General features: G+C 54.5%; 50 protein-coding genes and 1 other RNA gene (1 of these 51 running past the window's edge). 39 read left to right on the forward strand and 12 right to left on the reverse strand.

The features are described 5' to 3' along the window. From BS640_RS22195 to fbaA, 4 genes are all read left to right on the forward strand, one after another. On the forward strand, positions 1 to 186 hold a 186-nt coding region (locus tag BS640_RS22195; protein ID WP_206600936.1), incomplete at its 5' end, for a hypothetical protein. Between the two features lie 435 nt (positions 187 to 621). Continuing rightward, on the forward strand, positions 622 to 1,638 hold the full coding sequence (gene epd / locus BS640_RS14715) for an erythrose-4-phosphate dehydrogenase (RefSeq protein ID WP_017494317.1): 1,017 nt from the start codon (positions 622 to 624) through the stop codon (positions 1,636 to 1,638). 71 nt (positions 1,639 to 1,709) lie between these two features. Then, complete coding sequence (gene pgk, locus BS640_RS14720) at positions 1,710 to 2,873, forward strand: phosphoglycerate kinase (RefSeq protein ID WP_017494316.1); 1,164 nt, start codon at positions 1,710 to 1,712, stop codon at positions 2,871 to 2,873. Between the two features lie 93 nt (positions 2,874 to 2,966). Next, a complete protein-coding gene (gene fbaA / locus BS640_RS14725) occupies positions 2,967 to 4,046 on the forward strand; it encodes a class II fructose-bisphosphate aldolase (protein ID WP_017494315.1) in 1,080 nt (359 codons plus the stop codon). 88 nt (positions 4,047 to 4,134) lie between these two features. Here the strand turns inward: fbaA and BS640_RS14730 are convergent, their stop codons facing one another. Continuing rightward, a complete protein-coding gene (locus BS640_RS14730) occupies positions 4,135 to 4,890 on the reverse strand; it encodes a transporter substrate-binding domain-containing protein (protein WP_084912829.1) in 756 nt (251 codons plus the stop codon). Positions 4,891 to 4,902: 12 nt separating this feature from the next. Then, positions 4,903 to 6,297 carry an amino acid permease gene (locus tag BS640_RS14735; RefSeq protein ID WP_084912830.1) on the reverse strand — a complete coding sequence of 465 codons (1,395 nt, stop codon included), beginning with the start codon at positions 6,295 to 6,297 and terminating at the stop codon, positions 4,903 to 4,905. 367 nt (positions 6,298 to 6,664) lie between these two features. Here BS640_RS14735 and BS640_RS14740 point away from each other — a divergent pair, with 367 nt between their 5' ends. The 6 genes from BS640_RS14740 to BS640_RS14765 all read left to right on the forward strand — a co-directional run bounded on the left by BS640_RS14740 (position 6,665) and on the right by BS640_RS14765 (position 14,944). Next, positions 6,665 to 7,750, forward strand: a complete 1,086-nt coding sequence (locus BS640_RS14740) for a LacI family DNA-binding transcriptional regulator (protein WP_084912831.1) — start codon at positions 6,665 to 6,667, stop codon at positions 7,748 to 7,750. Positions 7,751 to 7,883: 133 nt separating this feature from the next. Then, a complete protein-coding gene (locus BS640_RS14745) occupies positions 7,884 to 10,988 on the forward strand; it encodes a beta-galactosidase (RefSeq protein WP_084912832.1) in 3,105 nt (1,034 codons plus the stop codon). Between the two features lie 65 nt (positions 10,989 to 11,053). Further along, positions 11,054 to 12,325: an MFS transporter gene (locus tag BS640_RS14750; protein ID WP_084912833.1), complete on the forward strand. Its 1,272-nt coding sequence runs from the start codon at positions 11,054 to 11,056 to the stop codon at positions 12,323 to 12,325. A 131-nt stretch (positions 12,326 to 12,456) separates the two neighbouring features. Continuing rightward, positions 12,457 to 13,344, forward strand: coding sequence for a small-conductance mechanosensitive channel MscS (gene mscS, locus BS640_RS14755; RefSeq protein ID WP_084912834.1), 888 nt, complete (start codon positions 12,457 to 12,459; stop codon positions 13,342 to 13,344). 168 nt (positions 13,345 to 13,512) lie between these two features. Next, positions 13,513 to 14,130, forward strand: a complete 618-nt coding sequence (gene argO / locus BS640_RS14760; RefSeq protein ID WP_084912835.1) for an arginine exporter ArgO — start codon at positions 13,513 to 13,515, stop codon at positions 14,128 to 14,130. 79 nt (positions 14,131 to 14,209) lie between these two features. After that, on the forward strand, positions 14,210 to 14,944 hold the full coding sequence (locus BS640_RS14765) for an oxidative stress defense protein (protein WP_026110455.1): 735 nt from the start codon (positions 14,210 to 14,212) through the stop codon (positions 14,942 to 14,944). 61 nt (positions 14,945 to 15,005) lie between these two features. Here BS640_RS14765 and BS640_RS14770 read toward each other — a convergent pair whose 3' ends face one another. Continuing rightward, positions 15,006 to 15,908 (reverse strand): LysR family transcriptional regulator ArgP, encoded by a 903-nt coding sequence (locus BS640_RS14770; protein ID WP_017491318.1) that lies wholly within the window; start codon positions 15,906 to 15,908, stop codon positions 15,006 to 15,008. A 187-nt stretch (positions 15,909 to 16,095) separates the two neighbouring features. Here BS640_RS14770 and rpiA point away from each other — a divergent pair, with 187 nt between their 5' ends. Together rpiA and serA are read left to right on the forward strand one after the other, a co-directional pair. Then, positions 16,096 to 16,752 (forward strand): ribose-5-phosphate isomerase RpiA, encoded by a 657-nt coding sequence (gene rpiA, locus BS640_RS14775; RefSeq protein ID WP_026110456.1) that lies wholly within the window; start codon positions 16,096 to 16,098, stop codon positions 16,750 to 16,752. Positions 16,753 to 17,118: 366 nt separating this feature from the next. Beyond that, entirely contained in the window at positions 17,119 to 18,357 is a 1,239-nt protein-coding gene (serA, locus tag BS640_RS14780) for a phosphoglycerate dehydrogenase (RefSeq protein ID WP_084912836.1), read from the forward strand. Between the two features lie 92 nt (positions 18,358 to 18,449). Here the strand turns inward: serA and BS640_RS14785 are convergent, their stop codons facing one another. From BS640_RS14785 to zapA, 5 genes are all read right to left on the reverse strand, one after another. Further along, positions 18,450 to 19,796 (reverse strand): PKD domain-containing protein, encoded by a 1,347-nt coding sequence (locus BS640_RS14785; RefSeq protein WP_084912837.1) that lies wholly within the window; start codon positions 19,794 to 19,796, stop codon positions 18,450 to 18,452. A 75-nt stretch (positions 19,797 to 19,871) separates the two neighbouring features. Further along, the gene (locus BS640_RS14790) at positions 19,872 to 20,951 is read right to left on the reverse strand and encodes a hypothetical protein (RefSeq protein ID WP_084912838.1); all 1,080 of its coding nucleotides are present in this window, start codon (positions 20,949 to 20,951) and stop codon (positions 19,872 to 19,874) included. Between the two features lie 160 nt (positions 20,952 to 21,111). Beyond that, on the reverse strand, positions 21,112 to 21,714 hold the full coding sequence (locus tag BS640_RS14795; RefSeq protein WP_084912839.1) for a 5-formyltetrahydrofolate cyclo-ligase: 603 nt from the start codon (positions 21,712 to 21,714) through the stop codon (positions 21,112 to 21,114). 36 nt (positions 21,715 to 21,750) lie between these two features. Continuing rightward, positions 21,751 to 21,933: non-coding RNA, 6S RNA (gene ssrS, locus BS640_RS14800), on the reverse strand. Positions 21,934 to 21,993: 60 nt separating this feature from the next. Beyond that, positions 21,994 to 22,323, reverse strand: a complete 330-nt coding sequence (gene zapA / locus BS640_RS14805; RefSeq protein ID WP_009637913.1) for a cell division protein ZapA — start codon at positions 22,321 to 22,323, stop codon at positions 21,994 to 21,996. Positions 22,324 to 22,528: 205 nt separating this feature from the next. Between zapA and BS640_RS14810 the strand changes: the two genes are divergently transcribed. The 7 genes from BS640_RS14810 to gcvP all read left to right on the forward strand — a co-directional run bounded on the left by BS640_RS14810 (position 22,529) and on the right by gcvP (position 31,973). Beyond that, positions 22,529 to 23,101: a YecA/YgfB family protein gene (locus tag BS640_RS14810; protein ID WP_017491323.1), complete on the forward strand. Its 573-nt coding sequence runs from the start codon at positions 22,529 to 22,531 to the stop codon at positions 23,099 to 23,101. 105 nt (positions 23,102 to 23,206) lie between these two features. Next, complete coding sequence (gene pepP, locus BS640_RS14815) at positions 23,207 to 24,520, forward strand: Xaa-Pro aminopeptidase (RefSeq protein WP_084912857.1); 1,314 nt, start codon at positions 23,207 to 23,209, stop codon at positions 24,518 to 24,520. A 3-nt stretch (positions 24,521 to 24,523) separates the two neighbouring features. Then, complete coding sequence (gene ubiH, locus BS640_RS14820; RefSeq protein WP_017491325.1) at positions 24,524 to 25,702, forward strand: 2-octaprenyl-6-methoxyphenyl hydroxylase; 1,179 nt, start codon at positions 24,524 to 24,526, stop codon at positions 25,700 to 25,702. A 56-nt stretch (positions 25,703 to 25,758) separates the two neighbouring features. Continuing rightward, entirely contained in the window at positions 25,759 to 26,967 is a 1,209-nt protein-coding gene (ubiI, locus tag BS640_RS14825; RefSeq protein WP_017491326.1) for an FAD-dependent 2-octaprenylphenol hydroxylase, read from the forward strand. Between the two features lie 380 nt (positions 26,968 to 27,347). Continuing rightward, positions 27,348 to 28,442 carry a glycine cleavage system aminomethyltransferase GcvT gene (gene gcvT, locus BS640_RS14830; protein WP_084912840.1) on the forward strand — a complete coding sequence of 365 codons (1,095 nt, stop codon included), beginning with the start codon at positions 27,348 to 27,350 and terminating at the stop codon, positions 28,440 to 28,442. A 56-nt stretch (positions 28,443 to 28,498) separates the two neighbouring features. After that, positions 28,499 to 28,885 (forward strand): glycine cleavage system protein GcvH, encoded by a 387-nt coding sequence (gcvH, locus tag BS640_RS14835; RefSeq protein WP_017491328.1) that lies wholly within the window; start codon positions 28,499 to 28,501, stop codon positions 28,883 to 28,885. A gap of 214 nt (positions 28,886 to 29,099) precedes the next feature. Then, positions 29,100 to 31,973 carry an aminomethyl-transferring glycine dehydrogenase gene (gene gcvP / locus BS640_RS14840; RefSeq protein WP_084912841.1) on the forward strand — a complete coding sequence of 958 codons (2,874 nt, stop codon included), beginning with the start codon at positions 29,100 to 29,102 and terminating at the stop codon, positions 31,971 to 31,973. A gap of 82 nt (positions 31,974 to 32,055) precedes the next feature. Here the strand turns inward: gcvP and BS640_RS14845 are convergent, their stop codons facing one another. Together BS640_RS14845 and BS640_RS14850 are read right to left on the reverse strand one after the other, a co-directional pair. Beyond that, complete coding sequence (locus tag BS640_RS14845) at positions 32,056 to 33,351, reverse strand: carbohydrate porin (RefSeq protein WP_017491330.1); 1,296 nt, start codon at positions 33,349 to 33,351, stop codon at positions 32,056 to 32,058. A 122-nt stretch (positions 33,352 to 33,473) separates the two neighbouring features. Then, positions 33,474 to 33,992: a chorismate mutase gene (locus tag BS640_RS14850; RefSeq protein ID WP_206023996.1), complete on the reverse strand. Its 519-nt coding sequence runs from the start codon at positions 33,990 to 33,992 to the stop codon at positions 33,474 to 33,476. 232 nt (positions 33,993 to 34,224) lie between these two features. Between BS640_RS14850 and BS640_RS14855 the strand changes: the two genes are divergently transcribed. Continuing rightward, positions 34,225 to 34,974 (forward strand): SDR family oxidoreductase, encoded by a 750-nt coding sequence (locus BS640_RS14855; RefSeq protein WP_084912843.1) that lies wholly within the window; start codon positions 34,225 to 34,227, stop codon positions 34,972 to 34,974. Positions 34,975 to 34,992: 18 nt separating this feature from the next. On the opposite strand, the gene BS640_RS14860 is transcribed toward BS640_RS14855, so the two are convergent. Beyond that, the gene (locus tag BS640_RS14860) at positions 34,993 to 35,670 is read right to left on the reverse strand and encodes a GntR family transcriptional regulator (RefSeq protein ID WP_017491333.1); all 678 of its coding nucleotides are present in this window, start codon (positions 35,668 to 35,670) and stop codon (positions 34,993 to 34,995) included. A 135-nt stretch (positions 35,671 to 35,805) separates the two neighbouring features. On the opposite strand from BS640_RS14860, the gene BS640_RS14865 reads away from it, so the two are divergent. From BS640_RS14865 to BS640_RS14945, 17 genes are all read left to right on the forward strand, one after another. Then, positions 35,806 to 36,516, forward strand: a complete 711-nt coding sequence (locus BS640_RS14865) for a DUF2848 domain-containing protein (protein ID WP_084912844.1) — start codon at positions 35,806 to 35,808, stop codon at positions 36,514 to 36,516. Positions 36,517 to 36,557: 41 nt separating this feature from the next. After that, the gene (locus tag BS640_RS14870) at positions 36,558 to 37,913 is read left to right on the forward strand and encodes an amidase (protein WP_084912845.1); all 1,356 of its coding nucleotides are present in this window, start codon (positions 36,558 to 36,560) and stop codon (positions 37,911 to 37,913) included. 79 nt (positions 37,914 to 37,992) lie between these two features. Continuing rightward, positions 37,993 to 38,637, forward strand: coding sequence for a DUF4286 family protein (locus tag BS640_RS14875; protein WP_017491336.1), 645 nt, complete (start codon positions 37,993 to 37,995; stop codon positions 38,635 to 38,637). Further along, positions 38,634 to 39,962 carry an MFS transporter gene (locus BS640_RS14880; protein ID WP_017491337.1) on the forward strand — a complete coding sequence of 443 codons (1,329 nt, stop codon included), beginning with the start codon at positions 38,634 to 38,636 and terminating at the stop codon, positions 39,960 to 39,962. Before BS640_RS14875 ends, BS640_RS14880 begins: the two co-directional genes overlap by 4 nt. A 455-nt stretch (positions 39,963 to 40,417) precedes the next feature. Then, positions 40,418 to 41,260, forward strand: a complete 843-nt coding sequence (locus tag BS640_RS14885) for a DeoR/GlpR family DNA-binding transcription regulator (RefSeq protein WP_017491338.1) — start codon at positions 40,418 to 40,420, stop codon at positions 41,258 to 41,260. A 91-nt stretch (positions 41,261 to 41,351) separates the two neighbouring features. Then, positions 41,352 to 42,335, forward strand: coding sequence for a substrate-binding domain-containing protein (locus tag BS640_RS14890; protein WP_017491339.1), 984 nt, complete (start codon positions 41,352 to 41,354; stop codon positions 42,333 to 42,335). 2 nt (positions 42,336 to 42,337) lie between these two features. Further along, positions 42,338 to 43,873 carry a sugar ABC transporter ATP-binding protein gene (locus BS640_RS14895; protein WP_084912846.1) on the forward strand — a complete coding sequence of 512 codons (1,536 nt, stop codon included), beginning with the start codon at positions 42,338 to 42,340 and terminating at the stop codon, positions 43,871 to 43,873. Further along, complete coding sequence (locus BS640_RS14900) at positions 43,866 to 44,855, forward strand: ABC transporter permease (RefSeq protein WP_084912847.1); 990 nt, start codon at positions 43,866 to 43,868, stop codon at positions 44,853 to 44,855. Before BS640_RS14895 ends, BS640_RS14900 begins: the two co-directional genes overlap by 8 nt. 34 nt (positions 44,856 to 44,889) lie before the next feature. Then, positions 44,890 to 45,972, forward strand: a complete 1,083-nt coding sequence (locus BS640_RS14905) for an ABC transporter permease (protein WP_017491342.1) — start codon at positions 44,890 to 44,892, stop codon at positions 45,970 to 45,972. 68 nt (positions 45,973 to 46,040) lie between these two features. Next, complete coding sequence (alsE, locus tag BS640_RS14910; protein WP_026110459.1) at positions 46,041 to 46,721, forward strand: D-allulose 6-phosphate 3-epimerase; 681 nt, start codon at positions 46,041 to 46,043, stop codon at positions 46,719 to 46,721. Between the two features lie 15 nt (positions 46,722 to 46,736). Continuing rightward, positions 46,737 to 47,684, forward strand: coding sequence for an allose kinase (alsK, locus tag BS640_RS14915; RefSeq protein ID WP_084912848.1), 948 nt, complete (start codon positions 46,737 to 46,739; stop codon positions 47,682 to 47,684). Then, positions 47,681 to 48,625 (forward strand): ribokinase, encoded by a 945-nt coding sequence (gene rbsK, locus BS640_RS14920; RefSeq protein WP_017491345.1) that lies wholly within the window; start codon positions 47,681 to 47,683, stop codon positions 48,623 to 48,625. The genes alsK and rbsK overlap by 4 nt, the downstream gene beginning before the upstream one ends. A 93-nt stretch (positions 48,626 to 48,718) precedes the next feature. Next, entirely contained in the window at positions 48,719 to 49,591 is an 873-nt protein-coding gene (locus BS640_RS14925) for a carbohydrate ABC transporter permease (protein WP_017491346.1), read from the forward strand. Next, positions 49,581 to 50,471: a carbohydrate ABC transporter permease gene (locus tag BS640_RS14930; protein ID WP_084912849.1), complete on the forward strand. Its 891-nt coding sequence runs from the start codon at positions 49,581 to 49,583 to the stop codon at positions 50,469 to 50,471. Before BS640_RS14925 ends, BS640_RS14930 begins: the two co-directional genes overlap by 11 nt. A 9-nt stretch (positions 50,472 to 50,480) precedes the next feature. Then, a complete protein-coding gene (locus tag BS640_RS14935; protein ID WP_084912850.1) occupies positions 50,481 to 51,308 on the forward strand; it encodes a phosphodiesterase in 828 nt (275 codons plus the stop codon). After that, on the forward strand, positions 51,308 to 52,414 hold the full coding sequence (locus tag BS640_RS14940; RefSeq protein WP_017491349.1) for an ABC transporter ATP-binding protein: 1,107 nt from the start codon (positions 51,308 to 51,310) through the stop codon (positions 52,412 to 52,414). The genes BS640_RS14935 and BS640_RS14940 overlap by 1 nt, the downstream gene beginning before the upstream one ends. Then, positions 52,407 to 53,714 (forward strand): ABC transporter substrate-binding protein, encoded by a 1,308-nt coding sequence (locus BS640_RS14945; protein WP_084912851.1) that lies wholly within the window; start codon positions 52,407 to 52,409, stop codon positions 53,712 to 53,714. The genes BS640_RS14940 and BS640_RS14945 overlap by 8 nt, the downstream gene beginning before the upstream one ends. 83 nt (positions 53,715 to 53,797) lie before the next feature. Here the strand turns inward: BS640_RS14945 and BS640_RS14950 are convergent, their stop codons facing one another. Beyond that, on the reverse strand, positions 53,798 to 54,406 hold the full coding sequence (locus BS640_RS14950) for an HD domain-containing protein (RefSeq protein ID WP_017491351.1): 609 nt from the start codon (positions 54,404 to 54,406) through the stop codon (positions 53,798 to 53,800). A 314-nt stretch (positions 54,407 to 54,720) separates the two neighbouring features. Between BS640_RS14950 and trhA the strand changes: the two genes are divergently transcribed. Beyond that, positions 54,721 to 55,368: a PAQR family membrane homeostasis protein TrhA gene (trhA, locus tag BS640_RS14955; protein ID WP_084912852.1), complete on the forward strand. Its 648-nt coding sequence runs from the start codon at positions 54,721 to 54,723 to the stop codon at positions 55,366 to 55,368. 215 nt (positions 55,369 to 55,583) lie between these two features. Continuing rightward, a protein-coding gene (locus BS640_RS14960; protein ID WP_084912853.1) for a M60 family metallopeptidase crosses the window boundary here: on the forward strand, positions 55,584 to 57,671 show its 5' portion. 342 nt of this gene lie beyond the right edge of the window; 2,088 of the gene's 2,430 nt are visible here — the first part of the coding sequence; its start codon is at positions 55,584 to 55,586; its stop codon lies beyond the right edge, outside the window.

Raw genomic sequence — 57,671 nt, forward strand, 5'->3', positions numbered from 1 at the left:
TTGGCCTGGGAAGGCCCCTTGGCTGGTCTGGGCCAGCGCCCAGCGTGCAAGGCACGTGCTTTTGACCTTAAAGACTTTAACCGCAAAAGCGGATCAGGGCCGCTGCCCCATAAACCCCAAAAGCAGCCCCAGTGCAGCATCCAGCCTCCATGGCATGTGCCTCTAACAAAAAAAATTGCCATTTAAGACACTATCCTTTACTTCCTAAAAATTGATTTTTAAGAAAAGCCCAGGGCGACTCTCGCTCCAAAATTTTTGCAATAAAAAACTCTCCCTCTGATTTGCATCAAACCCTCCACAAAAGCTTTTTAATAAAATAACGCCCACGTTAGGAAAAAAAAGGAATAATCAGGCGTTTTTTTCATCAATCGCATGCGGGAGTGCGTCAAATTGCACCGAAATATTTCCTTTGCACAAAGTTTGGTTTATGCTCGGCTGAACCGTTTCAGTTAGGGTTATTTTGGCGAACGTCGCAGGATAGTCGTAAACGTGTTTGAATGTTGTTGGGGTATAGCGTTCTGAATTGCAGCCAATCAGGTGCAATGATGATTCACCGCAAAGGCGCACTGCATTACTATAGGGTTATCGTAATTAGGTAACAACCGTGTAACAGGGAGAAGTATGCCAATACGTATCGCAATTAATGGCTTTGGTCGCATTGGCCGTAGCGTATTGCGCGCTTTATACGAATCTGGTCGCCGTGCAGAAATTAGCGTCGTGGCAATCAACGAACTCGCCAGCCCTGAAGGAATGGCACATCTGTTGAAATACGACTCCAGCCATGGCCGTTTCGCCTGGGATGTGCGCCAGGAAGGTGATGTGCTCTCCGTAGGTGACGACACCATCCGACTGCTGCATCAGCCCGACGCCAGCCAACTCCCCTGGGGCGAACTGAGCATTGACGTGGTGCTCGACTGCACTGGCGTGTTCGGCAGTCGACAAGACGGGGAGGCCCAGCTTGCCGCGGGTGCGAAAAAAATCCTGTTTGCCCATCCTGGCGGACATGACCTCGATGCCACCGTCGTCTACGGCGTAAATCATCACCTGCTCGAACGTGAGCACCGCATCGTTTCAAATGCCTCCTGTACCACCAACTGTATTATTCCCATTATCAAACTTCTGGACGACGCGTTCGATATCGAATTCGGCACAGTCACGACCATTCACTCTGCGATGCATGACCAGCCGGTAATCGACGCCTACCATCCGGACTTACGCCGTACCCGCGCAGCCAGTCAGTCAATTATTCCTGTTGATACTAAACTGTCAGCCGGAATTACCCGCATCATGCCCAAGTTTTGTGACCGCTTTGAGGCGATTTCGGTGCGTGTTCCCACTATCAACGTTACCGCTATCGACCTGAGCGTTTTTGTTTCCGAAAAGGTTGACGTTGAGCAGGTCAACCAACTGCTGCAAAAGGCATCGAATGGTGCATTTCGTGGTATTGTTGACTATACCGAACTACCATTAGTTTCTACCGATTTTAACCATGACCCGCATAGCGCCATCGTCGATGGTACGCAAACTCGGGTCAGTGGTCAGCGCCTGATTAAGACTCTGGTCTGGTGCGACAATGAGTGGGGTTTCGCCAACAGGATGTTGGACACGACGTTGGCGATGTCCGCAAGCGGTTTCTAGTAAGGCAAATCAGCCACGGCTGGTCGGCCCTCAAGCAACTTTAAAAAGAATCAACGAGAAGAGGATTCACCATGTCTGTAATTAAGATGAGCGATCTGGATTTAGCAGGAAAGCGTGTACTGATCCGTGCGGACCTTAACGTACCGATTAAAGACGGTAAAGTGACGTCCGATGCACGTATCCGTGCCTCTTTACCTACCATCGAAACGGCCCTGAAGCAGGGTGCACGCGTGATGGTGACCTCGCATCTTGGTCGTCCTACCGAAGGCGAATATAACGAAGAATTTTCTCTGCTGCCGGTTGTTAACTATCTGAAAGACAAGCTGGGTTCAAAAGTTCGCCTGGCGAAAGATTATCTCGACGGTGTTGATATTGCTGAGGGTGAGCTGGTCGTTCTGGAAAACGTTCGCTTCAACAAAGGCGAAAAGAAAGACGACGAAACGCTTTCTAAAAAATATGCTGCGCTGTGTGACGTGTATGTCATGGACGCTTTTGGTACTGCGCACCGCGCTCAGGCATCGACTCACGGCGTGGGCAAGTTCGCGCCAATCGCCTGTGCAGGTCCACTGCTGTCCGCCGAACTCGAAGCTCTGGGCAAAGCGCTGGGCAACCCTGCGCGCCCAATGGTTGCTATCGTGGGCGGGTCTAAGGTTTCTACCAAGCTGACCGTTCTTGAGTCTCTGTCCAAAATCGCTGACCAGCTGATCGTGGGCGGCGGTATCGCCAACACCTTCGTGGCGGCGCAAGGCCATAATGTCGGCAAATCACTGTACGAAGCAGACCTGGTGGACACCGCCAAAAAACTGCTGAAGACCTGTGATATTCCGGTTCCAACCGACGTTCGCGTAGCAACCGAGTTTTCTGAAACCGCGACCGCTACCCTGAAATCTACCAGCGATATCAAAGACGAAGAGCAGATTCTGGATATGGGCGACGTGTCTGCACAGCGTCTGGCCGAGATCCTGAAAAACGCCAAAACCATTCTGTGGAATGGTCCAGTTGGCGTATTCGAGTTCCCTAACTTCCGTAAAGGGACCGAAATTGTGGCGCACGCCATTGCCGATAGCGATGCTTTCTCAATCGCAGGCGGCGGCGACACGCTGGCAGCTATCGACCTGTTCGGTATTGCCGACAAAATCTCCTACATCTCTACCGGTGGTGGCGCCTTCCTTGAGTTCGTTGAAGGGAAAGAGCTGCCAGCCGTTGTGATGCTGGAAGAGCGTGCTAAAAAGTAATAATCCAGGGCAGATGAGGTTGCTCGTCTGCCCACGCTATATTTTTTAATCCGATTCAATCCATCTACGACCGACGATACAGGACAACGTAATATGTCTAAAATTTTTGATTTCGTAAAACCTGGTGTTATCACTGGTGATGACGTTCAGAAAGTATTCGCAGTAGCTAAAGAAAATGCGTTTGCTCTCCCGGCAGTAAACTGTGTAGGTACCGACTCCATCAACGCCGCTCTCGAAGCCGCTGCGAAAGTGAAAGGTCCAATCATTATTCAGTTCTCTAACGGCGGTGCTGCGTTTATCGCGGGTAAAGGTCTGAAAACTGATGTGCCACAGGGCGCGGCAATTCTGGGCGCTATTTCAGGCGCACGTCACGTACACCTGATGGCTGAACACTACGGCGTGCCGGTTATTCTGCACACCGACCACGCAGCGAAGAAACTGCTGCCTTGGATCGACGGCCTGCTGGACGAAGGCGAAAAACACTTCAAAGCGACCGGTAAACCACTGTTCTCTTCTCACATGATCGACCTGTCAGAAGAATCACTGGAAGAAAATATCGAGATTTCAAGCAAGTATCTGGCACGTATGGCCAAGATCGACATGACGCTGGAAATCGAACTGGGTTGCACCGGCGGTGAAGAAGACGGCGTTGACAACAGCCACATGGACGCTTCTGCGCTGTACACCCAGCCAGAAGACGTTGATTACGCTTATGAAAAACTGAACGCTATCAGCCCACGCTTCACCATTGCGGCGTCCTTCGGTAACGTTCACGGCGTGTACAAGCCAGGCAACGTTAAACTGACTCCAACCATCCTGCGTGACTCTCAGAATTACGTCAGCAAGAAACACAACCTGCCGCACAACTCCCTGGACTTCGTGTTCCACGGTGGTTCAGGTTCTTCTGCTGCCGAAATCAAAGAGTCCATCAGCTACGGTGTTATCAAAATGAACATCGATACTGATACTCAGTGGGCTAACTGGGACGGTATTCTTCAGTACTACAAAAAGAACGAAGCTTACCTGCAGGCGCAGTTGGGTAACCCTGAAGGCGCTGACAAGCCGAACAAGAAGTACTACGATCCACGCGTATGGCTGCGCGCTGCTCAGTCCTCTATGGTGACCCGTCTGGAACAGGCTTTCGAAGAGCTGAACGACGTTAACCGTCTGTAATTCAGACTGACTTTTCATGCCGCTCAGGCAAGAAAAAACAAAAGGGCCCTTGAGGGGCCCTTTTTTATGACTCTGATAAGCGGTCCGTTTACATCCAGTTGGCGACTATCTTCTGATATTCGCCGGTGGCGCCTGCCAGATGAAGCCACTGATCGACATACAGTTTCCAGCTAATGTCATCGGTTGGCAGCATGTAAGACTTCTCACCGTATTGCATCGGTTTGTCGGGATTAACCGCGCACAGGGAAGGGTGCGACTTCTTCTGGTACAGCGCCTCTGAGGCTTCAGTCACCATCACATCGGCCTGGTTATCGACCAACTGCTGGAAGATCCCGGCGTTATCGTGAGAGAGCGTCAGCGTACTTTTCGGCAGGAAAGCATGGGCGAACGCCTCATTGGTGCCACCCGCCGGTTCGATCACGCGTACCGAGGGGTTATTGATCTGTTCGAGAGTCTGATACTTTTTCACGTCGGTGCAGCGTACTAGCGGGATTTTCCCATCGACGTCCATTCTCTCGGCAAAAAATGCCTGCTGCTGACGTGCCAGCGTGACCGAAATACCGCCCATCGCGATATCGCATTTGCCCGCGACCAGATCGGGTGTCAGCGTTTTCCAGGTCGATTTTACAAAGTTCACCTTCACACCCAGGCTCTTCGCCAGCGATTCCGCCATTGAGATATCTATCCCCTCATAGCTGCCGTCGGGTTTAAGAAAGGTATAAGGCTTGTAGTCGCCGGTAGTGCAGACGTTTAACGCGCCCTGTTTTACCACCGTTTGTAGATGCGATTCTGCGCTGGCGCTCCCGGCGGCAACCAGCAATACCCAAGGTAATAATTTTTTCATTTTGTCCCTGTCTCAGAGGTTATTGGTTTCTACAATCTTGCCCGTCGTGACGCTGTTTTTCTTTTTCTTCAAATGATAGCTAATCGCCAGCACCAGCAGCCAGACGGGGATCAGCCACACCGAAATCTGGATGCCCGGCGTCATAAACATAATCACCAAAATGCCGGCCAGGAACAGCAGGCAAAGGATATTGGTTAACGGATAGCCCAGGCTTGCAAAGCGCGTTTTTTGCCCGGCAGCGTGCATGGCGCGGCTGAATTTCAGGTGGGTAACGCTTATCATCGCCCAGTTGATCACCAGCGCCGAGACCACCAGTGACATTAGCAGTTCGAAGGCTTTGCCCGGCATCAGATAGTTGAGCAATACGCAGAGCGCCGTCACCAGCGCCGAGACGCTGAGCGCGTTCAGAGGAATACCGCGACGGTTAATCTTTAACAGCGAGGCCGGGGCGTTACCCTGTTTCGCCAGGCCAAACAGCATGCGGCTGTTGCTGAATACGCAGCTGTTATAAACAGAAAGTGCGGCGGAAAGCACGACGGCGTTGAGCAGCGTTGCGACCAGATTGCTGTTGAGCGCGTGGAAAATCAGAACGAACGGACTGCCGCCTTCGACGACTTTCTGCCATGGATAGAGTGACAACAGGACTGCCAGCGCGCCCACGTAGAACAGCAGGATGCGGTAGATCACCTGATTGGTGGCTTTCGGAATGCTTTTCTGTGGGTTATCGGCCTCGGCGGCGGTAATGCCGATAAGTTCGAGACCGCCAAATGAGAACATGATTACGGCCATCGCCATCACCAGTCCCTTGATTCCATTAGGGAAGAAGCCGCCGTGCTGCCACAGGTTTGCTACGCTTGCCTCAGGTCCGCCGTGTCCGCTGGCGAGCAACCATGCGCCAAAACCTATCATGCCGATAATCGCCGCAACTTTGATTATTGAAAACCAGAATTCGACTTCACCGTAGATTTTCACGCTGGTCATATTAATCACGTTAATGGCGACGAAGAAGACCCCGGCTGAGACCCAGGTCGGGATTTCAGGCCACCAGTATTGAACGTAGATGCCGACGGCGGTGAGCTCTGCCATGCTGACCAGCACATAAAGCACCCAGTAGTTCCAGCCTGAAACAAAACCGGCAAAGTGCCCCCAGTATTTGTTGGAAAAGTGGCTAAACGAGCCTGCGACCGGTTCGTGAACCACCATTTCGCCGAGCTGGCGCATGATAAAGAAGGCGATAATCCCAGCGATGGCGTAGCCCAGCAGCACGGAAGGGCCCGCCATTTTTATGGTTTGTGCTATCCCGAGAAACAGGCCGGTGCCGATAGCGCCGCCCAGAGCAATCAGCTGAATGTGGCGGTTTTTCAAGCCTCTTTGCAGCTGACCTTCTGACTGATTATGGTTGTCCATGCATTTTCCCCAAAGGTGTAAAAAGTTGTCTGCATGAGGAATAGCAATTCCTGGGCCAGTGACGGATTATTTAACGTCGAATTTTATTCAACTGCATGATAAATAGAGTTAATTATTTTTGTGGTTAATTCACAGGCTATGCATACAATACGGTTAGCATCCTAATGTTGCGCTTTTTACAGCGCTTTCGTGCACGGATTGAGCGGTTAATGCCTCTCTGGTGACTGATATGAACCATAAGGGTGCACCGCAATGTGCAAATCCGCGCGTGCGCGTCAGCCGCCTCAGAAATCTGTTATCATCAGTCCGATGACTTAGCTCGTGTCTCGACCCTTGTTTGTAACTCAACCCGTCAGGATAACCGCCGTTGAACAAGCCAAAATCCGTTACGCTCGATGATGTTGCCCGCCACGCAGGCGTCTCTTACCAGACGGTGTCTCGCGTGCTGAATCAGGCTGCACAGGTCTCGGAAAAAACGCGCGTCCGCGTTGAGGCGGCGATGAACGCGTTGAATTATGTGCCCAATCGGATGGCGCAACAGCTGGCGGGGAAACAGAGCTTTACCTTAGGTCTGGCGAGCACAAATCTGGCCTTGAACGCGCCTTCACAGGGGGCGTCGGCCATCAAGACGCGCGCCAGCCAACTGGGATATCACGTGGTAATCTCGATGGTGGAAGACTTGGATCTCCAGTCTTGCCGTGCCGCGGTGAATGAACTTATCGCCCAGCGGGTCGATGGGATCCTTGTCAACGTACCGCTGGAAACCGACAGCGCGTTGGCGGTCAAGCAATCCTGCGGCAATCTGCCGGTGCTATTTCTGGACGTCGACCCGAATGCTTCTCTGTTGAGTATCCTGTTTGATCCCAACGAAGGGGCGAGACAGGGTGTCGAACACCTTATTGGGCTCGGGCATCGTCAAATCGCTTTGCTGACCGGGCCGCTGGAGTCGGTTTCGGCGCGCCTGCGTTACGAGGGGTGGCTGTGTGGGTTAGCGAGTCACGGGCTTGAGCCTTTCGCCGTGCTGCACGGCGACTGGAGCTCGGCGTCGGGCTATCAGCTGGCGATGAGCCTGCTCAATCAGCCGCAGCGGCCCACGGCAATTCTGGTGGCCAACGACCAAATGGCGCTGGGGGTGCTGCGTGCGGCGCATCAGTCTGCGATATCGGTGCCAGAGCAGCTTTCCGTGGTGGGTTACGATGACACTGAAGACAGCGCCTATTTTCAGCCGCCGTTAACCACTATCGCGCAAGATTTCCGCCTCAGCGGGCGTGAGAGCGTCAATCGTATGGTGCAGATGCTGCGAAATCCGCAGCAGGCGACGCCTGACTCACTGCTGCTCAACACCACGCTCATGCTGCGCGATACCACCTCTGCCCCCGGCGAGACGGCGGACTCTGCTCAGTCACTGGCGCTAGAATTAAAACGCATCGCCCGCCAGTTGGAGCAACTTTGAGCCAACGCGTGCGGATCTGCGCTTGAAATTGTGATCCTCGTCGCCTTCTGAATCTCGGCTCCTTTACTTAATCTGGCTCTCCCCCCATTTTAAAAACATTAATGTGAGCGCATAACATTTTCGGGGAGTGACAATGAAGGTTGATACAGAACAGGCGACAAATCGGTTAAGCGCGGTATTGGCGCGACGTGACTGGGAAAACCCGGTCTGCACTCAGGTCAATCGCCTGCCTGCGCATCCACCGTTTCAAAGCTGGCGCGATACGGCCGAGGCCAGGTTGGACAAGCCTTCAACAAGCGCGCGGAGTCTTAACGGCCAGTGGGCGTTCAGCTATTTCAGCGCTCCCGAATCGGTGCCAGTGGCCTGGCTCGACGCCGACCTGCCAAACGCTGACGCCATTACGGTGCCGTCAAACTGGCAAATGGCTGGCTATGACGCGCCAATTTACACCAACGTTCAGTATCCAATTCCGGTGAATCCGCCGTTTGTGCCGCAGGAAAACCCGACCGGGTGTTATTCGCTCACATTTGAGGTTGAGGAAGCCTGGCGTGAACAGGGGCAGACGCGTGTCATCTTCGACGGTGTTAACTCGGCTTTTTATCTTTGGTGCAACGGGCAGTGGGTCGGTTATTCACAGGACAGTCGCTTACCGGCCGAATTTGACCTCAGCAACTTTTTGCACGCGGGCAGCAACCGTCTGGCGGTGATGGTTTTACGCTGGAGCGACGGCAGCTATCTCGAAGATCAGGATATGTGGCGCATGAGCGGTATTTTCCGTGACGTCAGCCTGCTGCATAAACCGGCAGTTCAACTGACCGACGTGCAGCTGCGCACCGTTCTTCACGCTGATTACCTGCTGGGTGAACTCGAGGCGAAGATGTCGGTGCGGACATCGGCCAGCCTCGCCGCCGCTCTGAAGGTGCAGGTTGAACTGTGGCACGGCGATCGGCGTGTCGGCGAAGAGGTTCAGCCGCTGGGCAGCGAAACTATCGACGAACGCGGGGCTTACTTTGATAAGGTCACGCTGCGCCTTGCCTTGAGCAAGCCCCTGCTGTGGAGCGCCGAGCAACCGAACCTTTATCGCGCCGTGATTTCCCTGCTTGATGCGGATAACACACTGATTGAGGCCGAGGCCTTTGACGTCGGTTTCCGTCAGGTTGAAATCAGTCAGGGGCTGCTCAAACTCAACGGCCAGCCGCTGCTGATTCGCGGGACCAACCGCCATGAGCATCATCCTGAGAAAGGGCAGGCTATCGACGAAGCGACCATGCTGAAAGATATCCTGTTGATGAAGCAGCATAACTTCAACGCGGTGCGCTGCTCCCATTACCCGAACCATCCGCTGTGGTACAAGCTGTGCGACCGCTACGGCCTGTACGTGGTCGATGAGGCGAACATTGAAACGCACGGCATGCAGCCGATGAATCGTCTGTCGGATGATCCGCTGTGGTTTAACGCCTTTAGCGAACGCGTCACCCGCATGGTGCAGCGCGACCGCAACCATCCTTGCATCATCATCTGGTCGCTGGGCAACGAGTCGGGCCACGGTTCCACACATGACGCGCTGTATCGCTGGATAAAATCCACCGATCCGAGCCGCCCTGTGCAGTATGAGGGCGGGGGAGCCAATACCGCGGCGACCGACATTATCTGCCCGATGTATGCCCGCGTAGATCAGGACCAGCCTTTTGACGCGGTGCCGAAGTGGTCTATCAAAAAGTGGATCGGCATGCCGGACGAGACGCGTCCGCTCATCCTCTGCGAATACGCTCATGCGATGGGCAACAGCCTCGGCGGTTTCGACAAATACTGGCAGGCGTTTCGCGACCATCCCCGTCTTCAGGGCGGATTCGTTTGGGACTGGGTTGACCAGAGCCTGACCCGCACCGGCGACGATGGCGTCAGCTATTGGGCCTACGGTGGTGATTTTGGCGACAAGCCAAACGATCGCCAGTTCTGCATGAACGGTCTGGTATTCCAGGACCGAACCCCCCATCCGGCGCTTTTCGAGGCGCAGCGTGCCCAGCAGTTCTTCCATTTTGAGCTGGTGAGTCATCATCCGCTGGTGGTGGAAATCCATAACGACAATCTGTTCCGCCGAACCGACAACGAGAGTCTGAACTGGCGCATTGAGCTGAACGGTGAAGCGCTGAGTTACGGCGAGGTGGCGCTGGATATCGCGCCGCAGGGCCGCCAGCGCATTACGCTGGGTGATATCCCTGCGGTCAGCAAGGCCGGTGAACTGTGGCTGAATATTGACATTGTGCAGCCAGAGGCAACCGCGTGGTCAGACGCCGGACATCGCAGCGCCTGGCATCAGTGGACGCTGCCGCGCGCGCTGAGCTTGCCAAAGATTTCACCAGAGCAGGGCAGTGCACCGGGGTTAACGCACAGCGACGATGGCATCATTATCACTCACGGCGGTCAGCGCTGGCAGTTCAACGCAAAAACCGGCCTGCTCGAACAGTGGTGGCAGGGAGAAGAGCCGCAGCTGCTGACACCGCTCTGTGACCAGTTTGTCCGCGCACCGCTGGATAACGATATTGGCGTGAGCGAAGCCACCCGCATCGACCCTAACGCCTGGGTTGAGCGTTGGAAGAAGGCCGGAATGTACGCGCTGGAAAGCCAGCTGCTGCATCTTGAGGTCAATCGTCTGGCCGAAGCGGTCATCGTTGAAACCGAACACGCCTTCCTTAACGACAACAAGGTCGCCCTGATTAGCCGCAAAACTTATCGCATTGGGACGCAGGGCGAACTGCATATCGACGCACGGGTTCAGGTGGCAAGCGATTTGCCGTCACCGGCGCGTATCGGCCTGACCTGTCAGCTGCGAGAGGTTGCCGCATCAGCCGAATGGCTGGGTCTCGGACCGCACGAGAACTATCCCGACAGGCAGCTGGCGGCGCAGTTCTCTCGCTGGCAGCTGCCGCTGGAGGCACTCTACACCCCTTACGTATTTCCTTCCGAAAACGGTTCGCGCGGCGGGACTCGTGAGCTGAATTACGGCCACTGGACGTTGCGCGGTGACTTCGCCTTTGGGGTGAGCCGCTTTGGTCTGAATCAGCTGATGGAAACCAGCCATCGCCATCTGTTGCAGGAAGAGGAGGGCACCTGGCTGAACGTCGATGCCTTCCGCATGGGGATTGGTGGCGATGATTCCTGGAGTCCCAGCGTCAGTCCGGAATATCTGCTGACGGCCGGTGAGTATCGCTATTCATTGAGCTGGTTGCGCAAGTAATGTTCGTTGCCCTGTCTGCACGCAAACAGCAAGGCAGGGCAGCTGTTTAGGCCGAGGAGTTTCAGATGTACTACATAAAAAATACCAATTTCTGGACGTTTGGGTTGTTCTTCTTTTTCTACTTTTTCATCATGGGTGCCTATTTTCCGTTCTTCCCTATCTGGCTGCATGATATTAACCATATCAATCAGAGTGATACCGGGATTATTTTTGCCAGCATCTCTTTCTTCTCTCTGGTGTTCCAACCGCTGTTTGGACTGCTATCAGACAAGCTGGGCCTGAAGAAACACCTGCTGTGGATCATCACCGGTATGCTGGTGATGTTTGCCCCGTTCTTTATTTACGTGTTCGGACCGCTGTTGAAAACCAACATCCTGTTGGGCTCGATTGTTGGCGGGGTCTATTTAGGCTTTATCTACAACGGTGGTGCACCGGCTATTGAAGCCTATATCGAAAAGGTCAGTCGTCGCAGCAGCTTCGAGTTTGGTCGTGCACGCATGTTTGGCTGCGTCGGTTGGGCGATTTGTGCCTCGGTGGTGGGCATTATGTTTACCATCAACAGTCAGTTTGTTTTCTGGCTCGGCTCAGGCTGCGCGGTTATCCTCGCTGTACTGCTGCTGGTGGCCAAACCTGCGGTGGGAGCGACGGCTAAGGTGGCTAACGAACTGGGAGCCAACTCCAAGCCTTTTAGCCTGCGTCTGGCGGCGGAACTTCTCAAAGACAAGAAACTGTGGTTCCTCGGTCTCTACGTAGTCGGCGTGTCCTGTACCTATGAGGTGTTCGACCAGCAGTTTGCTAACTTCTTTACCTCCTTCTTCAGCAGCGCCGATGAGGGCACGCGGGTATTCGGCTACATCACCACCATGGGTGAATTGCTGAACGCGCTGGTGATGTTCTTCGCGCCGCTGATTGTCAATCGCATCGGCGGCAAGAACGCCCTGTTGCTGGCGGGTATCATCATGTCTGTCCGCATCATTGGCTCCTCGTTTGCCAGTACACCGGTCGAGGTGGTGGTGCTGAAAACGCTGCATATGTTCGAGGTGCCGTTCCTGATTGTCGGCTGCTTCAAATACATCACCTCGGTCTTCGAGGTACGTTTCTCGGCAACCATCTATCTGGTCTGTTTCTGCTTTTTCAAACAGATTGCGATGATTTTTATGTCCGTCTTCGCCGGCGATATGTACGGCAAGATTGGTTTCCACGGCACTTATCTGATCCTCGGATTGATAGCGCTGGCCTTTACGCTGCTGTCGGTATTCACCCTTAGCGGCAGGGGACCGCTGCAGGCTTTTAAACCTGTTGCAAGGACGGTTGAAAAGCCGGTAAGCAACGTTTAAAAATCGCGCAAAGCGATGGTGCAGATTAGCAGTTCGGCGAAATCTTGGTTACCCTTGAGGGCTTAGGCATCATTCGTTGTGCGCTTTAGCGCGAATGTTTGGTTTCATTATTGCTTGCTAGGGTGTGTTAAATGGAAGATATAAATGTGGTTGATGGCATTCATAATGCCGGTACGTGGTTAGCCAAAAATCAGGAATTGCTGATCCATTATGCGGTCAATATCGTGGCCGCTGTGGTGATTCTGGTCATCGGGTTGGTGGCGGCGAAATTAATCTCTGGCACGGTAAGTCGCGTAATGCGTCTGCGTAATATCGACCTGACCGTTTCCGATTTCCTGGCAGCACTGGTGCGCTACGCGATTATTGCCTTTACGCTGATTGCCGTGTTGGGCCGCATTGGCGTGCAGACCACCTCCGTGATAGCCGTTATCGGTGCCGCCGGTTTGGCCGTAGGTCTGGCCCTGCAAGGTTCGCTGTCAAACTTTGCGGCGGGCGTGTTGCTGGTGATGTTCCGTCAGTTCCGCGTGGGTGAATACGTCGACCTCGGCGGCGTTGCCGGTACCGTAACGCATGTACAGATTTTCTCAACGACACTGCTGACGGCGGATAACAAGGTTATCGTGGTGCCTAACGGTAAAGTGATCGCCGGGAACATCATCAATACCTCGCGCGAACCGACCAGCCGGACTGACATCATCGTCAGCGTCTCATACGACGCCGAAATTGCGCTGGTGAAGAAGGTGCTGGGCGATATCGCCACTTCCGATGAGCGCATCATGCAAGAGAAGGGCGTGGTCGTCCGTCTTAACGAAATGGGCGCCTCGACGCTGGACTTCGTGGTGCGTTACTGGACCGCCAACGGTGATTCCCAGAACGTTAAATGGGACCTGCTGGAGAAATTCAAGGAAGCGCTGGATGCCAATAATATCGGTATTCCCTACCCGCAGATGGACGTGCATCTGTTCCGCGCCGCCGAAGCGAAAGCGGCCGAGCAGCAAGAGGCTGCAAAGGCCGAATAATCTGTCTGCTATCTAAAAAAACGCCCTGCTCGCAGGGCGTTTTGCTTGATGAATCTGCGCTATTAGCCTGCCTAATAGTCTATTAGAAAATACAATTTCATCTAATGATGACTCTCCCTTACACTGCGGCGCATAGACCTCTTGGACTCATAACAGGAAATTTTCACCATGTTCTCAATCTTCTTGCAGGGGATGATGCTCAGCGCCGCGATGATCCTGCCCATTGGCCCGCAAAACGCCTTTGTCATGAATCAGGGCATCCGCCGTCAGTACCATCTGATGATTGCCGGGCTCTGTGCTTTTAGCGACATTGTCCTGATCTGCGGCGGTATTTTTGGCGGCAGTGCGTTGCTCGACAACTATCCAACCCTGTTGTTTATCGTCAGTTGGGGCGGTGTGGCCTTTCTGCTGTGGTTTGGCTGGGGCGCATTCCGTACCGCGATGGCGGCGAATCCTTTGCAGGTTGAAGCGAAAGTGATGGAGAAAAGCCGCTGGCGCATCGTGGCCAGCATGATGGCGGTCACCTGGCTCAATCCGCACGTCTATCTCGACACCTTTGTGGTGCTGGGGAGTCTGGGGGGACGCCTCGCCAGCGATGAGCGCTCCTGGTTTGCGCTGGGCGCGGTGCTTTCCTCCACGCTGTGGTTCTTCGGGCTGGCGGTGCTTGCGGCGTTGCTGTCACCGTGGCTGAACAAAGGCAAAACGCAGCGCGCGATCAATCTGGTGGTCGGGGTCGTAATGTGGGCGATTGCCCTACAGCTTGCATTGCAGAACCTGCATTTCTAAAAATTTGTCACTAATCTTAATTTCGCTACGTAACGACTGTGCTAGGGTTGTCGCTCACCAGATGAATGAGGGAAACACTGTGAAATTGAAAGCATTGGCTATGGCCGCTATGTTGGGATTAGGGACTTTACCCGCTGCGCTTCAGGCTGCTGAAGTGCCAGAGGGACCGCATGTGGTAACTTCAGGTACTGCCAGCGTCGATGCCGTTCCGGACATCGCGACGCTGGCCATTGAAGTCAATGTTTCTGCCAAAGACGCCGCATCAGCGAAAAAACAGGCCGACCAGCGCGTGGCCGAGTATTTTGCGTTTTTGCAGAAGAACGGAATAGATAAGAAAGACATTAACGCCGCAAACCTGCGCACTCAGCCTGATTACAGCTACCTGAAAGACGGAAGCAGCGTGCTGAAAGGCTATCGCGCGGTGCGTGAGGTGCAGGTCACTCTGCGTCAGCTGGACAAACTTAACGAACTGCTGGACGGGGCTTTAAGTTCTGGACTCAACGAGATCCGTGCCGTTGAACTGGGCGTTGCCAACCCGGACAGCTATCGCGATCGGGCGCGTCAGAAAGCGATTGATAATGCGACTCAGCAGGCCAAGGCGCTCGCCGAAGGCTTCCACAGCCAGCTTGGCCCGGTGTATAGCATTCGTTATCACGTCGCTAACTACCAGCCAATGCCGGTCGCCAGAATGTATAAAACGGCCGACGCCGCCGGGCAAAGTGATGCCGCTCAAACCTACGAGCAGCAGAGTATTCACTTTGACGACCAGGTTGACGTGGTATTTGAGCTGAAGAACGGCGACGCGCCTAAATAAGACGTTTAAAACGCTAAATATGTCGGCTGACAGAAGGTTAACGCCCCTGTCAGTCGAATCTTCAGTCTTGACGAAGAACCTGACGCCCGTGTTCGAGCAGGGCGTCGGTGACTTTTCTCATCATGCGGCTTTCCGGCGCGAAACGATGCCAGTACAGCATGCGGCGCTGGAACAGTCCGGGCGTCAGGTCAATCAGCTCACCGCTTTCTAACTCTTTCTCAATCTGCAAGTGCGGGATCATACAGCAGGTCGTACCCTGACGTGCCAGCTGTACGAAGGCTTCTGACGAATTAACGATATGACAGGGCACGCTGCCCGGCGAAAGATCAAAGTTCTGCTGTAAGAAGGCCTGATGCATGTCATCGAGATGGTCAAAGGCGACGGCCGGCGCTTTGAGCAGGGCGGAGCGCGTCACGCCGTTCGGGAAATAGCGCTCGGCAAAGCCTTTCGATGCCACAAACAGATAGTCGAGTGCCCCCAGCTGGTCCACCAGGCAGCTCGGCAGCGGCTGAGGTTGAATACTCACCGCGCCCACCACTTCACCCCGACGCAAACGCTCCTGAGTGCGGGTTTCGTCTTCGACCTGCATATTTAGGCGAATCGGGGAGTCAACCAGTACCGACTTCAGTGCCGGAAGCAACCAGGTCGCCAGGCTGTCGGCGTTGACCGCCAGAGAGAGCAGCAGCGGCGTGTCGTTGCTGTCGTTAATATTGTCATTACCCAGCCACTCTTCTTCGAGCAACTCTACCTGATGCAGCAGCGCGAGCAGCTTCTGCCCCTGCTCGGTTGGGCGTGGCGGTACGGTTCGTACCAGAAGCGGCTGGCCGAATAAATTTTCCAACTGTTTAATTCGTTGAGACACGGCGGATTGGGTGATGCACAGCTTTTGTGCCGCGCGCTCAAAACCGCGTTCACGGATCACAGCGTCCAGCGCTTGCAGCGTTCTATAGTCTGGGCGTTTCATCGAAAATCTATTCCTTCGCTCGTTCGGATTTAATGCATATTTAGACACTATGCCACAGTTCTGTAACTTTTGTGGCGCACAAAATCTTCTGCCCGTTGGCCACAAGTCTGCTCCCCAATTATCCGGGCCATGCTTTATACTAATGAACACTTCAAGACGCATCGTCTACCGATAGAGAAAAATGACCATGACTCAGGATGAATTGAAAAAAGCGGTTGGTTGGGCAGCGCTGGAATACGTTACGCCGGGCACGATTGTCGGCGTGGGTACTGGCTCGACGGCGGCGCACTTTATTGATGCACTGGCGTCGATTAAACATCAAATCGAAGGCGCTGTGTCGAGCTCTGAAGCCTCGACGGCCAAGCTGAAGAGCTATGGTATCCACGTTTTCGACACCAATGAAGTGGACGTGCTGGACGTCTATGTTGACGGTGCTGACGAAATCAACGGCCATATGCAGATGATCAAAGGCGGTGGCGCAGCCCTGACCCGCGAGAAAATCATCGCCGCCATCTCGCGCAAATTCGTCTGTATCGTCGATGCCTCAAAGCAGGTCGACGTGCTGGGTAAGTTCCCGCTGCCGGTTGAGGTTATCCCGATGGCGCGTTCCTACGTGGCTCGCGAGCTGGTTAAATTGGGTGGCCTGCCGGAGTATCGTCAGAATGTGGTGACCGACAACGGCAACGTCATTCTCGACGTGCACAATCTGAGCATTATTGATGCCATCGCGCTGGAAAATAAGATTAACAGTATCGCTGGTGTTGTCACCGTTGGGCTGTTTGCCAACCGCGGGGCTGACGTCGCGCTGGTGGGCACGGCAGACGGTGTTAAAGTCGTAAAATAGCCTGTCTAGAGATAAGCGTGAGATCTGTTTTGCGCTCATAACATAATGCAATGTTATGAAGATGATAATTTTCCCCATGAATCATCTTTTATTTAAAACGGCTAATTTGGTGACTTATGTCACATAATGAGGCCGTTTTAACGTTTATATCCAGCTCGTCACGCAATGTAAGTATTAAGTTCTGAAAATTGTTGGGTCAGTCAGGGCTTGTGCTAGGGGATAGGCAATCGTTTGTATTGCCCGGCGCAAAAATTTTGTTATGTTGACTGTGAGCTGCGCAAAGCAGTGACTTCTGAAGTCTGCATTCAGCATGAATAACTTTCGGTATTCGTTACTGCCGGTATGAATAAATAGTAGGGTCGGGAAATGGCAAAAGTATCACTCGGAAAAGACAAAATTAAGTTTCTGCTGGTTGAAGGTGTCCACCAAAGCGCAGTCGACACGCTTCACGCCGCCGGTTATACCAATATCGAGTTTCATAAAGGGGCGCTGGATACTGAAGCGCTGAAAGAGTCGATCCGTGATGCACATTTTGTCGGGATCCGATCCCGTTCCCAACTGACCGAAGAAGTCTTTGCTGCGGCTGAAAAGCTGGTTGCCGTCGGCTGTTTCTGCATCGGTACCAACCAGGTGAATCTGACCTCTGCCACTAAACGTGGTATTCCAGTATTCAACGCTCCCTTCTCCAATACCCGCTCGGTTGCCGAAATGGTACTGGGCGAGATGCTGTTGATGATGCGCGGCATTCCGGCGGCTAACGCCAAGGCGCACCGTGGTATCTGGAACAAGCTGGCCGTGGGCTCCTATGAAGCGCGCGGCAAACGTCTGGGTATCGTCGGCTATGGCCATATCGGTACGCAGCTGGGTATTCTGGCCGAAGGTCTGGGGATGAAGGTTTACTTCTACGACATCGAAAGCAAGCTGCCTCTGGGCAACGCGCAGCAGATCCCTACGCTGACCGAACTGCTGAACACCAGCGACGTGGTTACCATGCACGTGCCTGAAACGGCTAACACCAAAGACATGATTGGTGCTGAAGAACTGGCGCAGATGAAGCCTGGTGCGCTGCTTATCAACGCCTCACGCGGCACGGTCATCGACATCCCTGCGCTGTGCGACGCGCTGCGCAGCAAGCATCTTTCCGGTGCGGCAATTGACGTATTCCCGGAAGAGCCGGCGACCAACAGCGATCCGTTCACTTCACCACTGTGTGAATTTGATAACGTGATCCTGACTCCGCACATTGGGGGTTCAACCATGGAAGCGCAGGAAGGTATTGGTCTGGAAGTCGCCGGTAAGCTGGCCAAATACTCTGATAACGGGTCTACGCTGTCTGCGGTTAACTTCCCGGAAGCTTCGCTGCCAACGCACAGCGAGAAAGCCAGCCGTCTGCTGCATATCCATGAAAACCGTCCGGGCGTGCTGACCAGCATCAACCAGATCTTCGCCGAGCAGGGCATCAACATTGCCGCGCAGTATCTGCAAACCAGTCCGGAAGTGGGTTATGTGGTTATCGACGTTGAGGCCGATATTGAGACTGTTGATACCGCGCTACAGCTGATGAAGGCTATCCCAGGCACCATTCGCGCGCGTCTGCTTTACTGATTAATTTTGAGCAGTTTTAATTTTTGAATGGCAAAAGGGGCATCGAGAGATGCCCCTTTTCAGTAATATCACAGCTGTAAAAAAGTCAGCCGCTATTTACAGCTAGCGTGCATATTTTTGTCACCAATTTCGCGCCAAACTCCCCATGTACCATCGACACCCGGCACATTGCCTACCGTCCACCAACCGTTCATCCATTGTTTCCCCTGATAAGATACTTTTACACAGGGCTTAGGATAGGTTTTTGAGGATATCCATTGAGGGTTGTCTGCGGTTGCCGCAGGTTTTTGCGTAACCTGAGTTTCACTGGTGGCACTTGCACCGTGCGTATCCGTCACTGTGACGTTAAAACGGTAGGTGGTTTGTTTTTCCACGGCGGGGAATGATGCTGTAGCCTGAATGGTTTGAGCATTTTTGAGAGTAATTTGTGGGCCAGAAGATATCTGTCTCCACTGGTACTTCAGGCTGTCGCCGTCAGGGTCGCTGCTGCCCACGGCCGATAAAATGACGCTGCCTGAACCGGTAATTTCTGCTGGCGTGGCTTTTGCAATGGCAGTCGGAGCATGATTCTCTGGCTGATTATCGTCTCCTTCATTGCTTTTTTTCTCGATATTGAGAATAAAATCATCAAAATGTACGTCTGATGTTACCCCCATTTTTTTCGTTGCCTGCACTTGAACTTCGAGTAGCGTTGCCTGTGCTGGTAAGTCAACTGAGACCGTATTATTCAGCCAGCGTTTTTTGAGGCCTTGAGTATTTACCTGCGCCGTTTTAAGCGTCGCCCCCTTTGCATTTTTAGCAATCAAATAGACTGTACCGTAATCACCATCTCCAAAACCATTGCTCTTAAATTGCAGTTTGGCAACGTGATTACCCTGACTGACTAAAGACTTGTCCAAGGCGATGCTCTGGCTTATTTGGTCATGGGTGGCATTATTGGCCGCGCTATTATTGATTCTCGCGGTAAAGAAGTATTTCCCTTTGGCTGGCAGGATACCGTCCTGGCTGGTCACCACGCGGAATTGTCCCTGAGTCAGTTTCCAGCCACTTAGGTTACCGGTTTCTGCGCCCGCATTTTGCAGCGAGGTAGAGACTTCATCGGGTACAATCTCTTCACCAGATTCGGTAAACGCTTGTACACGAACAATAATATCATCTATCGCTGTATTTTTAGAGGCAACCGCCAAGTGCCATTTTCCAGCAGCGGGCTTGGTCACACCCAAAGAGGTATTCCATTCTTCACGCCCTTTATAGTCGTAATCATTGGCCGAAGGCCAGCTTCCTTTGCTGAGATAAAGGCTAAATTGGCCGGTTTCTTCGTGCTGCGGACCCGGTACGGCACTGACAGCCAATCTATGGGTATTGGCCGGCACGTTAAATTCGATACGATGCAGATAATTATTGGATTTGTTCAGCTTAACGCTTTGTTCTGCCAGCATTAGCGATTTTTCGTGATCAAAAGGGATCACTGCTGGATTGTAGCCCGAGATTTTTGCCGCATTATCTCGCCAGACTCACGCCATATTGGCCTTGTTCTTGTCACCGATCGGCAAACCATAGTTGTCTTGCAAATCGGGATTGGAGAAGTAGCCGATATCGTTACCACACTGTATGGTTTGGGTTTTATCGTTGTCCCAGCCATGATGATCGCCACTGCCTGACCAACAATGGTTACCACCGATGTTATGGCTCAATTCATGGCGCAGGGAAGTTGAAGAGTAGAGCGTGTTAATGCTGTAGCGGCCATTAAGGTCGGCAATGCCGACAGTCGTATCGTCATTATTACCTTCGAAAAAAGCAGCGATGAGGTCGGGACCATATTCGGACATGCCCTGACTAAACAGTTTATTTATTTTTGATAGCGTACCACCAGTAATCGAGTAATCCTGATCAATGATTTGCGTGCCTACCAGCCTGACGCGTATTTTTTCAATGCGGGAGTTTTTTAAAGCCTGATTGACTGTGGTTAACTGAGCAAGCGCGAAGGCTTCAGGATCAATAATCGTTTTCGCTGCGGCTTTTGAGAAACCGGCAAGAACATCGATAACAATATATCCGTCTTTATCAATATCTCCCTTATATAGGGAGCTGCCGTCTCGTGCCAAAGTTTGTAAAGCATCGCCTTGAACGGCGGGGATTAGCGTATCTTCTTGGGAAAAAATAGGTTTTTTGAACGTAATTTGAGTTTGTTCACCTGCGGGCGTGCTGTAAATGATTTTATGCTGATCGGGATACATCGCCAGGAAACTTTTATCCTCACGAAGCACCAGAATCATATCCGTTGACTCTGCAGAGCGAATTAATAACGGCATTTTTCCGGTAAATACAACGGCGTCTTTATACTTCGCATCCCTGGCCATTGTTGCCGTAGAGGATGCCGACAACTCGGTTACTGATACTGAGTCGGTATCGCGCAGAAGCGCTGACAGCTTAAGAAACTGACCTGTTTCTCGTTCACTGCTGCTAGACATAGGGGCCTGAATATTAGGCAACATGAAAGCTGCTGTTTTGTCCGATAAATCATCAGCATTTGCAGTATTGAACGAGGCTATTACCGCGAGTGCTGCAAGTGTTAATCCGTAGTGTTTTTTCATGCTTACTTCCATGTGTAATATAATGTAACAATAATCTGATGAGGATTTTGCTATATAAAACACATAGAAAACGTCTAACTTGGCTAAGAGGTTTCTTTAAATTTATAAGAAGAATGGGAGTGCAAAGCGGAGGAGGAAACTAACCTGCGGGGTTAAGGCGTTAATCCGGCCAACGCCAGCTTTTACTCGGCGTTAAAATCTCGGGCAACGGAATATCCCACTCCTCACTCGGCAATGTGTCCACCCACTGGCAGTCGTGGGCAATACCTATCGGGTAAGGGCCACTTTTGCGCCAGTGCTGCAACGTACGGTCATAAAATCCACCCCCCATACCTAATCGTTGCCCGAGTGAGTCAAAGGCGACGAGCGGCGTGAGGATAATGTTCAGCTGATTGAGCGGCAAAATCTCTCTCACGTCGAGTGCAGGTTCAAGGATATTCAGACGATTCCGTACCAGCTTTGTCTCGGGACGATAGCGGAGAAACAGCAAATGGCCCACCGTAAAAGGGTGCAATACTGGCAAATAAAGTGTTTTGCCCTCTTGCCACAGTCGGTCTATCAGCGGAGTAGTGTCGAGTTCTCCGTCAAAAGACAGAAAAACGGACAGCGTTTTAGCCTGCTGAACTTTGGGATGATTGGCGATGCGCTGCGCTGCTTGCAGGGCAAACTGCTGTTGCTGCTGCTGGGTAAGTTGTTTTCTGCGCTGGCGTACTTCAGTACGAATAGCTTGCCTGATCAGCGCGTGTTGAGCTGTAAAGGACATAGAAAAAACCAAAGAAGAGAGTGCGGGAAAGAAAGGGGAATCTCCGAGATGCCGCCGCAGGCTGTAACCCTTGAACCCATGGTTCAAGGTGAACGTTCAGTCACAATCTTTAGGCTTCTCGGCGGACCGAGCATGCGCACCGATTGCGGATCATCACATTCTGTTGGTACTAATTATCGGCTCAGGGGACGGGCCCGCTGGCAAACATCTCAGAGAAATTTTTGTGTACTGCTGTAGAGTTAATGTCTCATACAATAAGAAATAAATCAACAGCTTAACTTATTCGAAAGGCGCCCCTTCACGTTCAGTGATGCGTCCTTGTTCGAGCAGTGCTTGCTCGATGGTTTGTTGCAACATGCGAATACGCTGTTCCATATTGGAGGCATAATCGCGTGTTTTCAAGCGTTCTTGAGCAAGTTCGTGACAGACGTTCAATGCCGCGATAAATACCAGTTGCTCTGTATTTGTGACTCTAGTGCGAACTTTAAGATCTTGCAACCGCTGATTAAGATCCTCTGCAGCCATGTTCAACGCTTCTTGTTGTTCTGGCGGACAATTTACTCTTAATGAGCGACCAAAAATTTGTATATCTACCGGTTGTGCAGACATGCCACCTTCCTGCCATATTATTCGCCGGCCCCCGATTAACTCACTGCCAAACCGGCAGGACATCGAAAGCGGGCGCAACTATATATACCTCACTCCAGATTTGCAACGCCGTTTAGTACCAACGCATAGCTAGCTAATCTGGTACTGAGACTTGCCTTGGTGGTAGCATAACACGAACTTATCCAGCCAACGATGGCGAATGCGCATGTCTATTGAGAATACCTATCCAAGCTATGATTCGCTGAATCAATACCTGAAACAGCAGTCTGTTGCCCTGACCCCAGCTGAAATGCATGGGCTTATCAGTGGCTTACTCTGTGGTGGCAACCGTGATGGCAGCTGGCTGACCCTGGTTCACGACCTCACAAACGAAGGAATGGCCTTCAGTCATCAGCTCGCGGATGCACTTCAACAACTCCGAAAAATCACTGCCGACACGCTGGAAGACGACAGCTTCGAATTCAAGATGCTGATGCCAAGCGACGACGCTAGCGTGTTTGAACGCGCTGACGCATTAGCAGGCTGGGTCAATCATTTCCTTCTGGGCCTCGGTATGATGCAGCCTAAGCTTGCGAAAGTGAAAGGCGAAGTCGGTGAAGCCATTGACGATCTGCGCAGCATTGCCCAGTTGGGTTATGAAGACGACGAAGACCAGGAAATGCTGGCACAGTCACTTGAAGAGGTCATCGAATACGTTCGCGTGGCAGCGATTCTGTGCTTCAACGAGTTCGGTCACAGCCATCCGACGGCGCCTGAAAATCAGCGCACACTGCACTGATACCCTGCTTAAGCAAAGCAGCCAAATTCGGTTAAAAAAGCAATAAAAAAATAAGTTAACGTGGATAACATCCGATTTCAGGAGCAGGTGATGACTACAGTGACCATTACTCAGCAGGAATACGAAGCTCGTCGTCAGGCACTCATTGCCAAGATGGCACCCGGCAGTGCGGCAATTATTTTTGCCGCGCCCGAGGCTACCCGCAACGCGGACAGCGAATACCCTTATCGTCAGAGCAGCGACTTTTGGTATCTGACCGGTTTTAACGAACCGGAAGCGGCGTTGGTGCTGGTAAAAAGCGATGAGAATCATAGTCACAGCGTGCTGTTTAATCGCGTGCGTGATTTGACCGCCGAGATCTGGTTTGGTCGTCGTTTGGGGCAGGATGCTGCACCGGCGCGTCTAGGTGTTAGCCGCGCGCTGCCGTTTGATTCTATCAACGACCAGCTTCATCTGTTGTTTAACGGCCTCGATGTGCTGTATCACGCGCAGGGCTATTATGCCTACGCCGACAGCATTGTTGACCGTGCGATGGAAAAACTGCGCAAGGGTTTTCGTCAGAACCTATCTGCTCCGGCCACCGTTACCGACTGGCGTCCCTGGGTGCATGAAATGCGCCTGATCAAGTCCGCGCAGGAGATTGCGGTGATGCGTCGTGCCGGTGAAATCACCGCCAAAGGCCATACTCGCGCCATGCAAACCTGCCGCGCTGGCATGTTCGAGTATCAGCTCGAAGGCGAGATTCACTACGAATTCAGCCGCCATGGCTCGCGTACCCCCTCTTATAACACCATCGTCGGCAGCGGCGAGAACGGCTGTATCCTGCATTACACCGAAAACGAGTGCGAGCTGCGCGACGGCGATTTGGTGCTGATTGATGCCGGCTGCGAGTATCAGGGCTACGCGGGTGACATTACCCGTACCTTCCCGGTCAGCGGCAAGTTCACCCCGGCACAGCGGCAGATTTACGACATCGTGCTCGCCTCCGAATACAAGGCGCTGGAAGTCTTTGGTCCGGGCCGCAGCATTCAGGAGGCGACCGAGGCCGCCGTGCGCGTCATGGTTGAAGGGCTGGTGGCCGTTGGCGTGATGAAGGGCGACGTTGATCTGCTCATCGCCGAGCAGGCACACCGCCAGTTCTTTATGCACGGGCTGTCTCACTGGTTGGGATTAGACGTCCACGATGTGGGCAACTACGGCACCGTAGAGCGCAGCCGCAAGCTGGAACCGGGGATGGTGCTGACCGTCGAGCCGGGCCTGTACATCGCGCCCGACGCTGACGTGCCGGAGGCCTATCGCGGCATCGGTATCCGCATTGAAGACGATATCGTGATTACCGAAACCGGCATCGAGATCCTGACCGGCGACGTGGTGAAAGAGGCCGACGATATCGAAGCACTGATGGCGGCGGCAAGATAACCCATGAGCATGATTATTGTGGGCGGCGGTATGGCCGGAGCAACGCTGGCGCTGGCCGTCTCGTCGCTAACGCAGGGTCGCCTGCCGGTGCATCTTGTCGAGGTCACCTCACCCGATGATTATACCCATCCGGGATTTGACGCGCGCGCGATTGCGCTGGCGCAGGGCACCTGTCAGCAGCTAAATGCCATTGGCGTCTGGCCTGCACTGGCAAACTGCGCAACGCCGATTACCGATATTCACGTCAGCGATCGCGGGCATGCCAGTTTTGTGAACCTTAACGCTGGTCATTATGGCGTTGAGGCGCTGGGGCAGGTGGTTGAGCTTCACGACGCGGGGCAGCGGCTGTTTTCGCTGCTTTCGGATGCGCCGGGCGTACATCTGCACTGTCCTGCGCGGGTGGTCGAGGTGACTCGCCGCGCCGACAGCGCCAGCGTAACGCTCGACAACGGCGAAATCCTTAAGGCCAGTCTGCTGGTCGCCGCCGACGGTTCAAACTCGACGCTGGCCCAGCACTGCGGGATTCGCTGGCACCGCGACAGCTATCAGCAGATTGCCATCATCGCCAATATCACGACCGGTCAGCCGCATCAGGGCCGTGCCTTCGAACGATTCACCGAGCACGGTCCGCTGGCGCTGTTGCCGATGTCTACAGGGCGCAGCTCGCTTGTCTGGTGTCATCCGGTTGAAAAACAGGCTGAAGTTAAGGCCTGGAGCAGCGACCAGTTTCTGTTCGAGCTACAGCAGGCGTTCGGCTGGCGTTTGGGCAAGATGCAGCAAACCGGCGCGCGCCACTGTTATCCATTACAATTATTAACCGCCAGCGGGCACATTAGTCATCGACTGGCGCTGGTCGGCAATGCGGCGCAGACGCTGCATCCGATAGCCGGGCAGGGCTTTAACCTTGGCCTGCGCGACGTCATGACGCTGAGCGAAACCCTCGCCAGCGCATGGCAAGAAAATCAGGACATCGGCAGTTATCAGGTATTAAGCCGCTATCAACAACGCCGTCAGCCCGATCAGCGGGCAACCGTCGGCATCACCGACGGGCTGGTGCGAATATTCGCCAATCGTTATGCACCGCTGGTGGCAGGACGCAGCCTTGGCCTGATGGCCATGGAGCGGATCTCCCCACTGCGTGATGCTTTTACCCGCCGCACCCTGGGCTGGACAGAACGCTGAAGGCGCTTGCGAAGGCCCAGCCTGACCGCAGAAAAATGACAGGAATGAATTAAATTATGCAATCTTTTGATGTGGTTATCGCCGGTGGCGGCATGGTCGGACTGGCGCTTGCCTGTAGCCTGCAAGGCAGTGGCCTGCGCATCGCGGTGCTCGAAAATCGCCTGCCCGACGACGCCCCTTTACCGGCCATTCCCGGCGTGCGTGTCTCCGCCGTCAACGCCGCCAGCGAACGTTTACTGCAACACATCGGCGTTTGGGACAACATTATCGGCCAGCGCGCTAATCCCTATCAGGGCATGGAAGTGTGGGACCGCGACAGCTTCGGCAAAATTGCCTTCCGCAGCGAGGAGTTCGGCTTTAGCCACCTTGGGCACATTATCGAAAACCCGGTTATCCTTCGCGCCCTCTGGCAGCGTGCAGAGCAGCTCAGCGAGGTTGAAATCTTTGCCCCTGCGCAGCTGAAAAACGTTGCCTGGGGGGAGAACGAAGCCTTTATCAATCTCGAAGACGGACGCATGCTCAGTGCACGTCTGGTGGTCGGTGCCGACGGCGCGCACTCGTGGCTGCGTCAGCATGCGGACATCCCGCTGACCTTCTGGGACTACCGCCATCATGCACTGGTTGCGACGATTCGCACCGATGAGGCGCACCAATCGGTGGCACGCCAGGTATTCCACGGTGAAGGCATTCTGGCCTTCTTGCCGCTGGCCGACCCGCATTTATCCTCTATTGTCTGGTCCGTATCGCCGGAAGAGGCCGAGCGGCTGTTGGCGCTGTCCGATGCCGAATTCAACAAGGTTCTGGCCAGCACCTTCGACCTGCGTCTGGGCGTGTGCGAGGTCATCAGCGAGCGCCAGTCGTTCCCGCTGACCGGTCGCTATGCCCGGAGTTTTGCCGCTCAACGCCTGGCGCTGATTGGCGACGCCGCACATACCGTTCATCCGTTGGCGGGTCAGGGGGTCAATCTGGGCTTTATGGACGTCGCCGAGTTAGCGTCGGAAATCAAACGCTTGCAGCGTGAAGGCAAAGACTTCGGTCAGCACATGTATCTGCGTCGCTTTGAACGCAAGCGCAAGCACAGCGCTGCGCTGATGCTGGTGGGCATGCAGGGGTTCCGTGAACTGTTTGCCGGCAACAATCCGGCCAAGAAGCTGCTGCGCGACCTCGGTCTGACGTTGGCGGATTCACTGCCGGGCGTGAAGCCGAAACTGCTGCGTCAGGCGATGGGATTAAACGACTTACCCGAGTGGCTCCAGACCCAATAGCTTCAGCTGAAATAATCTAATTTCATCCCATTTTTTCCATTACTTTTTCTAATCTGGTGCCGGATTTTGCGAACCGCAAATGACGTGAAATTCGGCACCTGCGTTATATAACATCGACCGATTCCTCATTTAATTGTAGATTTTGCGTCATTAACCCCATTTTTCTAGTTAAAAATTCTGCATCATAGCCTCCGCAAATTCCTGACAAAACGCCAACACCGAATATTTTAACTTATGGTTAGCAGGGTCATTCGGTGATAACGTTCAGGAAAAGGTATCGTTTGCGTCGGCACAGATCTTGCACTGGCTCTTGGATGAAAGTTGGCCGCAAGGCCGGCGAGGAGCCGGGTAATTCGCTTCGGAAAAGAATGAGGAAAAAGATGACAAAGCAGACTCGGTTATATGACAGTCATGTCGCCTGTGGCGCACGTATGGTCGATTTTCACGGCTGGATGATGCCGCTGCATTATGGCTCCCAGCTCGATGAACACCATATTGTTCGCCGCGACGCCGGCATGTTTGATGTCTCCCATATGACCATCGTCGATTTGCACGGCGCACGTACCCGTGAGTTCCTGCGCTATCTGCTGGCAAACGACGTCGCCAAGCTGACCCAACCGGGCAAGGCGCTGTACACCGGCATGCTCAATGAGTCCGGCGGCGTTATCGATGACCTGATTGTTTATTACTTCACTGAAGATTTCTTCCGCCTGGTGGTTAACTCTGCGACCCGTCATAAGGATCTGGAGTGGATAACCGACCACGCCGCGCCGTTCTCCGTTGAACTGACCGTTCGTGATGACCTGGCGCTGATAGCCGTTCAGGGGCCGCAGGCACAGGAACGCGCACAGACGCTGTTCAGCGAGGAGCAAAAACAGGCCGTGAGCGGCATGAAGCCTTTCTTTGGCGTGCAGGCCGGCTCTCTGTTTATTGCCACCACCGGCTACACCGGTGAAGCCGGTTACGAAATTGCTCTGCCGCAGGAAGACGCTGCCGATTTCTGGCAAAAGCTGCTTGATGCGGGCGTACAGCCAGCCGGTTTGGGCGCGCGCGATACGCTGCGTCTGGAAGCGGGCATGAACCTGTACGGACAGGAAATGGACGAAGACGTTTCCCCTTTGGCCGCCAACATGGGCTGGACTATCGCCTGGCAGCCTGAAGACCGCCGTTTCATTGGCCGCGACGCGCTCGAAAAACAGCGTGCAGAAGGGACCGATCTGCTGGTGGGTTTGGTTATGACCGAAAAAGGTGTATTACGTAATGAGCTGCCGGTGCGTTTCACCGATGCGGCCGGTAATGTGCGTGAAGGCGTAATCACCAGCGGTTCATTCTCTCCAACGCTCGGCTACAGCATTGCGCTGGCTCGCGTGCCAGCAGGCATCGGCGAGCAGGCAGTGGTGCAGATCCGCAACCGCGAAATGCCGGTGCGCGTCACCAAACCGGGTTTCGTGCGTAACGGCAAAAGCCTGGTATAAAGCACATTTAAATTATTGATTATTTAGAACTTAAAAAACTCTTTCGGAGATTATTTATGAGCAATGTTCCAGCAGAATTAAAATACGCGACCTCTCATGAATGGGTGCGTTCTGAAGGCAATGGCGTTTACAGCGTCGGCATCACCGAGCACGCACAGGGTTTGCTGGGCGACATGGTGTTTGTCGATTTGCCTGAAGTGGGTCGCACCGTGGAAGCGGGTGAAGACTGCGCGGTAGCCGAATCCGTGAAGGCTGCCTCAGACATCTACTCGCCAATCAGCGGCGAAATCGTTGCCGTTAACAGCGAACTGGAATCCTCTCCAGAGCTGGTCAACAGCGAGCCATACGGCGAAGGTTTCCTGTTCCAGATTAAAGCCTCCGACGAATCCGAGCTGGATGCACTGCTGGATGCGGCTGGATATCAGGCCACTCTGGAAGACTGAATTTCTCGTCGCCCTTGAAGCTACAGCGGCGTTGGCAGCGTTTGTTCTCCCCGGTCACTCACTGAGTAAGCTGCCGGGGACTGTTCAAAATTGCCGCCTTGCTGTAGCGCCAATGGCTTAGAGAAATCCTGCTGTTGTTTGTGCAGACATAGATGCACACAAGATTTAGTTAGCTCTCGATACCTCAATGTAAGATTTCAGGAATGCGTAGCAAATGACTCAGACTCTCAGCCAACTTGAACACAGCGAAGCCTTTATTGGCCGCCATATCGGTCCATCTTCTACACAGCAGCAGCAAATGCTGGAGACCGTAGGTGCCAGCTCGCTGAACGCCTTGATCCAGCAAATTGTCCCGGCGGATATCCAGTTACCTGGTCCCCCGGCTGTCGGCGATGCGGTAACCGAACATCAGGCGTTGGCTGAGCTGAAAGCGATTGCCAGCCAGAACCAGCGCTACAAATCTTACATCGGTATGGGCTATAGCGCGGTGCTGACCCCGCCGGTTATCCTGCGTAACATGCTCGAAAACCCAGGCTGGTACACCGCGTATACGCCGTACCAACCCGAAGTTTCTCAGGGGCGCCTTGAGGCGCTGCTGAATTTCCAGACCCTGACCCTGGACTTGACCGGTCTGGACCTGGCCTCTGCGTCACTGCTCGACGAAGCAACCGCCGCCGCTGAAGCAATGGCTCTGGCCAAGCGCGCCAGCAAGCTGAAAGACGCTAACCGTTTCTTCGTGGCCGACGACGTGCATCCGCAGACCCTCGACGTGGTCCGTACCCGTGCCGAAACCTTTGGTTTTGACATCATCGTCGATAAAGCCGAAAAGGTGCTGGAACTCGACGGCGTGTTCGGTGTGCTGGTGCAGCAGGTTGGCACCACCGGTGAAGTGCATGACTACAGCGCACTGTTCACCGAGCTGAAATCTCGCAAAATCATCACCAGCGTTGCCGCGGATATCATGGCACTCGTTCTACTGACCGCTCCCGGCAAGCAGGGCGCAGACGTCGTCTTTGGTTCGGCGCAACGCTTCGGCGTGCCGATGGGCTACGGCGGTCCACACGCCGCCTTCTTCGCCTGCCGCGACGAGTTCAAACGCTCGATGCCTGGCCGTATTATCGGTGTTTCACGCGATGCAGCAGGCAACACCGCGCTGCGAATGGCGATGCAGACCCGCGAGCAGCACATCCGCCGCGAGAAGGCCAACTCCAACATTTGTACCTCTCAGGTGCTGCTGGCAAACATCGCCAGCCTGTATGCCGTGTTCCACGGACCTGAAGGCCTGAAACGCATTGCTAACCGTATTCACCGCCTGACCAACATTCTGGCTCTTGGCCTGAAGAAAGGCGGCTTGACGCTGCGTCATAATACCTGGTTCGACACCCTGACTGTCGAAGTCCAGGACAAGGCTGCGGTGCTGGAACGCGCGCTGAGCTTCGGTCTGAATTTCCGTACCGATATTCACAACGCCGTGGGCATCACGCTGGACGAAACGACCTCACGCGAAGACGTGCAGAACCTGTTCGCGGTATTGCTGGGCGATGACCACGCTCTGGACATCGACGCACTCGACAAGGCAGCCAGCACCGACAGCAACGCCATTCCGGCTGCGGTACTGCGTCAGGATCCTATTCTGACTCACCCGGTATTCAACAAGTACCACAGCGAAACCGAGATGATGCGCTATATGCACCGCCTCGAGAAAAAGGATCTGGCGCTGAATCAGGCGATGATCCCGCTGGGTTCCTGCACCATGAAACTTAACGCTGCGGCAGAGATGATCCCCATTACCTGGCCGGAGTTCTCTGAACTGCATCCGTTCTGCCCGATTGAGCAGGCGAGCGGTTATCAGCAGATGATCGGGCAGCTTTCACAGTGGCTGGTGCAGTTAACCGGCTATGACGCGGTGTGCATGCAGCCTAACTCAGGCGCACAGGGCGAATACGCGGGCCTGCTGGCGATTCGTCATTACCACGAAAGCCGCAACGAAGGCAGCCGTCATATCTGTCTGATCCCAAGCTCTGCGCACGGCACCAACCCGGCGTCGGCACAGATGGCGAGCATGAGCGTAGTGGTGGTTGCCTGTGACAAGCAGGGCAACATCGACCTCAGCGATTTGCGTGAGAAAGCGGCACAGGCGGGTGACGAGCTGTCCTGTATCATGGTGACCTACCCGTCTACCCATGGCGTGTATGAAGAAACCATCCGCGAAGTGTGCCAGATTGTTCACCAGTACGGCGGTCAGGTTTATCTCGACGGCGCGAACATGAACGCCCAGGTTGGCATCACGACGCCGGGCTACATCGGCGCGGACGTGTCGCACCTTAACCTGCATAAAACCTTCTGTATCCCGCACGGCGGCGGCGGTCCGGGCATGGGCCCAATCGGCGTTAAAGCGCATCTGGCCCCGTTCGTTCCGGGCCACAGCGTGGTACAGATTGACGGCGTTCTGACCCAGAACGGCGCGGTTTCTGCGGCACCGTTCGGCAGCGCCTCTATTCTGCCAATCAGCTGGATGTATATCCGTATGATGGGCGCAGAAGGTCTGAAGCAGGCGAGCCAGGTCGCTATCCTGAACGCCAACTATATTGCTACCCGTTTGAAAGACGCGTATCCGGTGCTCTATACCGGTCGTGACGGCCGCGTGGCGCACGAATGTATTCTTGATATTCGTCCGCTGAAAGAGGCAACCGGCATCAGCGAAATGGACATCGCCAAGCGTCTGATCGACTACGGTTTCCACGCACCGACCATGTCCTTCCCGGTGGCGGGAACGCTGATGGTTGAGCCAACGGAATCTGAAAGCAAAGTTGAACTGGACCGCTTCATCGATGCGCTGCTGTCTATCCGCGCTGAAATCGAAAACGTGGCACAGGGCAAATGGACGCTGGAAGACAACCCTCTGGTGAATGCGCCACACACGCAGGCGGAGCTGGTCTGTAACTGGACCCACGATTATACCCGTGAGCTGGCGGTGTTCCCGGCTGGAAGTGAAGACAAGTACTGGCCAACCGTGAAGCGTCTTGATGACGTGTACGGCGACCGTAACCTGTTCTGCTCCTGTGTACCGATTAGCGACTACGAATAATCCGTTTCGCAGGATTAGGTCGATAAAAAAATCCCTGACAGCGATGTCAGGGATTTTTGTTTTTATCGACCAATTGAGGCGATTAAAGCTCGATTTTAACCTGTACGGCGGCAACCCAGGCGTCAGTGATGACCTTGCTGGAGAATGCGCCAGGATCTTTGTCATATTGCAGGCTTGGACGCACTGATAGCCAAGGCGTCGCCTGAACGTTATAAGACAGTTCCACCAATTGCTCGGCCATGCTCAGGTTCTCTGCCGCATCGGCACCGGCATAGTTTCCGGCTGCGCGCATGTTGGCAATATCAACATCGCGGCTCTTTCTGTTGTAAGACGCTTTGCCGTAACCGATGGCGATAGAGTCTTTAGGACGCGACTCGAACGGGCCATTCAGTATCAGGCCAGCGGCGTACCAGTGACGGAAAGGCGCGGTGGCGGCGTCCGTTGTAGTCCACTGCCCGAAGACGTGCAGGTTCTGCGATTTCAACGCCTGTGACTGCCATACCGTCTGGTCTGCCAGCACGTAGCCGCCGCTGCGACCGGATGACTTACTCTGGCTGTCGCCGATACGCGCAACTTTAGAGGTGTCGTGGTAATAGCCAAACTTATACTGTCCCGGCAGGAAGCCGTGATAGCTATAAATAAGCTCTACGGGAATGATGGCCCCGGTCGTTCCGCTGCTGAAAGGCTTGAAGGCCTTGGACGGCGCGGAGTTGGTCTGCGGGTTAACGTTAAAGATGGCCGTATGTAACGCCCAGCTCTCGTTGAAATCATAGCGCAGTTCACCCCCGAAGTGTGCCGTCGGGTAGTTGCCCCAACCGCTGCTGCCTGACAGGCTGAGTGGGTGAGCATCAAAACCGGCGTTCACAAAGTTGCCGAGAATCGGCATGCCGCCAAAGTCATTGCCCATCGCCATCAGGCCAACCTTATAGGTAAGCTTCGGCGTCAGCAGCCAGTTGGCATAGCTGAATTCTGACAGTCGGGTGTATTCGCCCCCTACGTCTTCCTGAACCGGCAGACGGTTACCGACCAGATCGCTAGAGGTGCTGCGCCCGCGACGGTCGTTGATGGTAACCTGAAGGGTACCCGCGTGCTCAGCGTCGAACATTTTATTCAGATCAAAGGTGGCACCTACTTTGACCTGCTGCGCGTAACGTGTGCCATAGCTTTCGCCACCGTGTAACACGCCTGCTGTTTCAGAAACATATTCACCACTAAGGGTTACACCGTCGTTTTTAAGCTGAGTACGAGCACCGCCCCAGTCGCCGGTTAATGTGTCCTGATTAAGAAAATCAGTAGCTTGAGCCTGAACAACGCTCCCCGCTGACCAAATTAAAATACCTGCAGCCAGAGGGGAAAGAGCAAGAAATTTTGTTTTCATTGTATATGAAGCCTGAAATGCAGAGAGAAATCCGGCGCATTATACATTGAACCAAATGATTCGAAATATATTTGCTACAAAATAGCAACTTTTGATCATGCTCTATAACTTAAAATGAGGAATTACTTTAAACGTACTTGCTCAAGTGTTTTAAACAGTAAAATTTTATCCGCCTCATTGAGATTTTTTTGCTGAAGCTGGGCGATAAATTCGGCTTGGTTATCCGGTGAAATACGACCATTAGCCTTGAGCTCGACCGCCAGACGCTGGAGGATCCGCGTCGATAATCCGGCAATGTCCTGGCGTATTGACTCCAGCGGGCGCGGCTTCCAGTCGGTTTCCGGCGTGGAGAGCCAGTCGGCACGATAGCGATACTGAATGGCTTTCGCTGCGCTCATCTGCGCCACGATAAAGGGTTTGACCGAGTTTGGATCCAGCCCCAGACCTTCCGCCACTTTTTGGGTGTCTTGCAACACTCTGTCTTCCTGCGCCACTACCTCAACGGGCTGGTGGTTTTCCGCCTTACTGCTGGCGACGTCTTTCATATAGGAGAGACGCTCATTGATGAGGCCCGGAAGATTGCCGTTTTCTGAGGCCTGTACGGTGAGGGGGAGCGTGCTGAGCGTAACGCTGGCCAGCATCAGGCAAGCGAGCAGTTTTCTCGTCGGATGAAAATTTTTTCCCGAATGAAACAGTGAAGAAAGGCGTGACGAGGATAAATAGGCTGCCGGAGATTTCATCGTTATTATTCCCTTAATATTGGTTATGTTATCTATCGTGTGCGTAAAGCATCATACGCAATCGGGTAAAAAATGGGCACCAATAAGCCGTCAGTTTTTACACTAAATGGACAACGTTAGAGAAGGATTTACTATGAGCAAAAACATCGCGCTGGTCACCGGCGGCAGCCGTGGCATTGGACGAGCAACGGCGCTGTTGTTGGCCGAACGGGGCTATCAGGTTGCGGTTAATTATGTGAATGACGCCAAGGCGGCACAGCAGGTTGTTGATGAGATAAAGGCAAACGGCGGAGAGGCGCTGGCGATTCATGCTGACGTTGCCGATGAAAATCAGGTCGTGGCGATGTTTAGAAAAATTGCCGATGAAATGGGGCCATTAACCGCTTTGGTTAATAATGCGGGTATTTTGTTTCAGCAGTCGACGATTGAAAATCTCAGCGCCGAGCGGATTAATCGCGTGTTAAGCACTAACGTGACCGGCTATTTTCTCTGCTGCCGCGAGGCGGTGAAAGTGATGTCGACGCGCCACGGTGGGCAGGGTGGGGCGATAGTTAACGTCTCTTCAGCGGCCTCACGGCTGGGTGCGCCGAATGAATACATCGACTACGCGGCGTCGAAAGGGGCCGTCGATACCTTGACCACGGGTCTCTCTCTCGAAGTGGCGGCGCAGGGCATTCGCGTTAACGGCGTCAGGCCCGGTTTGATCTATACCGAGATGCACGCCAGCGGCGGCGAGCCGGGGCGGGTCGACAGGCTAAAAGCCAATCTGCCGATGCAGCGCGGCGGCCAGCCTGACGAGGTGGCACAAGGGATTGTCTGGCTGCTCTCAGACGCCGCGTCTTATGTGACCGGCAGTTTTATTGAACTGTCTGGCGGAAGATAATCCCCTTGAACGTCGTTCTTAACCGCGCAACAGCGCATTGCGGAACGACAGAATATGTCCCTCGGCGGCATCGGCGGCGGCCTGTGCGTCCCGTGCCGCCAGTGCGCTTATAATCGCCCGATGCTCCTCAATAACTTCCTGCATGTGCCCCTCTTTCGACAGTGAGCTGGCCCAGAAGCGCTGCGCCTGCGCGTGCAGCACGCTGAGAATATCCATCAGCATTTTGTTGCCTGCAACCTTGGCCAGCAGCTGATGAAACTGGTTATCCAGCAGCATCATGCCATCGCGATCGCGCTGTTGGCTGGCGACCTCAATTTGTTGGTTGATGGCTTCAAGCTCGGCGATGTCCTGAGCGGCAATGCGCTGGCTGGCCAGCTTCATACATAGCACCTCATTCGCCAGACGAACTTCAATCAGTTCCAGCGCGTCGTCTATCGACAGCGGCGACACCATCACTCCCTTGCGCGGAATAATTTGCAGCAGCCCTTCATTCGACAGCCGGTGGATGGCCTGATTAACCGGCGTACGACCCATCGACAGGTCGCTCATCACCTGTGCGGTATTCAAATATTCGCCTGGCTTATAGCTCAGGGTCACCAGCGCCTGCTTGAAACGGCGATACGCCTGCTCGTTTAACGACAATCCTGCTTCATCAATCGCCGGTCTTTCCTGCGTTTCTGTGACCTCGGTCTTCACATCCAGCTCCTGCTGAAAAGATTTTTAGACATTCTACACAAAAACATGGCACGGAAATCGCTTATTTAATGAATGAAGTTATAGTGAAATTTCACTGTGTTTTTAAAAAAGATTAATTAATAGAGGATCTGCCCGATGAAACTGACCTTCACACTGCCGGCATTAACGACCGGAAATCAACCCTCCAGCTCAGACGCGGCAAGGATCGAGGTCGATATCGACAGTCTGGTGATCGCCGGATGGGCAGGACGCGATCCTGAAGCCATCATGCACCACATTAGTGAGCTTGAGGCGCTGGGCGTGCCCCGTCCGAGTGCAGTCCCGCTGTTTTACCGCGTGGCCGCCAACCAGCTGACGCAAAATAAATCGGTAGAAGTGATAGGCCGTGCCAGTTCCGGTGAGGCCGAAGTGTTTATTTTCACCCATCAAGGGGAGCTATACGTCTCGCTCGCCTCCGATCACACCGACCGTGAGCTCGAGTCGCACAGCGTGGCACTGTCGAAGCAGCTGTGTGTGAAGCCTGTGGCAACGGTCGCATGGCGTATGAGCGAAGTGGCAGCCCATTGGGATCAGTTGATCCTGCGTGCCTGGATCAAGGAAGACGGTGAATTTCGTCTGTATCAGCAAGGGCCGCTGTCGAGCCTGCGTCAGCCCGACGACCTGCTGAGCCGTTATCTGAACGGCGACCCCCTTCCGGCAGAAGGGTTAGGGATGACCTGTGGCACCGTCGCGGCGATAGGTGGCATTCGTCCTGCAACAGAGTTTCGCATGGAGCTGGTCGATGAACGCCTCGGGCGCAGCATCAGCCATGCCTATCACAGCCTTGAACTGCCCGTCGTCGCCTAACGGCGGCGTTAACCCAACTTGAGCCACCCCAGGAAGCAACGATGAATTCTCACCTTTCATTAAGCCTACAGCAGGCGATTGAACAACTGGCACTCGGCACGGTAACCCCCGAGCAGCTGACCGAGCAGGCACTGGCCCAGATTTCTGCCGAAGACGGCGAAGGCCGCCGCGCCTTCACGCAGGTTTATGCGCAGTGGGCGCGTGAGCAGGCGGCGGCTTCCACCGCGCGCCGTGCCGCCGATAACGCCCTTTCACCGATTGACGGTGTGCCGGTATCGGTCAAGGACCTGTTCGACGTGTCGGGTTATGTCACCACCGGCGGATCGCGCGTGCTGGCCGAGGCACCCGCCGCCACGGCGCACGCCGAGATAGTCGAAAGGTTGCTTAAGGCCGGTGCGGTGATAGTGGGTAAAACCAATATGACCGAGTTTGCCTATTCGGGGCTGGGCATCAACCCGCATTACGGCACGCCGGCTAACCCCTGGGATCGCACAGCGCGCCGCATTCCGGGTGGCTCTTCATCGGGCGCGGCCGTTTCCGTTTCTGACGACATGTGCTTTGGCGCGGTCGGCAGCGATACCGGCGGCTCGGTGCGCATTCCGGCCGCGTTCTGCGGACTGACCGGTTTTAAACCGACGGCACGCCGAATTTCCATGGCTGGCGTGTTGCCGCTCTCAGCCTCGCTCGACTCGGTAGGCACCCTGGCCCGTGATGTCGCGAGCTGCGTTGCGCTCGACGCGGCCATCGCCAAACAACCGTTATCACTGACGGTGAAAGACTTGTCCGAAGCGCACTTTGCCGTTCCGCAAACTTTGGTACTCGACGGTCTCGATGCCGCAGTGAGCGATGCCTTTGCTCGCGCGATTGCCCACCTCAGGCAGGCCGGTGCCACGGTGACCGAAATCCCTCTGACCGAACTCTCTGAACTGGAGACTATCAACGCCAGTGGCGGTTTCACCGCGCTGGAATCGTGGGCGTGGCACAAAGATTTAATCGCGCAACGCGCGGACGGCTATGACCCGCGCGTGGTCTCGCGCATTCGCCGCGGTGAGCCGTTGGGCGAAACCTCGCGTCAACGGCTGGTGCAGCAGCGCACTGACTGGCAGCAGCGGGTCAGCGCGCGGGTACAACAGTATGACGCGCTGCTGATGCCGACTGTGCCTTTTGTCGCGCCGGGTATCGCCGAGCTTGAAGCCGATGAGGAGCTCTATTTCCGTATCAATGGTGCCGCGCTGCGTAATCCTTCTGTGATCAATTTCCTCGACGGCTGTGCGGTCTCCCTGCCTTGTCAGGCCGAAGGCGCTGCGCCGGTCGGGTTGATGGTTGCGGCACTGCCGATGCAGGACGAGGCGCTGATGAGCTGGGCACTGGAGATAGAACGCTGCCTTAACGCCTGATTTCTACTTCTCAATTTTAATAAACAGAAACAGACACGACGACACTTATTCACCACTCTGGACAATGACAGGAACCATTATGAACTCTTCCCATCAGGGCATGCTTTTTGTAGCAACCGACGTCGCCGCTCAGGACGAAGCGGATTTCAACCAATGGTACGATCGTGAACACGTCGAAGAACGTGTGCGGATCGAAGGCTTCCTGTCCGGCACGCGCTATCAGTCGCTGAAGGGCGGACGCAAATATCTGGGCCTGTATAAAACCCGATCGCTCGAAAGCTTTACCTCCGCGGCGTATCACGCGGCCTTTACCCGCCAGACCGCATGGTCAGTCGCCAATCTGCAAAAGATGCAGTCGCCCATGCGCCGCGTCTGCGCAATTAGCGCGGTGGTGGGCATAGGCAACGGTAGCCATCTCGCCATCATTACGCTGCCGGCGGATACGGAAGAAAGTCGTATTGCCGAGTTGGGGACCACGCTGTTTGCCCACGACGGATTTATTCGCTCTAGCTTGTTAACGCCGGATACGGCACTCAGCACGCCGTTGCCGAAAGAGTCGACCGATAACCGCCAGCTGCTGCCGATGATGTTGCTTGAAAGCAGCAGCCTTGAAGCCTCCGAACGTCTTGCCGCGCACGCCTGCCACGCGCTGGACTACCCGCTTGACGAGGTGCTGCACTACGGCCTCGGCTGGCAACTTACCGCACAGGAGTTGAAATTATGAGTCTTTCTTCGACCGATAATCCAAAGATTTTATCTCCGAAAACCGCCAGCGCTGAGCATACTCCGCCTAACACCGGACGTTTGGCGGCGGCCAGTTCGATTGGTACCGCGCTGGAATGGTACGACTTTACCGTCTACAACATCATGGCCGCGCTGATTTTTAACCACGTGTTCTTTCCGTCATTCGATCCGCTGGTTGGCACGATTCTGGCCTTCTCGACCTACGCGGTCGGCTATGTGTCACGCCCAATCGGCGGCATGGTGTTTGGTCATCTGGGAGACGTACTCGGGCGCAAATTTGTACTGGTGACCACGCTTGTTATCATGGGGGTGACCACGGCGCTGATGGGCATGCTGCCAGGCTATGCAAGCTGGGGTATCTGGAGTCCGCTGCTGTTGGTCAGCCTGCGCTTTATTCAGGGCATTGCGCTCGGCGGGGAATGGGCCGGTGCGGTACTGCTGTCGATGGAGCACGGAAAACCCGAGCAGCGTGGGCGTAATGCTTCGTTTGCGCAGGTGGGGCCGTCATGCGGCACGCTTATTGGCACCGGGCTTATCACGCTGGTCACGGTGTTTCTTTCTGCCGATGACTTCCAACTGTGGGGCTGGCGTATTCCGTTCGTGCTGAGTCTGGTATTGGTGATGTTCGGCCTGTGGCTGCGCCGTGGCGTCGGTGAGACGCCGGCGTTCCTTAAACTGGAGCAGACTAAAAACACCACCCACACGCCGATTAAAGAAGTATTCAGCCAGCATCTGCGGCCTCTACTGGTCGCCGGAGGAGCACGCATTGGCTCCGACGTGCTCTATGCGCTGGTGGTGGTCTTCACGCTAACCTACGTGACCACGGTTCTGCATCTACCGCGACCGTTGGCGCTGACGGCCACTATGCTCGGCGCGCTCGGTAACGCCATCACCGTACCAATGTTTGGTGCGCTGTCGGATAAATGGGGCCGCCGTCCGGTATATATCATGGGCGCTGCGTTAGCGATTGCCTGGTCTTTCGTCTTCTTTATGCTGCTCGATAGCGCGCACCCGGTGCTGATTTGTCTGGCGGTGATCGGCGGACTGCAGGTTCACGCCATTATGTACGGTCCGCAGGCGGCGTTTGTGACCGAACAGTTCCCCACGCGCGTGCGCTATGCGGGTTCTTCGCTGGCGTATACGCTTTCGGGGATCGTCGGCGGTGGTTTTGCGCCATTGATCATCACCTCATTGTATAAAGAATACAGCACCACGCTGGCGGTCTCGGGCTATGTCACATTGACGCTGCTTATCACTCTGCTAGCCGTATTTGCGGCCAAAGAGACGGCCAAAAAACCGCTATAAATACCGAGCGCTGTTTCGGGAAAAGAACCGTTAAAGCGATCCTTTGTGGTCGCTTTTTTTATTGCTCCTGCGCCGGGTCTTGCGGGTGCATTCCCCTGTTTTACGGCCGCGATTCCCTGAGCATCTTCACAGATTCCGCTTTGAATTTTCATCCCAACTCATCCAGCGATGACCGAATTCGGTCAATGCCACACAAACGGTCATAAACGGTCAAAAACTTTGGCGAGGAATTGTGACCGTTTGCCGAAATGCCAGTGACGGCTTGCAAGATTGAAAGCGATTTAATGCAGGCCCCACCACAAATCCTGAATTAAAGGTTTCACCTTTTCTCATTTTTTTTTGACAACTATCACACGGAGAACGCGGCAAAAAGACCGCGCTGCCCGCTTTGAGGCAACGCGCATTCAGCATGCGAGCGGTTGCGTATCTTAATAAACATCGGGAAGGGGAAAAAAATGCTGCCTGTAGAACGTCATCGCTTTATTACCGAAGTCCTTAGCCAACGTGGTCGGGTGCTGGTGCAGGAGGTCGCTGCCATGTGCCATATCTCGATGGAGACAGCGCGCCGCGATCTCGCGCTACTCGAGAAACATGGGGTGCTGTTGCGCAGCCACGGTGGAGCGGTGTTTGTGAATCGCCATGAAAATGAAACGCTCTACGTGCCTGCGCAGATAGAACAGGGTGAATCATTTCGCGAGCGCAGCAATCAGTCACCGGACCAGAAAACGCGCATCGCTAAACGAGCGCTGGCACTGATTAATCCCGGTGACTGCCTGCTGCTCGATAGCAGCTCGACCAGTTGGTTTCTGGCGCGCCAGCTGCCGGATATTCAGCTGGTGGTGCTGACCAATTCGCTGCACATCATCCAGACCCTGGCCGCCAAGGCCAACGTAAAAACCATCGGGCTGGGCGGTGAATATTCGGCCAAGTATGAGGATTTTATCGGCGTGCTGGCCGAGAAGATTTTGAAAGAGTTCGTGATTAACAAACTGTTTTTCTCCTGTCACGGTATTAGCCATGAAGGCGGTATTCGTGAGAGCAACGAGCATCACGCGCGTCTCAAGCAGCAGATGGTGCTGTCGTCGGAGCACAAGATTTTGCTGGCCGACTCCAGCAAGTTTGGCCGCCGCTCGTTTGCCCGTATCTGCCATTACCGGGAGATAGATACGTTGATTACCGACTCCCTGGAAGACGATGAGTTCCGTCAGGAACTGGCCTGGAGCAACGTCAACGTGATTGAGGTTTCGCCGGTCAGGAGCAAGCCAAAGACCCACCGGGGAGATCCTTTTCCCATTTAAAAAACATCTTATCGATAAGTCACAACAACAATAACAGCCGTGGTGAGCCACTGACTGCGGTAAAAAACTGACATTTTGTGGAGTAATCAACATGAAGAAAACTGTCCTTGCCTGCCTGTTCGCTACCGCCTGTCTTTCTTTATCGGTGCACGCCGCCGACAAGATTCGCATGGGCGTAGTGGTAAAGGTTGGGGGAAATCCGTGGTTTAACGCGATGGAGGTCGGCATCAAGCAGGAGGCGGCGAAAGAAGGGATCGACGCCTTCCAGGTTGGCCCAACCGGCGCCGATCCTGCCCTGCAGGTGCGTGCTATCGAAGACCTGATTGCTCAGAAGGTCGACATCATCGGCGTAGTCCCGAACGATGCAAAAGTGCTGGAGCCAGTGTTGAAACGCGCTCACGACGCCGGAATCAAAATTATTACCCACGAATCACCGGATCAGAAATACGCCGACTGGGACTTTGAGATGGTCGATGCGCAGCAACACGGCATCAACCACATGATTGCTCTCGCAAAATGCATGAAAGAGACCGGCAGCTATGCAGTCTACGTTGGCAGTCTGACCGTGCCGGTGCACAAGACCTGGGCCGACGCCGCAGTGAAATACCAGCAGGAACACTATCCCAATATGCACCAGGTGGGCGACCGCTTTGGCGTAGCCGAATCGCTGGATGACACCATCCGCACCACCAATGACCTGATGTCCAAGTACCCGGATCTAAAAGGCATTCTGGCTATCGGCTCTCAGGGACCGATTGGCGCAGGCCGTGCGGTATTGAACCGCGGCAAGGCGGGCGATATCTGCGTATTTGGCCCGTTCAGTCCGGGGCAGGGGGCGTCACTGGTGAAAAGCGGCGCCATCAGCGGGGGGTATATCTGGAACCCGATGGTCGCGGGTGAAATCTTCGTGCGCATCGCCGGAATGATGGCGAAGGGCGAGAAAATCACCGACGGCATGGACATCGAAGGCATGGGCAAGGTGAAGGTCGATGAGACGACGCACACCATCGTAGGTAACCGTACCGAAAGTCTCGACAAAGACAACCTGCCGAAACTGGTCAAAATGGGGCTGTAATTATGGCGATCTCCGAGATTATCCAGCATGACACGACGGGCACTGAAAGCGTGCGTCCGTTAATCGACGTCAAAGACCTTTCCGTGACCTTCGGCGGACAGCGTGCGCTGAACAATATTGCTCTGCGGCTGATGCCCGGCGAAGTGCACTGCCTGGCCGGGACTAACGGCTGCGGTAAAAGCACGCTGATTAAGATCATCTCGGGGGTCTACCAGCCTGACAGCGGCTGCAAAATTTCACTCGGCGAGCAGACGTTCAGCAAACTGACGCCGGATCAGGCGCGCAGCTTTGGCATTCAGGTTATCTATCAGGACCTGTCGCTGTTCCCGAATCTGAGCGTCGCCGAGAACATCGCTTTTGAGCATAACCTGCACGGCCTGCTCGGCTGGTATCGCCCTGGGCGTCTGCGCCAGACCGCGCAGCGCATTCTCGACGAACTGAACTTTTCGCTCGATCTCGACAGCAAGGTTGCCGAGCTGCCGATTGCCCAGCGTCAGCAGGTTGCGATTTGCCGCGCGCTGGTCGCCGATGCGCGGCTGGTTATCATGGACGAACCGACGGCGTCGCTGACCCGCACCGAGGTCAATCAGCTGCTGCGTACCGTGCACTATCTCAAGCAGAAGGGGATAAGCGTCGTGTTCGTCAGCCATCGTCTCGATGAGGTGCTGGAGATTTCCGATCGCGTGACGGTCATTCGCGACGGTCAGAAAGTCGGGACCTTCCCGGCAGCCGAGGTCAGCAGCGAAAGACTGACCGAGCTGATGACCGGTCTGAAACTCAATTACGCGCTGAAAGCGGCCAACCAGCACGATGAACGCATCATGCTCGAGCTGGACAACCTCAGCCGCGCCGGTCAATACCACAACGTCAATCTCAAGCTGTATCAGGGCGAAGTGCTTGGCCTATGCGGTCTGCTGGGATCGGGGCGAACCGAGCTGGCGCTCAGCCTGTTTGGCATGACCAAACCCGACAGCGGAAAAATCTATCTCGACAGCAAGCCCGTGCGCTTTCGCGGTCATGAAGACGCCATCAAGTCCGGCATCGGCTACGTCTCCGAGGATCGCCTGACGCTGGGGCTGGTACAGCAGCAGTCGGTGGGAGACAACACCGTACTGGCGATTATGGAAACGCTGCGCAGTCGTTTTCACTTGATCGACGAGTATCGTAAAAACCGCATTGTCCTTGAATGGATCGAAAAGCTGGGCGTTAAGGTGGCCAGCCCGGATCAGGCCATCTCGACGCTGTCCGGCGGCAATCAGCAAAAGATCGTGCTCGCTAAATGGGTGCTGACGCAGCCGAAGATCCTGATCCTTGACTCGCCAACGGTGGGCGTTGACGTCGGTGCCAAGGCCAGCATTTATCAGTTGATCCACCAGCTGGCGGCAGAAGGGATCTCCATCTTACTGATTTCAGACGAAGTTCCTGAAGTGTATTTCAACTGTGACCGAGTACTGCACTTTAGCGAAGGCACTGTACTGGGCGAATACTTCCCGCGCGGAATAACGCAGCAGCAGCTTGCGGAGGCGGTAAATGCTTAATCTCAACCGATTGAAACCCGCCAGTAACGAGGGCTATCTGGCCTGGGTGCTGGTGGCACTGATTGTCATTTTTACGCTGTCGACGCCGCAGTTCATGACGCTGCGCAACCTGCTTGACCTCATCGAAAGCTACGCGGTCAGCGGCATCTTTGCGCTCGGCCTGTTCGTGGTGCTGGTCACCGGCGGTATCGATATCTCCTTCGCCGCCGTCGCGTCGGTGGTGCAGTACATCATTGCCACGCTGGCCATTCGCTACGGCATGACCAATCCGCTCGGCAGCATAGTGCTGGCGATGGCTATCGGGACCACGCTGGGCATGGTTAACGCGGTGCTTATTTACTGTCTGCGCATTGTGTCGATCATCGTCACCATCAGCATGCAGTCGCTGCTGTTTGGCATGCTGATGTGGCTCACCAACGGGACCAGCCTGTACGACCTGCCTGACTGGCTCATTACCCCCTTGAAAGTGCTGCCTTTTAGCGTCGGAGCCGAGCATTACCAGATTGGGTTACCGCTGGTCGTGATGCTGCTGGTCGCCGCGATGACCTGGGTGCTGTTAAACAAAACGCACCTCGGGCGGCAGCTGTTTGCCGTCGGTGGAGACCAGGAATCCGCACGCCGTATCGGCATTCGCGTGGGGCTGCTGCACCTGTTTGCCTATGGCTATCTCGGCGCAATGGCGGCGATTGGCGGTCTGGTGCAGGTTTATCGCGTCGGCGAGGTGGTGCCTAACGCGTTGGTCGGCGGTGAGCTCGACGTACTGGCCGCGGCGGTGCTGGGCGGTGCCAGCCTCAACGGCGGCAAAGGGAGCGTCGTGGGGACGCTGATGGGCGTATTTCTGATTGGTATCCTGAAAAACGGGCTGAATCTGATAGGCGTGTCCAACTACTTCATGAATGTGGTGATCGGCGGCGTGATCGTGGTGGCTATCACCGTTACGCATTACAAGAAACGCAAAGAAACCGACGTCGGCTTTGCCTGATGCCCGTTTTTGCTGATACCCAAGGAGTGCAGCCATGTTTGCAAAATCCAAGAGTTTAACGATGAAACAGAAAACCGACAGCAAGGTCCTCCCGCTTCCACGTTTCAAAATGGACGCAACCAATATCGGGCTGATTTTGCTGCTGGTTCTGGTGGTGGTGGGCTTCAGCATCGCCATGCCGGGACGTTTTTTCAGTGACGCAACCTTCATGAGCGTTGCCTTCCAGCTGCCCGAACTGGGCCTGCTGACCCTGGCGATGTTTATCCCCATCCTGAGCGGCGGTCTGAATTTGTGCATTATCGCCACCGCCAATTTGACCAGCCTGCTGATGGCCTGGGTGTTTATGACCTATCTGCCGCCGGACGCCAGCCTGCTGATGCAGGCGGTGTGGCTGACTCTGGCGCTGGTTGGGGCAATGATTCTGGCGCTGGCAATCGGCGTGCTGACCGGCGCGCTGGTGGCCTATATTGGCGCGCACCCGATTCTGGTGACGCTGGCGACCATGACCATGGTCAACGGCATTGGTATCTATCTTTCACGCGGCGCTGCGTTGAGCGGCATGCCGGACATCGTGCGCTTTATCGGGGCCGAGACCGTGCTCGGCGTGCCGGTACCGCTGATCGTTTTCCTGGCGACCGCGGTGGTTATTTCGGTATTTCTCGAGCGTACCCGCCTCGGTAAATACATCTACATGAGCGGCAGCAACATCAATGCCACCCACTTTAGCGGCGTGAACACCCATCGCGTACTGATTGCCATCTACGTGCTGTCGAGCATGCTTTGCGTGATTGCCGGACTCATCATGATGGCGCGCTTCAATTCGGCGCGCATGGGCTACGGCGACTCTTATCTGCTGCTCACCGTGCTGGCGATCATTCTCGGGGGAACGGATCCGTTTGGCGGCTTCGGCAAGGTCAGCGGCGTAGTGCTCTCGCTGATTGTTTTACAGGTTATCGCGACCGGTCTGAACCTGCTCAATGTCAGTCCGCACTTCAGCCTGGCGATGTGGGGCGTGGTGCTGATTGCGGTGCTGGCGGTGAAATTCTTCCGCAACCGTTATTTGCAACGTCGGGCCAGCCGCCGCAGCGCCGCCAAAGCGCGCGCCGCTCAACTTTGAATTAAAGAAATCAATTAATGACTGACAACTCTCTGACCATCGGCCTCTGGGGCCATGAGGAAAACGCCATGGAATACAAAATTTCGCCTTCATTAATGTGCATGAGCCTGTTTGATATCAAAGAGCAGCTCTCGGTGCTCAATCGCCGCGCTGACATGCTGCACATCGATATCATGGACGGACACTATGTGAAAAATATCACCCTGTCGCCGTTCTTTATCGAGCAGATTCGTCCGCACACGCCGCTGGTGCTGGACGTGCATATGATGGTGGAGAATCCGACCGACTTTATCGAGGCGATCGCCAACGCGGGTGCCGATTTTATCTGTCCACACGCTGAAACCATCAACCGCGATGCGTTTCGCGTGATCAACCAGATCCGATCGTTCGGCAAAAAGGTCGGTGTAGTGTTAAATCCGGCGACGCCGGTGGAATTTATTCAGCACTATATTCACCTGCTGGACAAAATCACCATCATGACGGTCGATCCGGGCTATGCCGGACAGCCGTTCATCCCTGAAATGCTCAATAAAGTCAGCCAGCTGCGTGCCCTGAAGCAGCAGCATGGCTACAAATATCTGATCGAAATCGACGGATCCTGCAACGAACGCACCTATCAGGATCTGATGGCCGCTGGCGCAGAAGTCTTGATCGTGGGCACCTCTGGCCTGTTCAATCTGGATAAAGATCTGGATAAAGCCTGGGACAAAATGCTCGATCAGATGCGTCTGGCACGTCAGGCAGCCTAAGGGCAGGAGAGCCGTATGCGGTATTTTCTCGGCGTAGATATTGGCGGAACCAGCACGCGTTTGATGCTGATGGACAGCAGTCAGACGTTTCATGGTTACAGAAAAGTGGCGACGCAGTCTTGGGCGGGGTTGAGCGACCCGCTGAGCGGCCTTCAGCAGGTGATTAGCGACTATTTACAGCAGGCGGGCAAGGCAGAACAGGTTGCCAGAGTGATGCTGGGGCTGCCCGGGATCCTCTCGCGCGATCGCCAGACCGTGCTGTCACTGCCGTTTATTCCGGCGCTCGACGACCAGCCCGTTGCACGGCTGCTGTCAGAGCGACTGGGGTTGCCGGTGGTCATGGACAAAGACGTTAACCATCTGATGTGGTGGGACTTAACCCGTCTGGCGCAGCTGCCTGACGTGGCGGTCGGCGTGTATCTCGGCACCGGGCTTGGCAACAGCCTGTGGCTTAATAAGGACTTTTATCACGGTGCACACGGCGCGGCCGGTGAACTCGGTCACATTCCGTTGGCAGGAAATCCGGCACTTTGTCCCTGTGGCAAAATCGGCTGCGTCGAGACGCTGACCTCGGGCAACTGGCTGGCGGGGTGGAAGCGTCAGCATGCCGCCGAGACGGCGTTTGAGCGGCTGTTTACCGACTTCGGCGAGCATCCTGATTTAGTCGAATTTGTTGACCGTCTGGGGCGGACGATCGCGACTGAAATGAACATCCTCGACCCGCAGTATCTGGTGCTCGGCGGCGGCGTGCTGTCGATGGCGGGATTCCCGCTGTCGAGGCTCGAACGGCAAATTCGCAGTCATCTGCGCGGACCGCAACCGGCCAATGGTCTGACGATAGTGTTGAGCGGTGTAACGGATGAAACGGGCTGTCGCGGCGCCTGTCTGGCCGCCGAGCGCGACTTTAATCTTTATGAACCTCAGGGTTCCGGCATCGCAATGCCACTAAGGAGAAAGGCATGAAGAAAGGCAAAGTCTGCGTTTTAGGCTCTTTTAACCTGGATATCGTGGCGGGAATGTCACGTTTTCCGCAGCCGGGCGAGTCGTTGATTGCCCATAACAGCATGATGGGGGCGGGAGGCAAAGGGGCCAACCAGGCGGTCGCCGCCCTGCGCGCCGGGGCGCGCGTACACTACATCGGTAAGGTCGGACGCGATGATTTCGGCACCTTTGCACGTCGCCACCTCGACAGCGCCGGGTTTGACGCCGTCACGCTTTTTTCAACCGCCGATTACCCGACCGGCAACGCGCTCATTTATGTGGCGGGCGTCGATGCCGAAAACATGATTGCCGTCGATCCGGGCGCGAACCTGACTTTTACTCAGGACGAGATAGAACAGTGCCGACCTGCTATCGCCGCCGCCGACATCCTACTCACGCAGCTTGAAAACAATCTTCCGGCCATTGAGAGGGTCATTGATATTGCCGCCGAGGCCGGGACGTACATTATTTTAAACCCTGCGCCTTTCCAGCCGGTTTCCGACCTACTGTTGTCGAAAGTGGATCTGCTGACCCCCAACGCTACCGAGTGCACGTTGCTGACCGGAATTGAAGTCAACGATATTGCCTCGGCGCAGCGGGCAGCGAAGGTGTTGCATGGCAAAGGCATCAAGGCGCTGATTATTACGCTCGGTACGCAGGGCGCGCTGCTGTCGGTGGCGGGGCAAACGCAGCTGATTGCCGCCATTCCTGCCGTGCCGAAAGACACCACCGGTGCAGGCGACGCTTTTAACGGCGCGCTGGCCTCACAGCTCGCGGGCGGTATACCGCTGGACGATGCGGCCCGTTTTGCTTCAGCCTATGCGTCGGTGTGCGTCGAAAGAGCGGGGGCGGCCGCCTCGATGCCAAGCTACGAAGAGGCGCTGGAGCGTCAGGCGTCCGCTCAGCCGCAGATTGTTCAATAACATTTGCATATTAAATAATCACATTACTGACATTTTACTGAAATACAGAAAGACTAGGGTAAGCATCCAATCAAGACCCGCTGGAAATGAGCGATGCGACACAAGATATTCCCTTACCTGATTTTATTGCCGACTCTGGTCTTTCTGTTTGCTTTTACCTACTTCCCACTGCTGCGTTCGGCAATGGACAGCCTGTTCGACAGCCGCATGGCAAGCAGCAATCCTCCCTTTGTCGGCCTGCAAAACTATCAGCGCCTGTTTGAAGACGCGGTGTTTTGGCGCGCGCTGCTTAATAACCTTGCCTACATTCTGATGACCGTCATTCCCGGTATCGTGCTGGCGCTGCTGTTGGCGGTGGCACTATGGGAAAACACCTCGCTTAATCGCTGGCTGCGTACCGCCTTCTTCTTCCCAATGATTATCCCGCTGGTGAGCGCCGCAACCCTGTGGCTGTTTATCTTCATGCCGGGAATGGGGCTGCTCGACTACTACCTGGCCAAGTTTTTCGGTCCGATGAACAACAACTATTTGGGCATGAGCAATACGGCGCTGATTGCCCTGAGCGTGATTGGCGTCTGGAAGTTCGCCGGGTATTACATGCTGTTTTTCCTGGCCGGTTTGCAGTCTATTCCTGCTTCGGCGCGCGAGGCGGCGCTGATGGAAGGCGCGTCGCGTACCCAGGTGTTTTTCTACATTACCTTGCCGCTGCTGAGACCGACCATCAGCTTTGTGGTCACTATCGCGCTGATTTATTCCATCACCCAAATCGACCACGTCGCAGTTATGACTCAGGGTGGGCCGAACAACGCAACCACCGTGCTGCTTTATTACATTCAGAGTCTCGCCAACGACACGCACGATTTAGGTAAAGCCTCGGCGGCGACCTTTATCACGCTGCTGTTGCTGTTTGCCTTCTCGGTTCTCAATCTGCGCGTTCTGGAAAGAGGAGCTCACCATGAGCGTTGAAACATCACCACCACTGAGCGTGAAAAGTCGCGCCGTGCCACGTCAGGGAACGCGGCTTCTGCGCCGCAGTTCGCGCATGACGCTGCCGATTTTACTGTGTTGTGCCGCGCTGCTGTGGTTAACGCCGTTTATCTGGATGCTCTCGTCGTCGTTTAGCGAAAGCAGCTTCTCGCCTGACATGGCTTCAATGCTGCCGCGCTTTCCGCTGACGTTCGACAACTTCCGTCAGGCTTGGGAAAGCGCCGACTGGCTGCGGCTCTATGCCAACACGCTGTTCTTCGCCTTTGGCACTTTTCTGGTCCAGTTGGTCACCATCACCACGGCGGGCTACGTCTTTGCCTATCACGAGTTTCGCGGCAAGCAGACGCTGTTCTATCTGCTGCTCATTCAGCTGATGATTATGCCGGTGATCATGATGGTGCCTAACATGATGATCCTTAAACAGATTGGTCTGCTCAATACCTTGACGGGCACCATGATGCCGTACTTTGCCTCGGCGTTCGGTGTGTTCCTGATGCGTCAGGCGTTTCTCGCCATCCCGCGTGAAATTGAAGAGGCCGCGCTGATGGAGGGTTGCCGCTGGTGGCAGGTGGTGTTCCGCGTGCTTATCCCGATGTCTTGGCCCGCCATTCTGGCCTTCGCTACCGTCAGCGTGACCTATCACTGGAACGAATATCTGTGGCCGCTGATGGTGCTCAATGACCCTGATAAACAGGTGCTGACCGTGGGGCTGGTGTCATTCGCGATGGGCGCCGAGTCGGGCGGGCAATGGGGACTCATTACCGCAGGCACGCTGATGGTCTGCTTCCCGCTGATGTTGGCTTTTATCATTTTTCAGAAACAGTTCCTTAAAAGCTTCGGTTTTTCAGGCATTAAATAGGGAGTTCTCATGTTTTTAGCACAAATTTCCGACATGCATTTTCGCAGCCACGGCCGCAAGCTGTATGACTTTATCGACGTTAACGCCTGCAACGCCGAGGTGGTGAGCCAGCTTAATGCGCTGGAAGAACGTCCCGACGCGGTAATCATCACCGGAGACATCGTTAACTGCGGTTTAGCCTCCGAATATCAGGTTGCACGACGTACGTTGAGCAATTTGCACTATCCGCTGTACATTATTCCCGGCAATCACGACGACAAAGCGCAGTTCCTGGAATCCATGGGCCCGCTGTGTCCGCTGCTGGGGACTGACCCGCAGAATATGCACTATGCGGTCGATGATTTTGACATGCGCCTGCTGTTTATCGACACCAGCGTACCCGGCGAGTCGAAGGGCTGGTTGACGCTGGAAACCTTGTCTTGGCTTGAGGCCCAGCTGGAGCAGGGCGGCGACAAACCGACGGCGGTATTTATGCACCATCCACCGATGAAGCTCGGCTCGGCGCAGATGGACCGTATTGCCTGCGAGAACGGTGACCAACTGCTGGCACTGATCGAACGCTTTCCTTCGCTGTGCCGCGTATTCTGTGGCCATACCCATCGTTTGATCTTTACCCAGTATCGTCAGGCGATTATCACCACCATTCCCGGTACCGTCCATCAGGTTCCCTACTATCACGAGAACCCTGCCCCCTATTACAACCTCGAGCCAGCGGCCTGCCTGATGCACCGCCTGGTCGATAACACCGGTTTGGTCAGCTATCTGCATCCGCTTTCACAGTATCCGGGACCCTATCTTTACGATGCCAATATCAGCTGCCCGGTGGATGAAAAATAATGTCGAGTCTCCGTCTGGAAAATATCAGCAAGCAGTTTGAAGGCAGCATGGCGGTCAATAATCTGTCGCTCGAAATAGCCGACGGCGAGTTTCTGGTGCTGGTTGGGCCTTCAGGCTGTGGGAAGAGTACGCTGCTGCGCCTGTTGGCCGGCCTGGAGCAGGTTACCGAGGGGCGGATTTTACAGGCGGGAACTGACATCACGGCGCTGGAACCGCGTGAGCGTAACTTCTCGATGATCTTCCAGAATTACGCCCTCTTCCCGCACATGACGGTGGAACAGAACATTACCTTCGGCATGCGCATGCGCAACGAGCCTAAGTCAAAGCACCGGGCGCGGGTCGACCGCGTGGCGGACCTCTTGCAGCTCGGCGAACTGCTTAACCGCAAGCCGGGCAAGCTTTCGGGCGGTCAGCGGCAGCGCGTGGCGATGGCGCGGGCGATCGTGCGTGACCCTAAGCTGTTTCTGATGGATGAGCCGCTGTCGAATCTCGATGCGCGGCTGAGAACCGAGGTGCGCGACGGCATCATGACGCTGCACCAGCAGCTGAAAACCAGCACGGTCTATGTCACCCACGATCAGATGGAAGCGATGACCATGGCCGATCGCATTGCGGTGCTCAACAAGGGGCATCTGCAGCAGATTGGCGCACCGCAGACACTGTACGCGCATCCTGCAAACCTGTTTGTGGCCGGATTCATCGGCACGCCAGCGATGAACATTTTCAAACTTCCCTGCCGCGACGGCGTGGTGATGGTCGGCAATCAGGCCGTCAATCTGCCCGATACCGCGCATGCACGCCAGCTGACCGAGGTTTATTTGGGCATCAGACCTGAACACATCGACGACAGTTCGGCCTATCGGGACCCGGGCAATCCGGGCGAACGCCTTCATCTCGAGGCGTCATTGACCTACTGCGAACTGCTGGGGGCGGACTATCTCAACCACGCGCAGTCACCATTGGGCGCCCTGCGCTACCTGCGTGAAAACCGTGGTAATGCCCCCCAGGCCAATCAGCAGGTCAGCCTGAGTTTTTCCTTGCACGACATTCATCTTTTTTCAGGTCAAAACCAGCAAAACTTACACCGGGAGAGTCAGAATGCGTAATATCCAGGCGCTCACCTTAGCAGTCACCATGATGACTGCGTGCGCCGTATCAGCAAAACAGAGTATTGATTTCATGTTCCCCGCGCCGGTCGACGGCAAACTGACGATGGAGATGACGCGGGTCATCAAGGAGTTCAACCAGTCGCAGAATGACGTTGAGGTGCGCGGCATCTTCACCGGCAACTACGACACTACCAAGGTGAAAGCCGAGGCGGCCGCGAAATCCGGTGAACCACCGGCCTTGGTCATTATGTCTGCCAACTTCACCGCCGATCTGGCGATTAAAAATGAAATCCTGCCGATGGATGAGCTGTTTAAATACGGCAACCAAAAGGCAACGCCATTCCTGAGTGAAAACTTCTGGCCCGCGATGCGTCAGAATGCACAGGTTAACGGCGTGACCTACGCGATTCCGTTCCATAACTCGACGCCTATCCTTTATTACAATAAAGATATGTTTAAGAAGGCCGGTATCGACCATCCACCGGTCGACTGGGCCGAACTTTTGGCGGATGCCAAAAAGCTGACCGACGAATCGAAAGGGCAGTGGGGCGTAATGCTGCCCTCAACCAACGATGACTACGGTGCCTGGATCCTCTCTGCACTGACTCGCGCCAACGGCGGCAACTACTTCAACGCCGACTATCCGGGCGAAGTCTATTACAACCAGCCGTCCACCATTGGTGCGCTGCGCTTCTGGCAGAATCTGGTTTATCGCGACAAAGTGATGCCAGCCGGTGTGCTGAACTCGAAGCAGATTAGCGCCGCCTTCTTCTCGGGAAAACTGGGCATGGCGATGCTGAGTACTGGCGCACTAGGCTTTATGCGTGAAAACACCAAAGACTTTGAGCTGGGCGTGGCGATGATGCCGAAAGAGGTGCGTAACGCCGTGACCATTGGCGGAGCAAGCCTGGTCAGCTTTAAGGGGATTTCCGACGAACAGAAAAAAGCGGCCTTTACCTTCCTGCAATATCTGGTGAGCCCGAAAGTGAACGGCAGCTGGAGTCGCTTTACCGGCTATTTCTCGCCGCGTATGGCGTCTTATGATACGCCGGAGATGAAGGATTACCTTGCCAAGGATCCGCGCGCGGCGATAGCGCTTGACCAGCTCAAGTTTGCGATGCCGTGGTATGCAACCTATGAAACGGTCGCCGTGCGTCAGGCGATGGAGAATCAGCTGGGTGCTTTGATGAACGACGCCAAGCTGACGCCGGAAGCCGCTGCCGCTGAAGCGCAGAAGCAGGCCGATGCCATCATGAAGCCTTACAACGAGCAGACCGCGTTAAGCGTTCCTAAATAAAAAACTCATTGCACTCCCGGAAGTGGTAGAGTCTGGGAGTGCTATTTAATAAAACTTAATTTAGTTGCGGCATTATTAAGTAATTACTTCAGCCAGCCCTGTTCGTGGGCATGGTTCAGATGCACCAGCAGGTGTTCCCACAGCAGTGGATTGATTTCACTGATAAAGGCGTTGCGAGACAGGACCTGCTCAAGACGGATGTTGTTTTCTACCCAGCTCTGGCCCTGATTATTAAGGTTCATTACCACCGGCAGAATGCGGTCGATGAGCAGCGCAAAACGCGCTTCGGGCGTTTCACCGGCTTCATATTCATTCCACAAATCTCTGAACTGCTGGCTCAGTGGCGCAGGCAGCATACCAAACAGGCGATCGGCCGCCTCAACCTCTTTAGCGTGGACCGCTTCACGCGCGGCAAGGTCATAGACCAGGACGTCACCGGCGTCGATCTCGACGATATCGTGCAGTAATGCCATACGAATAACTTTTTGTATATCAACGTCTTTTCCGGCAAATGGCGCCAGACTCATGGCCGCAACTGCAAAATGCCAGCTGTGCTCCGCCGAGTTTTCCTGACGCTGCGTACCCAGTACTTTGGTACGGCGTTGCACGCTTTTCAATTTATCGATTTCCATAAGAAATTGAAAAACCTCGGTCATCGGGCCGAAATTAAGTGCCGGGGAGGCTACGGACATAATTACACCTTAGTCATTAGAGACGGCTGTTTCAGAAAAATCCTTGAATCTTGCATATTCAATGCATTTAAGCTCCTACGATAAAGCCTAAAAGCAAAAAAATCATGCTTTCACCCACTATTCATAACCCAATCGTCATAAAAATTTTTTAAGCTGAGATAAATAGCCTTACCGCACAATATGTAAAGATTGTTGAGTAGCGTTTACATCGCTTTATACAATATTTAAGCTTACACGTGTACACTGGAATCAATCTTGGATACAGTGCCGTTGCGCTTTAATGGTTTGTTTTCTGGTCTTAAGGGAATCAACGTATGGGTAAAGTTTCACCACAGGTTTATCCTCGGGCTGAAGAACTCGCCAACAGCCTCAGCCACGGTATTGGCGTGGTTTTCGGCATCGTTGGCCTGGTGCTTTTGCTGATGCAGGCGGTTAGCGCTAACGCAGGGACGATGGCAATCACCAGCTACAGTCTGTACGGCGGCAGCATGATACTGCTGTTTTCAGCATCCACGCTCTACCACGCCATTGCACATGAGAAAGCCAAATACTGGCTAAAAAAACTCGACCATTGCGCTATTTATTTATTGATTGCAGGAACCTATACACCGTTCCTGCTGGTGGGGTTGGACTCCCCGCTGGCGAAAGGACTGATGGTCGTCATCTGGTCCATTGCCGCATTCGGCGTGCTGTTTAAACTGGCTTTTGCCCACCGTTTTGAAGTGTTATCGCTGGTGATTTACCTGACGATGGGCTGGTTGTCGCTGATAGTGATTTACCAGCTGGCGATGAAGCTTTCGCACGGCGGCGTGGTTCTGCTGGCGGCCGGGGGCATCATTTATACGCTGGGCGTAATTTTCTATGCTTCCAAGCGAATTCGCTTTGGGCACGCCATCTGGCACGGTTTTGTACTGGGCGGCTGTTTCTGCCACTTCCTGGCTATTTATTACTACTTGCGTTAAACAAAATTCTTTGCCTCGTAACAACGCCCTGGAATACGGGCGTTGTTCATATTTTCTTCGCTATCTGCCCAGATGCCAGGGAAACTCCCCGACGCGCTGGGCCATTTTCTCACTTACCTGACAATAATTCCCGCGTTGCCTGGGAATATTCTCGGCCTCGACTCGTCTATATTAGCCCTCTATTTATTACAAAATGTAAATATAACGAGGATGCTATGCCTAAACGGACTTTGTTTAAATATTCTGCACTGGCTTTATCACTATTTTTTGCTTATTCGGCCACGGCGAACGAAATTCTTCCCGCTCAACTTTCAGAGCAAACAGCTGCGGCCCGCGCTTCCATTGACCCGCCTCGTATATTCATTTTAGAGCAGCCCGGTAAGCCTGAAATCGTAGAGAAACAATACCGTTGGTACGATCAGTCACCTTTGCAATCAACCGGTTTTTGGGTTGAGCGTGGCGAGGCGGTAGTGATTAACCTCGATTATCAGGGGAGTGCAATAACGCCAGCGCCTGAATTTTTTGTCGACACGCCGGATGACAGAACCAGGAAATTCGCGCATGCCTACAGGCAGCCCTTGAGAAAGGGGGAGAATATCCTCGTTTCAAACAGGAGCGGTATTCTGTATATCGCCAGTTTTAACGCGCCGATCGCCGGTGATATCAAGGTGAATATTCGCAGCGGAGGGAAGCCCTTTGCGCGTTTTGTATTGGGTGAACACAGCGCGCAGGACTATCAACAAATGCTGAGAAAATTCGATGATATTCCTTACGTCGAATTAAAAAGTAATCGTGTACTGATCACCCTGCGCCGCACCGCCGCGATGAAAAATATCGGCTCGGAAGGCCCAGAATCGGCTCTTAAAAGCTGGGATAAAATTGTGACGCTGGCTGAAAATCAGTACGGACTCACCAGCGAAAATATCAACAGCCCGCATCAGCGTATTCTTCACCGTTTTCACTGGCTCGATGGATTATCACTGCCTGGCGTTATCAATAATGACAGATGCGGCGGGGTTCTGAATTCGACCACCTGGCGTCTGATGGCCTGCGCTGAGGGGCATCTAGGTTATGTCGTTAATAATAAAAATCTGGCTGGCGGCAATGGCTGGGGGCCATGGCATGAATTGGGCCATCAGTTCCAGATGATCCCGATGGACTGGGGTAGCTCGAGCAAGCCGGATAACATGACGGAGGTGGTGGTTAATCTGACTTCACTTTACGTGGAGCGCGAGCTTGGCATCAATCCGCGTTTGGAAAAAGACAAACACTGGGACGAGCAAGTGTTCCCATATCTCAATAAATCCAGTCGGGATTACCATAATCTCAACAGCCAGTATGCTAAGGTCGCCATGCTCTGGCAACTGGATCTCACCTTTGGCAAAGACTTTTATGCTCGGCTTGGCAAGCTCTACCGCGAAATTCCGAAAAATCAGCAGCCTGATGACAGCGCCCAAAAAGTTCAGCGCTTTATTCTGGAGACCAGTCGTGTGAGTGGGTACAACCTGATCCCGTTTTTTGAAAAATGGGGACTGCCGCTAACGCAAGCAACCCGTCAAAACGTGAATGGACTGGCCCTGAAAAAGCTGGAGGTGCCGATATGGGAAAACCGCGACAGCGACGTACGTTATGACCTTTCGCAGAGCGTAGAAATACCCCTCTCCGACACCTTGCGTAATGCGGGCGCGGAAAGCGGCGATCTGTCCGCCTGGCATCTTGATAAGGGCCAGTTCCGAGTGATTACGACTCAGGACGGGATTAAAGCCGCAGAAGGAAAATATTTCTTCACCGCTCGTCTCAGCGACAGCGCTGCCGGCAACGACCGTCAGGATCTGATGAGTCAAAGCATCGCGCTGGACAAAGATAAGGTGAGCCAGGGAAAATCTTCAGTAATCCTGACCTTTAAGAGCAACGGATGGGGTGACGGCGATTATGGCAAGGTGACGCTAATTGCACGCGACGCGCAGGGCAATACGCTTGAGGCCAAAGATCTCGATACCAAACACCCGCGTAATCGCTGGCTTGATAATAAATTAGTGATGGTGTTACCGGCGGACAGTACCTCTCTGACCTTACAAGTTCAAGCGACCAAGGTTAGCGGGCAGATATCTGATGTCCATTTCGATAACTTTGTGCTGAAGATTGAACAGACCGACAGCGATAAGCCAGACAATGCGGCACCGATTGCGAAAGCTTCGGCAAACCCGGCAATACTGACAGGGGCAGGGAAGATTACCCTCTCAGCCTCTGGAAGCTATGATCCTGACGGTGATGCACTGCGCTATAAATGGAAACAGGTGGCT

This window comes from Rouxiella badensis (assembly GCF_002093665.1).
GTDB classification, from domain to species: Bacteria; Pseudomonadota; Gammaproteobacteria; order Enterobacterales; family Enterobacteriaceae; genus Rouxiella; species Rouxiella badensis.

Coding starts and splice junctions, on each gene's coding strand:
- epd (WP_017494317.1), top strand. CDS start 622: ATGCCAATACGTATCGCAATTAATGGCTTTGGTCGCATTGGCCGTAGC.
- pgk (WP_017494316.1), top strand. CDS start 1,710: ATGTCTGTAATTAAGATGAGCGATCTGGATTTAGCAGGAAAGCGTGTA.
- fbaA (WP_017494315.1), top strand. CDS start 2,967: ATGTCTAAAATTTTTGATTTCGTAAAACCTGGTGTTATCACTGGTGAT.
- BS640_RS14730 (WP_084912829.1), bottom strand. CDS start 4,890: ATGAAAAAATTATTACCTTGGGTATTGCTGGTTGCCGCCGGGAGCGCC.
- BS640_RS14735 (WP_084912830.1), bottom strand. CDS start 6,297: ATGGACAACCATAATCAGTCAGAAGGTCAGCTGCAAAGAGGCTTGAAA.
- BS640_RS14745 (WP_084912832.1), top strand. CDS start 7,884: ATGAAGGTTGATACAGAACAGGCGACAAATCGGTTAAGCGCGGTATTG.
- BS640_RS14750 (WP_084912833.1), top strand. CDS start 11,054: ATGTACTACATAAAAAATACCAATTTCTGGACGTTTGGGTTGTTCTTC.
- mscS (WP_084912834.1), top strand. CDS start 12,457: ATGGAAGATATAAATGTGGTTGATGGCATTCATAATGCCGGTACGTGG.
- argO (WP_084912835.1), top strand. CDS start 13,513: ATGTTCTCAATCTTCTTGCAGGGGATGATGCTCAGCGCCGCGATGATC.
- BS640_RS14770 (WP_017491318.1), bottom strand. CDS start 15,908: ATGAAACGCCCAGACTATAGAACGCTGCAAGCGCTGGACGCTGTGATC.
- rpiA (WP_026110456.1), top strand. CDS start 16,096: ATGACTCAGGATGAATTGAAAAAAGCGGTTGGTTGGGCAGCGCTGGAA.
- serA (WP_084912836.1), top strand. CDS start 17,119: ATGGCAAAAGTATCACTCGGAAAAGACAAAATTAAGTTTCTGCTGGTT.
- BS640_RS14785 (WP_084912837.1), bottom strand. CDS start 19,796: ATGCTGGCAGAACAAAGCGTTAAGCTGAACAAATCCAATAATTATCTG.
- BS640_RS14790 (WP_084912838.1), bottom strand. CDS start 20,951: ATGAAAAAACACTACGGATTAACACTTGCAGCACTCGCGGTAATAGCC.
- BS640_RS14795 (WP_084912839.1), bottom strand. CDS start 21,714: ATGTCCTTTACAGCTCAACACGCGCTGATCAGGCAAGCTATTCGTACT.
- zapA (WP_009637913.1), bottom strand. CDS start 22,323: ATGTCTGCACAACCGGTAGATATACAAATTTTTGGTCGCTCATTAAGA.
- BS640_RS14810 (WP_017491323.1), top strand. CDS start 22,529: ATGTCTATTGAGAATACCTATCCAAGCTATGATTCGCTGAATCAATAC.
- ubiH (WP_017491325.1), top strand. CDS start 24,524: ATGAGCATGATTATTGTGGGCGGCGGTATGGCCGGAGCAACGCTGGCG.
- ubiI (WP_017491326.1), top strand. CDS start 25,759: ATGCAATCTTTTGATGTGGTTATCGCCGGTGGCGGCATGGTCGGACTG.
- gcvT (WP_084912840.1), top strand. CDS start 27,348: ATGACAAAGCAGACTCGGTTATATGACAGTCATGTCGCCTGTGGCGCA.
- gcvH (WP_017491328.1), top strand. CDS start 28,499: ATGAGCAATGTTCCAGCAGAATTAAAATACGCGACCTCTCATGAATGG.
- gcvP (WP_084912841.1), top strand. CDS start 29,100: ATGACTCAGACTCTCAGCCAACTTGAACACAGCGAAGCCTTTATTGGC.
- BS640_RS14845 (WP_017491330.1), bottom strand. CDS start 33,351: ATGAAAACAAAATTTCTTGCTCTTTCCCCTCTGGCTGCAGGTATTTTA.
- BS640_RS14850 (WP_206023996.1), bottom strand. CDS start 33,992: ATGCTGGCCAGCGTTACGCTCAGCACGCTCCCCCTCACCGTACAGGCC.
- BS640_RS14855 (WP_084912843.1), top strand. CDS start 34,225: ATGAGCAAAAACATCGCGCTGGTCACCGGCGGCAGCCGTGGCATTGGA.
- BS640_RS14865 (WP_084912844.1), top strand. CDS start 35,806: ATGAAACTGACCTTCACACTGCCGGCATTAACGACCGGAAATCAACCC.
- BS640_RS14870 (WP_084912845.1), top strand. CDS start 36,558: ATGAATTCTCACCTTTCATTAAGCCTACAGCAGGCGATTGAACAACTG.
- BS640_RS14875 (WP_017491336.1), top strand. CDS start 37,993: ATGAACTCTTCCCATCAGGGCATGCTTTTTGTAGCAACCGACGTCGCC.
- BS640_RS14880 (WP_017491337.1), top strand. CDS start 38,634: ATGAGTCTTTCTTCGACCGATAATCCAAAGATTTTATCTCCGAAAACC.
- BS640_RS14885 (WP_017491338.1), top strand. CDS start 40,418: ATGCTGCCTGTAGAACGTCATCGCTTTATTACCGAAGTCCTTAGCCAA.
- BS640_RS14890 (WP_017491339.1), top strand. CDS start 41,352: ATGAAGAAAACTGTCCTTGCCTGCCTGTTCGCTACCGCCTGTCTTTCT.
- BS640_RS14895 (WP_084912846.1), top strand. CDS start 42,338: ATGGCGATCTCCGAGATTATCCAGCATGACACGACGGGCACTGAAAGC.
- BS640_RS14900 (WP_084912847.1), top strand. CDS start 43,866: ATGCTTAATCTCAACCGATTGAAACCCGCCAGTAACGAGGGCTATCTG.
- BS640_RS14905 (WP_017491342.1), top strand. CDS start 44,890: ATGTTTGCAAAATCCAAGAGTTTAACGATGAAACAGAAAACCGACAGC.
- alsE (WP_026110459.1), top strand. CDS start 46,041: ATGGAATACAAAATTTCGCCTTCATTAATGTGCATGAGCCTGTTTGAT.
- alsK (WP_084912848.1), top strand. CDS start 46,737: ATGCGGTATTTTCTCGGCGTAGATATTGGCGGAACCAGCACGCGTTTG.
- rbsK (WP_017491345.1), top strand. CDS start 47,681: ATGAAGAAAGGCAAAGTCTGCGTTTTAGGCTCTTTTAACCTGGATATC.
- BS640_RS14925 (WP_017491346.1), top strand. CDS start 48,719: ATGCGACACAAGATATTCCCTTACCTGATTTTATTGCCGACTCTGGTC.
- BS640_RS14930 (WP_084912849.1), top strand. CDS start 49,581: ATGAGCGTTGAAACATCACCACCACTGAGCGTGAAAAGTCGCGCCGTG.
- BS640_RS14935 (WP_084912850.1), top strand. CDS start 50,481: ATGTTTTTAGCACAAATTTCCGACATGCATTTTCGCAGCCACGGCCGC.
- BS640_RS14940 (WP_017491349.1), top strand. CDS start 51,308: ATGTCGAGTCTCCGTCTGGAAAATATCAGCAAGCAGTTTGAAGGCAGC.
- BS640_RS14945 (WP_084912851.1), top strand. CDS start 52,407: ATGCGTAATATCCAGGCGCTCACCTTAGCAGTCACCATGATGACTGCG.
- BS640_RS14950 (WP_017491351.1), bottom strand. CDS start 54,406: ATGTCCGTAGCCTCCCCGGCACTTAATTTCGGCCCGATGACCGAGGTT.
- trhA (WP_084912852.1), top strand. CDS start 54,721: ATGGGTAAAGTTTCACCACAGGTTTATCCTCGGGCTGAAGAACTCGCC.